This window comes from Candidatus Marivariicella sp. (genome assembly GCF_983056325.1).
Map to the genome: position 1 here is coordinate 1 of NZ_CEZOWA010000014.1, position 57,671 is coordinate 57,671.

Consider the following 57,671-nt stretch of genomic DNA (forward strand, 5'->3'; position numbering starts at 1 on the left):
GTGACCCTCAACAGTTTTCAAGACTGCCGCATTCGACCACTCTGCCATTTCTCCTTTGCGGTGGCAAATATACATTGTTTTTTAAGTAATAAAAAAAGATTGTAAAAAGCTTTTATTTACTAAGTATATTTATAATATGGAAGGTGTTCAAGAAATAATCATATTAGTTGTATCTGGCTTTATAGCAGGTGTAATTAATACTCTTGCGGGAGGTGGTTCTCTTTTAACACTACCAATCTTAATTTTTTTGGGTTTACCTCCTGGTGTTGCAAATGGAACAAACAGAATAGGAATCTTAATGCAATCAATTTCTGGGACTTTAGGTTATAAAAGTAAAGGAATTAGCACATACCCTTTTAATATTTATTTAGGAGTTTCTGCATCAGTTGGCGCATTAATTGGAGCACAAATTGCTATTGATATTCAAGGTGATTTATTTAATAAAATATTGGCTATAATAATTGTAGTTGTTGGTATTTTAATTGTTTTTAAACCAAAAAATAATATTAAAGTATTAGAAGAGAGATTAAAAGGTAAGTATTTAATAAATAGCTGTATAGGATTTTTTTTTATTGGAATATATGGTGGGTTTATTAATGCTGGAATTGGAATAGTTATTATGTTTTTTTTAACTAGATATAATAGACTTTCTCTTATCAAAACAAATGCAGCAAAAGTTGCTTTAGTTGGTATATATACCCTTGGAGCATTAGCTCTATTTGCTTATAATAATAAAGTTAATTGGACTATGGGACTCTGGCTTTCCTTTGGAACAATATTTGGAGCATGGATTACCAGTAGATATTCTGTAAGAAAAGGGGAAAAGGTTATAAAATTTTCTTTACTAATAATGGTTATTGCAATGGCAATAAAACTATGGTTTTTTTAGTATCCAATTTGATCAATAATTTCTAATCCATAACCCGTTAATCCAATACGTGGTATTTGCTTTGAATTACTAATAATTTTGAGTTTTGTAATGTTTAAATCATGTAAAATTTGAGCTCCAATTCCAAAATCCTTGTAATCCATTCTCAAAGGTGGAACTTTGTTTTTATTTCCTTGATCTTGGATATCCTTTAATATGTTAATTCTAGATAAGAGATCTTCACTAGATTCTTGGTGATTAATAAATAATATAGCTCCTTTTTTCTCATTATTGATTAATGAAAATATGCCATCAAGGCTTTTATCTGATGCACCAGTTAAAAGTCCTAAAATGTCATCATGTATTCTCGACGAGTTTATCCTTGTCAAGATTGGCTCTTTTGCCTGCCATTCTCCTATAGAAAGTGCTAAATGAATTTGACTATTAGTTGTTTGCTGATATGCTCTTAATCTAAATTTTCCAAATCTAGTTTCTATTTCCGTATCAACTTTTTTGAGAATTAAACTATCATGCTCCATTCTGTAAGCAACTAAGTTTTCAATAGAGACAATTTTTAAGTCAAACTTTTTTGCAATTTTATCTAATTCTGGAAGTCTTGCCATTGAACCATCATCATTGATTATTTCTACAATAACACCTGCAGATTTTAAACCAGCCAATCTTGCAAAATCAATTGCGGCTTCTGTGTGACCAGTTCTTCTTAAAACACCGCCTTCCTTTGCAATTAGTGGAAACACATGTCCTGGTCTAGATAAGTTATGCGGTTGTGTCTTGGTATTTACTAACGCTTTAATTGTTTTAGACCTGTCATTTGCAGATATTCCAGTAGTTATACCATTTCCTTTTAAATCAACAGATACTGTAAATGCTGTTTCCAAAGGATCTGTATTGTTCGATACCATCTTATCAAGATTCAGCTCAGTACATCTATTTTCATTTAATGGAACACAAACAAGACCTCTTCCATGTGTAATCATGAAATTAACTAATTCTGGAGTTATCATTTCAGCAGCACAAATAAAGTCACCTTCATTTTCCCTATTTTCATCATCAACAACAATTATAATTTTACCACTTTTTATATCTGATATTGCCTCTGGAATTGTATTTAATTCTATTTGTTTTTTCATTGATCTTTTTTTTCTTTTATGTACTTAGAATAAAGTTTTTGAATTGGAACAATAATAGGGTCAAGGTTTATTAATTCTTTATCTGAAGTCGCCCTGTTTACTAATATATAAGCAAATGGGGTTAAAATAATTGTTGATATCCATGATGCAAGCATAGGAGAAATACTGTTATCTTCTGCTGCATTTTTACTAAAAAGCCCTATGTAATGGTAGATTAGAAAAATAACAACGGATAAAACTAGTGGTAAACCTAGCCCCCCTTTTTTAATAATCGCACCTAAAGATGCCCCAATAAAAAAAAGAAGTATTGAAGCAAATATTAGAGCATACTTATCATAAAGTGTAGTCTTGTGGAGATTTATTAATTTTTGAAATAAGAAAAAATTTCTCTTTTTACTTTTCAAATTATTAATAGTCCCATTTAAAGGAGGTATGGATGTTCTAATAACTTCCGCATATTTAAATTTTTTTTCAAAATTCATAAACTCTAAAACATTAGCTTTCAATGATTCAGGGAGACTAACACTATCTTTTTCAATCATAGGTAGTTGTGAAAGTCCATTTGTTTTATTGAAATTTTCACTAAATACAAACTTTTGCTCGTTAAAATCAATTTCTAAAGAATCAATGCTTTCTTTTAATTGGATAACTTTTTGCATCCTGTATGTAGTTGTATAGTCTTGCGCATCCAAATCTACATTATTAAATTGTGAAAGATCGATATTCATAATGTACTCTTCAAAGTGAACCTTCGCAAACGGATATTTATTTTGCTCACTTATATTTTTAGGAACAATATCTTCATATCTGTAACCATTATATAGAACCATTTGAAGCATTGCATCGGTAGTTTCACTCTTTAACTCACCCGACTCAGATTTAATCACAACCCTGTTTCTATTATCATTACTTTTTTCATGAATAATTATATCATCCATAAACTGATCATTATCACCATACTTATTCATGACTTTTATGGTCATTTGTCCTAAATCATTAAAAACTCCCTCTCTTATTGCGAGTGCAGGCTTTAATTTTGAAATATTTTTCCTTAAGTTGTAAGATTTTAATTCACCATATGGAATTATATGATTTGAAAAAAAGTATGTTCCAATACCTAGGAATGTATGGAAAATTATTAATGACATCATAGACCTTTGTAATGAAATTCCAGTAGATTTCATAGCTGCAAACTCATAGTTTTCAGCAAGAGTACCATATGTCATAAGAGAAGCCAACAGAACAGAAAGAGGTAGAACAAGTGGGACCAGTTTAGGAGAGTAGTAGATTAAAAATCTAAATATTGTTATAAAATCTAAACCTTTTCCAGCTAATTCGTCTATATAAAGCCAAAATGCTTGTATTATAAATATTAGCATACAAATAAAAAAGACTGAAACCAGTCTAGAGGTATAGAGCTTTAAAATATATAAATCAATTATTTTAATCATTAGTTTATATAATAGCCTGGATAGTCAACTTTATTAAAAACAAAAATTGTATCAGGAATATTTTTATTAATAACAAAATTTTCGATTGTTAGAGTGGTGGTAGTTCTTTGTTTACCAATCTCTATAATTTTATATATATTTTTAGATTTTGTATTAATCCCAAGTAAAATATAGGAAATGTCTAAACTTTCTTCAGATGGAATTAATTTTACATATTGAATTTTATTTCCCTCTACATTTTGAATTATATCCCATTGGAAGTCGTAACCAGTTTTATAAATATCTATTAACTCCGTAGGATTTAATAAAATATTTTCTTCTTGATCAGAGCTCGTAATTAAGACTTCTTCATTTTCAGGAAAAATTGTATATAAATTTTTCCCATCAAATAACTGAGTTATATCTAAAGTAATTAATTTGTATTTCTCTTGCGAAACAACTACACTTCCATTGGTTTCCTGTTTTATATTTTCACTACTGTTCTCCAAAGAATATTTAAATTTAAATTGATAATTATTATAATTTCTCATTTGAACTGAGGTGTCATCCAAAAGTTTTTTAGCCTTTAAAGAGGTTTGACTTAATAGTAATGTCGGTATACTAAAAAGAAGGAGCAATAATGTTTGTGTTCTATATTGACTCATTATCTAAATGATTTTTTAAATGATTTAAATCTGAAATTAATACTTGTCTAGCCTTACTTCCCTCAAAAGGTCCTACTATTCCAGCAGCTTCCATTTGATCTATTATTCGTCCTGCTCTATTATACCCTAATTTTAATTTTCTTTGTAAAAGTGAAGCAGAACCTTGTTGAGCTATTACTATAACTTCAGCAGCATCTCTAAATAACGCATCCCTATCAGAGGCATCAATATCTAGAACATTACTCTCCTCACTAGTATACTCTGGGAGGATATAAGCATCACTAAACCCACTTTGAGAACCTATGTAATCTGCAATTTGATCTACTTCAGGTGTATCGACAAAAGCACATTGAATTCTTGATAATTCATTTCCCTGAGTATATAACATATCTCCTCTACCTATTAATTGATCTGCTCCACCGCTATCTAAAATTGTTCTAGAATCAATTTTTGAAGTTACTCTAAATGCAATTCTAGCTGGGAAATTTGCCTTGATTATACCAGTAATTACATTTACTGAGGGCCTTTGTGTGGCTATGATTAAGTGAATTCCAACCGCTCTAGCTAATTGAGCTAAACGAGCAATTGGGGTTTCTACTTCTTTCCCTGCTGTCATTATTAAATCAGCAAACTCATCAACTACAAGAACTATGTAGGGTAGATATTTATATCCATCATTAGGATTAAGTTTTCTATTTTTAAATTTAGTGTTGTATTCCACTAAATTTCTACACAACGCATTTTTTAAAAGTTCATACCTATCATCCATCTCTATACACAAAGAGTTTAAGGTATTTATTACTTTACTATTATCAGTTATTATAGGATCTTGACTATCTGGTAATTTAGCTAGATAATGTCTTTCAATTTTATTATAAATTGTTAATTCAACCTTTTTTGGATCAACTAAAACAAACTTAACTTCAGATGGATGTTTTTTATATAAAAGTGAAGTTAAGACAGCATTTAAACCTACTGACTTACCTTGACCTGTTGCTCCGGCCATAAGTAAATGTGGCATCTTTGTAAGATCAACAACAAAAGTTTCGTTACTTATTGTTTTACCAAGAGCAATTGGCAATTCCATTTCTGCTTTTTGGAACTTACTTGATGAAATAACTGATTTCATTGAAACAATACTTGGGTTTTGATTTGGCACTTCAATACCAATTGTTCCTTTACCAGGGATAGGAGCAATTATTCTTATTCCAAGAGCTGATAAGGAAAGTGCTATATCATCTTCAAGGTTTTTAATTTTAGAAATTCTTATTCCTGCCTCAGGGACAATCTCATAAAGTGTTACTGTGGGTCCAATTGTAGCTTTTATCTGAGCAATTCCAATTTTATAATTTTTTAAAGTATCTACAATTTTAATTTTATTTTCTTCAAGTTCCTCCTCATTAATAGTTATGCCTGTGTTAGGGTAGTCTTTTAATAAATCAATCGATGGAATTTTATAATTACTTAATTCTAAAGTTGGATCAAACTCTCCTTGTTCTCTGACTAATTTTTCAGATAATTCATCTTCGGACTTTTGATATGTGTCTTTAATTTCCATCTTTAAATCATCATCACCATCTACTTTTGAAATAGTTGGCAAAATATCATTTATTAATTTTTCATTCGAATCATCATCATCATCATCTAAAGACCCTTTGATTAAAGAGTCATTTGTATGGGGTTGTGTAACTTCTGGTTTAGATATATTATTTTCAAATGAACTTTCATCAATAATATCAGTGGGTTTAACTGTTTTTAATTTTTTAATATGTTGAAATAGCTTTTCTGGAGTGAATTCCCAATGGAAAACAATAATACATAAAAAATAAAAAAATACTATCGTGCTAAAACCAAACAAACCAGTATAATCAATAATAAAATCTGATATTTCATATCCAACAACTCCATTTATAATATCATATTCTTCACGAAAAAAATTAAGAAATAGAGAGCCAAATAAAATATAATTCAAACCCCAAGCCCATTTAATAACTAAACTTTTCCTGGAAGTTTTAAAAAAAAGAACCGAGCCGGTTATGAAAATTAAATAAGAAAAAATATAAGATGGAATTCCAAAAAGGTTAAATATAAATAAGTGTCCAAGCCATGCACCGATTTTACTTAGGGCATTTTGTGTTTGAATATCTCGATTACTGAAAGATTCAAGTGCTGATTGATCAGCTTCCCAAGTTAAAAGATATGACGTAAAGGAAATAAAAAGTATAAAGCTTATCAAAATCAAAAAACTTCCTAGAATAACAGTTCTTTGTCTAATAGCCTCTTTGGAAGTTGAATTCTTTTTTTTACTTATCGCCATCTATTTAATTAAATATCGAAATCTTGATTACAAAAATACAAATTAGTAATGATTTGATTTTACATTAGAACTTTATTTATGAATACTATTTTAAAGAACGAATTTTTATTTTTAATGCCGCATAAAGTAAAGTCATAAATGGACTTATCCAATTAAAAATTGCATATAAAAAATATTCACTAACACCAACATTAAGGACACTTGATTGATACGCACCACAGGTATTCCAGGGAATTAATGCTGATGTAACAGTTCCAGAATCCTCTAATGTCCTACTTAGGTTTTCTGGAGCTAGATTTCGATCTTTATATGCTTTAGAAAACATTTTACCTGGTATTACAATGGCTAAATACTGATCTGAGGCAGTTAGGTTGATTGTCAAACAAGTAGCGACGGTACTCGCAAACAATTGAAACGTAGATTTAGCCCAACTTAAAAGTGTATTTGTGATTGAAGTTAGTGCCCCTATAGCTTCCATTACGCCTCCAAAAACCATCGCGCATATTATTAACCAGATGGTGTCTAACATTCCTTTCATTCCTCCGGATGAAAAAAGGTCGTATAAAAGTTGATTTTCAGTTTCTATCTGAGTACCAATAGTGATTGCATTTAAAATTCCTTTATACGCACTTGAGAAGTTATATATATTTTCTCCACTTAATGCTAATACTATATTGGGTTGGAAAATTAATGCAAATATAGCTCCTAAAATAGTGCCTGCTAATAAAGCAATTAATGGAGGTGTTTTTTTTGAAATTAAAAAAATAACTGAGGCTGGAACTATAAATAGCCAGTAATTAATATTGAATTTTAATTCTATATTTTTGAGCAAAGTTAAAATATCAGCTGCACCCTTTTCTTCTTGAAAAAATCCGAGGATTACAAAAACTATTATAGTAATAAGTATGCTTGGAACAGTAGTTAAAGTCATATACTTAATATGATTAAATAAATCTCCTCCAGACATTGCAGGAGCTAAATTTGTAGTATCACTTAATGGAGATAATTTATCACCAAAATATGCTCCAGATATTACCGCACCAGCAATCATTCCTGGGGGAAGACCCAAGGCTTTGCCAATTCCAATTAATGCGATACCTACTGTTGCAGAGGTAGTCCAACTGCTTCCGGTAGCCAGAGATATTATGGAACATATTATTATGCACGATGGTAAAAAGATAGAAGGATGTAAAATTTTTAAACCATAATAAATCATAGCTGGAATTATACCACTCGCTAACCAAGTTCCCGCTAATGCTCCTACAAAAAGTAAAATTAAAATTGCACCTGCAACTGATTGAAAATTATCAGCTACTTTAGAGAGCATATCCTTATAGGATACTTTGTAGTAAAATCCAACAATTGCAGCAATTGATGCTCCAATTAATAAAATAAATTGATTTGATCCTGACAGTGCATTATCTCCAAAAACAAAAACATTATAAGCAAGAAGTATTATTAATAATATTAACGGAATTAATGATGAAATAATTGGAAGTCCCTTTACTTTGTTCAAAATTTAAAATTTAAGATTATATCTATATGTACAATGTTAAGAATTTTCTAACTAATTTTACATTATTATTAAATTGATACTATGAAATCATACGATGTTACTGTAATTGGATCAGGTCCAGGAGGTTATGTTGCCGCAATAAGATGTTCACAACTGGGACTTAAAACAGCTTTAATCGAAAAATACAAAACCTTAGGAGGTACATGTTTAAATGTGGGGTGTATTCCTTCAAAATCTCTTCTTGATTCATCCCATCATTATGAGGAAGCTATTAAAAACTTTAATACTCATGGAATAGAGATTTCAGGAGAAATTAAAGTTAATCTTGAAAAAATGATTGGCAGAAAACAGTCAGTTGTTGATCAAACTACAAAAGGTATTGATTATCTAATGGATAAAAATAAAATTGATGTTTTTCATGGTATTGGCAGTTTTGAAGATTCAAATCATATTAAAATTAATTCTGACAAATCTGAAGTGATTAAAACAAAAAATACAATAATTGCAACAGGATCAAAACCAACTAATTTACCTTTTGCAAAAGTTGATAAAGAAAGAATTATTACATCTACAGAGGCTCTTTCTTTGAAAGAAATTCCAAAACATATGATCGTAATTGGAGGAGGTGTTATTGGTTTAGAATTGGGTCAAGTATATCGACGATTGGGTTCTGAAGTTACAGTTGTCGAATATGCTGATCGTATAACACCAATAATGGATTCTAGTATTTCTAGAGAATTAACTAAAGTTTTAAAAAAACAAGGTGTTAAATTCTATTTTTCTCATACAGTTATTGAAGTTGATAGAGTAAATGATGGTGTAATAGTAAAAGCATTAGATAAAAAAAAGTCAGAGATAATCTTTGAAGGTGATTATTGTCTTGTTTCTGTTGGAAGAAAACCCTATACCAAAAGCTTAAATACTAAGGCAGCAGGAGTAACTTTAAATGAGAAGGGACAAGTTATTGTAAATGAAAATCTTCAATCGACAAGTTCAAGTATTTATGCAATTGGAGATGTTGTAAGGGGTGCAATGTTAGCTCACAAAGCTGAAGAAGAAGGAGTAATGGTTGCTGAAATTATTGCAGGTCAAAAGCCACATATTAATTATAATCTTATTCCAAATGTAATCTATACCTGGCCTGAAGTTTCTTCGGTAGGCAAAACAGAAGAAATGCTAAAATCTGAAGGTATTAATTATAAAGTAGGTCAGTTTCCAATGAGGGCTTTAGGAAGAGCAAGAGCAAGTATGGATACTGATGGATTTGTTAAAATATTGGCTGATTCAGTTACAGATGAAGTTTTAGGAGTTCATATGGTGGGTGCTAGAGTTGCAGATTTGATAGCTGAAGCAGTTACTGCTATGGAGTTTAGAGCCTCAGCTGAAGATATTTCTAGAATGAGTCATTCTCATCCAACTTATGCTGAAGCAATAAAAGAAGCCGCTCTTGCTGCTACAGACAATCGACCCTTACATATTTAATAAATTGTTTTTATTGATTTATTAATAATACAATTTGTATTTAAAACCCGCTGATTATTTCTTAATTTTAAAATAATGAATCTTCATTCTTTAGATATTGAATCTTTGTACCCTCAGCTTAAAAATAAAATAACTCTTATTGCTGTAAGTGGGGGAGTAGATAGTGTTGTACTATCTCATTTGTTTTCAAACACAAATTTAAAATTTTCAATAGCGCATTGTAATTATTGTTTGCGATCACAGCATAGTGATAAAGATGAAACCTTAGTAAAAGATTTGGCTTCTAGATTAAATGTTAAGCTATTTCATAAAAAATTTAATACCATTGAATACTCAAAAATAAATAAATGTTCAATTCAGATGGCTGCTAGAGAAATTAGATATAATTGGTTTGAAAAATTATTAATTCAAAATCATATTTCTTTTATATCAACTGCTCATCATCTTAATGATCAATTAGAAACATTTTTAATTAATATTGCAAGAGGTTCCGGAATAGAGGGGCTTGTCGGAATATCAGAATCAAGTAAACTTATAAGACCATTATTGAATTTTACTAAGGAAGAAATCTTAGATTACGCTAAGTTGAATAAACTCAAATGGAATGAAGATCAGAGTAATATTAATAATACTTATTTAAGAAACTCCATAAGAAATAAAGTAGTTCCAGAATTTAAAAAAATACTACCTAATATTGAAAAACAATTTCAAAAATCAATTCATCATATTGGTCTTGCCAATATTGCTTTGAAATCACAAATAGACAATTTTAAACTTAATTTTTTTATAAAAACTGATACAGGCATAAAAATTCATATAAAAGATCTTGAAAGTCTTTATCCAAATGACTTCTTCTTGCATGCTATTTTTAAAAAATATGGATTCAATAGTTCAACCGAACTGCTAAAATTAATTAATTCCTCACCAGGAAAATTAATTAGTTCAACATCTCATGATTTATTAAGAGATCGAGAATGTTTGATTTTAAGAAATAAATCTCAAAAAAAAAATGATTTTACTTATCAAATTAAGTTATTTCCACAAAAATTAAAACATCCATTTGAGATTGAAATAAGTTTAAAACCTTTTATTGACTCAACTAATTCAATTGAAGTTGATTTTTCTTTATCAAATTTAATATTAGAAATAAAGAAACCTTATTCAGGTGCTTTTTTTTATCCTAAAGGGATGTCGGGGAAAAAAAAATTAAGTAAATTTTTTAAGGATGAAAAATTATCAAAATTTGAGAAAGAAAATCAATGGATTTTAACCTACGATGACCAAGTAGTTTGGGTAATTGGTAGAAGGGCAGATAGTCGATTTATTTCAAAAAATGATTCAAGTAAAAGGATGTATATTCGCATAAAAGTATAATCGCTAAATGAAAAAAATATTTCTATTAATTTCTTTAATTTCTTTAGTTTCATTAAACTTTTTATTCTCTCAAGATATAATTGAGCCAGTAAAATGGAATTTTTTTCATGAAATAAAAAATGATTCCATTCTTAAATTAAAGTTTGAAGCTAAAATTGATGATAAGTGGCATGTATATTCTCAAAATATAGAAAACGAACCACCCCTTTCGACTCTATTTTTATTTGATCAAGAACCATACAGTCAAATTAAAAAAGTTAAAGAGGGGGAAAGTATTGTTTCCTTTGATCCAATTTTTGAAAAAGATTTAAAATACTTTGAAAAATTTGCGTTATTTGAAATTGAAATAAAGAATAATGAGTCTTTAGATTTAATATCTGGTAGTGTTGAATACCAGGCCTGTGACGACAAACTCTGCGTATTTAGATCCGAGCCCTTTACTTTTGTTTTTAATAAAAAAAGTGTCTCTAAAACAACTTCTATTGATGATAAAAGTAAGTCTATAGCTAGTTCTTTGAAATTAGATTTATCTGTATCAAATTTTGTGACTAGTATTAACCCTAAATCAAGTGAAAGTAACTTTAGTATTTTTATATTAGGTATTTTAGGAGGTATACTTGCTTTGTTAACTCCCTGTGTTTTTCCAATGATTCCCTTAACAGTTTCGTATTTTATTAAAAACGAAAAAACTAGATCTAAAGGAATAAAAGATTCATTAATTTACTCATTTTTTATAATTTTTATTTACGTTTTATTAAGTCTTCCATTTCATTTATTTGATTCGTTGGATCCTGAAATTTTAAATGTTATTTCAACTAATGTTTATGTTAACTTATTATTCTTTTTTGTGTTTGTATTTTTTGCATTCTCATTTTTTGGATTTTATGAGCTTACCTTACCCAGTAAATGGTCAAATTTTTCTGACTCGGCTTCTTCTAAGTGGAAAGGAGTTCTTGGTTTATTTTTCATGGCTGTTACACTATCTATAGTTTCCTTTTCTTGTACAGGTCCAATTCTCGGCTCTTTATTGGCTGGTTCTTTATCTTCTGACGGAGGCGCTATGCAACTTACTTATGGTATGTTGGGATTTGGATTAGCTTTAGCACTTCCATTTGGTTTATTTTCCTTATTTCCAAAAACATTGAAATTTATTCCAAAATCAGGTAATTGGTTAAATACAACAAATATTGTAATTGGATTTATTGAGTTGGCATTAGCTTTAAAATTCCTATCTAATGCAGATTTAGTCTCTCATTGGGGAATTTTAAAACGTGAAGTTTTTATTTCAATATGGGCTATACTTTCTCTACTTACTGCTTTATATTTATTTGGAGTATTTTATTTTCCACATGAAACGAAACATAAAATAAAACTTTCAAGAAAATTCATTGGATCATTTTTTATAATATTTACATTTTATCTAGTGCAGGGTATATCAAGTAAAGAAAATAATCTAAAGTTTCTGAGTGGTTTTCCTCCTCCAATTTTTTATAGTATTGATGATTCAAGTAGTGAATGCCCCTTGAATCTGGATTGTAAAAAAGATTTTTTTGAAGGTAGAGAATTTGCAAAAAAAATAAATAAACCAATTTTAATTGATTTTACAGGCTGGGCTTGTGTGAATTGCAGAAGAATGGAGGAGAACGTGTGGTCTAATACTGATATTTACAAAATTTTAAAAAATGATTTAGTTTTGGTTTCATTATATGTGGATGATAGAAGTGAGCTAGCAAAGGATAAACAGTTTAATATATTGCGTGCTAATGGCACATTGAAAAGCATAAAAACTATAGGTCAAAAGTGGTCAACTTTTCAATATTTGAATTTTAAAACAGCCTCTCAACCCTTTTATATTTTAATTACAAGTGAAGGGGTTTTACTGAATGACCCAATACAATATGCAGATAAAACTACTTTTAAAAAATGGTTAAATAAGGGAATTCAAAATTTTAATTCTAATATTTAAAATATTTTGCTTATAACCTGTTTTTTGCTTCATTTTTTTGTCCCATATACATTAAATATCCCTTGAGAAATAAATCAATTGATCCATTCAATACTCCATCAACATCATTGCTTTCAACTTTAGATCTAACATCTTTTATTAATTTATAGGGGTGCATCACATAGTTTCTAATTTGAGATCCCCATTCAATTTTCATTTTTGATGATTCTATTTCGTCCCTTGCAGATAATTTTTTTTGTAATTCAATCTCATATAATTGAGATTTAAGAAGCTGCATTGCCTTTCCCTTATTTTCCAACTGAGATCTTGTTTCAGAATTTTCTATAACTATACCTGATGTTTTATGTCTTAACCTAACTGCTGTTTCAACTTTATTAACATTTTGACCACCCGCTCCACTTGAACGCATTGTTTCCCAGGAAATATCAGATGGATTTATAATTATTTCAATTGTATCGTCAACTAATGGATATACATAAACAGAAGCAAAAGAAGTGTGTCTTTTAGCATTACTGTCAAAAGGAGAAATTCTAACCAGTCTATGAACGCCGTTTTCACCTTTTAACCAACCAAATGCATACTCACCCTGTAATTCAATCGTCACTGTTTTGATTCCAGCTACATCCCCAGCTTGATGGTTTAATTCTTTTAATTTATATCCATTTTTTTCACCCCACATTAAATACATTCTCATAAGCATTTCAGCCCAATCACAGCTCTCTGTTCCACCTGCGCCAGCTGTTATTTGAAGTACAGCAGATAGATTATCTCCTTCATCAGATAACATATTCTTAAATTCAATTTTTTCAAAGAGACTCAGGATATAAGTATGAAGAGTGTTTAATTCTGTGTGTTCTATTTCTCCTTCATTGAAATATTCTAACAATATTTCTAATTCTTCTAACTTATTTTCAATAAATTTGAAATCTGTAACCCACTTCTTTTGAGATTGGAGATCTCGCATATAAACTTCAGCTTTTTCGGGATTTTTCCAAAAATCAGGAGATAAAGTTTTTTCTTCCTTGTTCGAAATTTCTATTTCTTTTCCAGCAATGTCAAAGATACCTCCTTAACGCACCAAGGCGATCCATAAGCCCTTTAAATAATTCAGAAGTGAGCATTTAAATTTTTATATAAAAGTAAATGACTTTATTTATATAGTAATCATAAAATATTTTTTTTATGATATTTAATTGATTTTTTAGTTTAAAAACTAATCAATCATATCACAAATTTTATTAGTTTTAATTAAAACATACATAATGAAAAATAAAATATTCGCTCTCACATCACTTTTTATTTTTATATCGTCACTTACGATAGCTCAGCGTAAAGAACTTAGAAAAGGCAGTAAAAGCAACAGGATTGAAAGTTCTATATATGATTCTATGAAAAAATATTCAGGTTTTTTTAATTTTTATTATAACGAACCAAACGATCACATATATTTAGAAGTTAGCGATTTAGAAAAGGATTTCTTATACGTTAATAGTTTAAGTGAAGGAATAGGAAGTAATGATATTGGTCTTGATAGAGGTCAGCTTGGTAACCGAAGGGTTGTATATTTTAAGAAGGCAGGAGACAGGTTGTTATTAGTCGAACCTAACCAAAAATATCGAGCGAATACAGATAATTATTTAGAAAAGAAATCGATTAAACAAGCATTTGCCAAATCAGTTATATGGAGTTTTTCGATTAAAGAATTTAATAATAATAAATATATTATAGACTTAAATGATTTTTTATTAAACGATACACATGGTGTTTCACAGAGATTAAAATCAAGAAAACAGGGTTCATATTCCGTTGATAAGTCAAGATCATCAATGGAACTTGATCGGACTAAAGCATTTCCTGAAAATATTGAATTCGATGTTCAATTAACTTTTAAAGGTCAACCTCAAGGAAATTTAATAAGATCTGTGACACCTTCTGCTGATGCAGTAACTGTTCATCAACATCATTCTTTTATTGAACTACCTCCTTTGGATTTTAAAATGCGTCTTTTTGATCCAAGGAGTGGTGTAAATGCATTTAGATTTTATGATTATGCAACACCTGTAAGTGAATCTACTTTACAAGAATATGTTGTGAGACATCGATTAGAAAAGAAAAATCCGGAACTGGAAATAAGTGAAGCAATAGAACCTATAATTTACTATTTAGATAATGGAACTCCAGAACCAGTTCGTTCGGCATTACTTGAGGGAGGAAGGTGGTGGAATCAAGCTTTTGAAAGTATTGGGTTTAAAAATGCTTTTCAAGTCAAAATGTTGCCAGATGATGCTGATCCTCTTGATGTTAGATTTAATGTTATCCAATGGATACACAGATCAACAAGAGGTTGGAGTTATGGAGCAAGTATAGTTGATCCAAGAACTGGTGAAATACTGAAGGGGCAAGTTAGTCTTGGAAGTCTTCGAATAAGACAAGATTTTATGATTGCTCTCGGGTTAACGGAATCTCCATTTAAAATCGGATCTAATAATGAAAGTAAAGCATTAGAGATGGCTCTAGCTAGAATTCGTCAACTATCCGCTCATGAGATTGGGCATACCTTAGGTTTTGCTCATAACTTTGCAGCAAGTGCAAATAATAGGTCTTCTGTTATGGATTATCCTCACCCCACATTAAGTTTAGTTGATGGAAAAATCAATTATGATAATGCATATTCAATTGGAATAGGAGACTGGGATAAGGTTTCAGTATCTTATAATTATTCCGAATTTTCAGATGCTGTAGATGAGAATATTGAATTACAAAAAATTCTTGAAAAAAGTTATTTAGATGGACATCGGTTTATTTCCGACTCTGATTCTAGACCAATAGGTGGGGCTCACCCAACTTCTCATTTATGGGATAACGGTTCAGTTGCAACTAATGAATTAGATAATTTATTAAAAATAAGAAAAATAGCTATGGATCAATTTTCATTAGAAAACATTAGAGTTGGTGAAAACTATTCGGTACTTGAAGACAGATTAGTTCCAATGTATTTTCTTCACAGATATCAAGTTGAGGCAGTTGTTAAGTCGATAGGTGGATTAAACTATGACTATGGAGTTAAAAGTAATATTAATTACAAAACGTATCCCGTAAATAAAAATGACCAATCAAAGGCGTTAAAAAGTCTGTTGAATAGTATTTCTCCCTCCGAATTAACAATCCCAGAATCTCTTCATTCATTATTAAGTCCAAGAACTTTTGGAAACTATAGGAATCGTGAGAGTTTTGGATCCCAAACAGGTGTTACATTTGATTATTTAGGTATTGCAAATTCATTAAGTGATGCTATAATTGGTATGATTTTAAACCCACAAAGAGTTTCAAGATTAATTCAACAGGAAGCTGTTTATAAAAATCAATTAACTTTTAATGAAGTTATTCTTCAATTAATCAATGAAACCTTCAAACCAGATGAATCTAATTCTTATCATCAATCAATTAATGAAATTAATCAATCTAACTTACTTAAACATCTCATGATATTGAGTAATACAAGTAATTTATATCCTCAAGTAAGAGCTGAAATTTTTGATGCTTTGCATTTTTTATCTAAAAGACTAGATAAAAATTCAGGAATAAAATTCTCAAAATTTTATCAAAATCAGATAAGTCAGTTTATGTCACAACCTAAACTTATATCTCCATTAGAAACTGAAAAGATTCCGGATGGCTCTCCAATTGGTTCATTTGCCTGTGATTTTTAATTATTATGGTAAACTTAATTAGTGATACATTTACTATTCCATCAAAAGGTATGTTAAATGCCATGATGAATGCTGAAGTTGGAGATGATGTCTTTAAAGAAGATCCAACATTAAATAGGCTTGAAGAAAGGGTTGCAAAGTTATTTGGTATGGAATCCGGTTTGTTTTTCCCTTCTGGAACAATGTCTAACCAAGTAGCTATTAAAATTCATACCCAACCTGGAGATCAATTAATCTGTGATCATTATTCTCATATTTATCATTATGAGGGGGGAGGAGTGAGTTTCAATTCTGGTGTATCGTGTAGATTAATTCAAGGCAACAGAGGTTTATTAAATGCTAATCAAATTGAAAATGTAATTAATCCAATAGATTTTTATCACAGCCCTCCAACAACTTTAGTTAGTCTTGAAAACACATCTAATAAAGGAGGTGGAGCATGTTATAATATAAAAACATTGGAGTCTATTAGTTCACTATGTAAAGAAAAAAAAATATCAATTCACTTGGACGGTGCAAGAATATGGAATGCAATAATATCGACTAATACAAAAGCTATTGATTATGGTAACCTATTTGATACTATTTCTGTTTGTTTTAGTAAAGGCTTAGGTTGTCCAATTGGCTCAATGCTATTAGGGAGTAATAAATCTATAAAAAAAGCCATCAGATATAGAAAAGTTTTGGGTGGTGGGATGAGACAAGTAGGCTATATAGCCGCTGCAGCAAACTATGCCTTAGATAATAACTTAAATGATTTAATAAATGATCATGAGAAAGCAATTGAGTTAGGATTAGTTTTAACTAGTTTATCATATGTTGATTTTGTTCAACCTATTGATACAAACATTGTAATATTTTCATTAAAACCATCTTACAATGAAGATCTATTTATAAAAACTCTTGCAAAAAAGAATATTAGGTTAATTCAGCTTGGAAGAGGTAAAATAAGAATGGTAACACATAGAGATTACACCAAAGATCAGCATCTGTATACTATTAATATATTGACTAATTTAAAATTTTAATTTTATATGTGATTTTCAGCAAAAAACTTTTTTATTTACTTATTGGGATTAATTTTGCCATATCATCTAATGAAATTATTTAATGAAAGAAAATAATAGTATTCTACCTCCAATAGCAGAAAAAATTCCATACCAAAATAAAATCCATGATGATATTAGAATTGATAATTATTATTGGTTAAAAGAAAGAGATAATCCGGAAGTAATTGATTATTTGGAAAGAGAAAACGATTACTATGACAAATTAACAAGTCAAACAAAGCCTCTTCAAAACAAATTATTTTCAGAAATGAAAAGTAGAATAAAAGAGGATGATAGTTCAGTTCCATACTTTTACAACGATTATTGGTATATTACTCGTTTCGAAATAGGAAAATCATATCCAATTTATTCAAGAAAAAAAGGTTCTTTGTCTGCCAGGGAGGAGATACTTATTGATGTTAATATAGAAGCGAAAAATTTTGAGTATTTCAGTTTAGTTGGTCTAAATATAAGTCCTGACAATACCAAGATGTCATTTGCTATAGACACTCAGTCTAGACGAAAATACACTTTATATGTAAAGGATCTTCTGACTAATAAAAACCTCAAAACGAATATAAAAAATACAACTGGAGGCAGTGTCTGGGCAAATGATAATAAACACTTATTTTATACAAAAAAGGATCCAAAAACCTTAAGATCTAATGAGGTTCGTAGGCATAATATAAAATTGTATAATAATAAAGATGTTTTAATTTATGTTGAAAAAGATGATACTTTTGAAGTAAGTATTGGAAAGTCTAAGTCTGGTGAATATATTTTTATTTCCTCATACAGCACACTAACTTCAGAATACCAATTTTTAAATGCAAACCACCCCAAAGAGAGTTTCCAAAAAATTCAAAAGAGAATAAGAGGATTGGAATACAGTGTTTCTCACTTTAAAGATAATTTCTATATTATTACAAATCATGAAAACTCTAATAATTTCAAATTAGTTAAAACGCCAGTTAACAAAACAGAATTAAAATTCTGGACAACTGTAATTGAAAATAGAAAAGATGTATTACTAGAAGATATTGATCTGTTTCAAGACTTTTGGGTTACTAGCGAAAGATCAAATGGGTTGAATCAATTAATTATACATTCTTGGGATAAGAATATATCTAGCTATTCACTTCCAGTTGAAGGAGAAACCTACAGCTTGTTTAGTCAATATAATCTAGATTTTTCTAGTTCAAAATTAAGGTACACATACAATTCATTATCAACTCCAACTACAATTATGGAGTTTGATTTAAATTCAAAAAAAAATACCATTTTAAAAACTCAAATTGTTTTGGATGATACTTTTAATTCAAATAATTATGAAGAAAAAAGAGTCTGGGCTAAAGCAATTGATGGGGTTAATATACCAATATCATTAGTCTATCATAAAAACACCAAACTATCAAGTGAAACACCTCTTCTTCAATATGCATACGGATCGTATGGAATAACAATTGATCCGTATTTTTCAAGTACTCGTTTAAGTTTATTGGATAGAGGCTTTGTTTTTGCAATCGCTCATGTTAGGGGAGGAGAATATCTAGGTCGATCTTGGTATGAAGACGGAAAGCTATTCAAAAAAAAAAATACGTTTGATGACTTTATTTTGTGCTCAAAATATTTAATTAACATGAATTACACATCATCAAAGCATCTATATGCAATGGGGGGGTCAGCTGGAGGGTTATTAATGGGTGTTATTTTAAATGAATCACCTGAAATATACAACGGTGTAATTGCGGCAGTACCTTTTGTAGATGTAATTACAACAATGTTGGATGAAACAATCCCACTAACAACTGGTGAATATGATGAATGGGGTAATCCAAATAATAAAGATTATTATGAGTACATGCTTTCGTATTCTCCATATGATCAAGTTAAAAAACAAAAATATCCAAATATTTTAGTGACTACGGGTTTACATGATTCACAGGTTCAATATTGGGAACCAGCAAAATGGGTTGCAAAACTTCGTGATTATAAGATAGACTCTAATGTAATACTCCTAAAAACAGATATGAATACCGGCCATGGAGGTGCATCAGGTAGATTCGATGCATTAAAAGAAATCGCAAGAAATTACACCTTTTTAATCCAACTTGATCGTAAAAAAATTAAGTAATTTTATTTAAATTTGCTACCAATTATTCAAAATATAATAAAAACCAAATTTTGATTCAAAATGATCTTACTGATTTAATTGGAAATACACCTTTAATTAAATTAAATAGAATAGTTAAAGATTTACCCGGTAAATATTTTGCGAAATGCGAATTTTTTAATCCGGGTCACTCTAATAAAGATAGAATTGCTCTCCATATAATTAAGGATGCCGAAAAAAGAGGGCTTCTTAAGCCAGGATCTACAATAATTGAAACTACTTCAGGTAATACAGGTTTTAGTATTGCTATGGTTTCATTAATTAGAGGTTATAAATGTATACTAGCTTTAAGTTCGAAATCTTCTTCTGATAAAATAAATATGCTAAAATCAATGGGGGCCAAAGTTTATGTTTGTCCGGCAAATGTTTCTTCTACTGATTCTCGTTCATATTATCAAGTTGCAAAAAGAATCAACAAAGAAATTAAGAACTCGTTTTATGTAAATCAGTATTTCAATGATCTTAATACCAAATCACACTATCTTTCAACTGGTCCTGAAATATGGGATCAAACAAATGAAAAAATAACACATTTGATAGGTTGCTCTGGAACAGGTGGAACATTGTCAGGATCTGGACAGTTTTTAAAGGAAAAAAACGCAAGTATCAAAGTTATTGGTGTTGATGCGTATGGATCTGCTTTAAAAAAATATCATGATACAGGAGAGTTTGATGAAAATGAGATATATCCAAATAGAATTGAAGGTTTAGGTAAAAATTTAATACCTTCAGCTACTAATTTTACTGTAATTGATTTTTTTATAAAAGTTAGTGATGAGGATAGTGCATATATGGCCAAAAATATATGTAAAAACGAAGGAATGTTCGTTGGATATACCTCTGGAGCTGCAATGCAGGCTTTAGCTCAGTTGAGTAATCAAGCATTTTTTGATAAAAACAGTAACGTAGTTGTTATTTTTCCTGATCATGGCTCAAGATACATGAGTAAAATTTATAATAACAAATGGATGACGGATCAAGGGTTTAATAATTATCAAGAAGGTGATGTACATGAAATTGAATATATTTAATTTATGAAAGATTTATTTGCTAGAATTAAACAAAATAAGGGTCCGTTGGGTAAGTGGGCTAAACATGCAGAAGGGTATTTTGTTTTTCCTAAACTTGATGGTCCAATAAGTAACAGAATGTTTTTCAATGGAAAAGAAGTAATTACATGGAGTATTAATGATTATTTGGGCCTTGCAAATCATCCAGAGATAAGAAAGGTTGACGCCGATGCTGCAATGAAATACGGATCTGCTTATCCAATGGGTGCAAGGATGATGTCGGGACATACTGACTTACACGAAAAACTTGAAGAGGAACTTGCAGATTTTGTTCAAAAAGAATCTGCCTATCTCTTGAATTTTGGGTATCAAGGTATTTTATCAACTATCGATAGTTTAGTTAGTAAAGACGATGTGATCGTCTATGATGTTGACGCCCATGCGTGTATTATTGACGGAGTTAGACTCCATCCAGGTAAAAGGTATACATATAAACACAACGATATAGAAAGTCTTGAAACAAACTTACTTAGAGCTAATAAAATAGCTGATCAAACCGGTGGAGGTATCCTAGTTATCTCTGAAGGTGTTTTTGGTATGAGAGGAGAACAGGGTAAGTTAAAAGAAATAGTAGGTTTAAAAAATAAATACAATTTTAGATTTTTGGTTGATGATGCCCATGGTTTTGGAACTTTGGGTAAAAACGGCGCTGGTGCTGGAATTGAACAAGGAGTTCAAAATGAGATAGATGTTTATTTTGCAACTTTCGCTAAATCAATGGCCTCAACTGGAGCCTTTGTTGCTGCAGACAAGGAGATAATTGATTATTTAAAGTATAATATGCGTTCTCAGATGTTTGCAAAGTCATTACAAATGGTTCTTGTTAAAGGAGCTTTAAAAAGACTTGATATGCTCAGAACAAGACCAGAACTCAAAGATAAATTATGGGAGAACGTTAATGCATTACAAAATGGATTAAAGGAACGGGGATTTGATATAGGTTTAACACAAAGTTGTGTGACACCAGTTTATTTAAAAGGGAGTATACCTGAAGCAATGGTTTTAGTTAAGGATTTAAGAGAAAATTATTCAATTTTTTGTTCAATAGTGGTTTATCCAGTCATACCAAAAGGCTTAATTTTACTTAGACTAATTCCTACTGCATCTCATAACTTAGAAGATGTATCAAAAACTCTTAGTGCATTTAAAAATATTCGAGAGAAATTAGAAAAAGGAATATATAAAAGATTGTCTGAATCTATTGCCTCATCTGTTAGTCATTAAGCATTACTGGCATTACCAGCATTGTGATTTCTTCACCACCGTCTTTCGTTTCGACTGGCGTTATTAAACCGGCTCTATTTGGAAGTGACATTGACAATTTAATTGTTGATGAATTTAAATTATTTAACATCTCGATGACAAATCTAGAATTAAATCCTATTTGGATATCTTCTCCTGTATATTCACAATCTAACCTTTCATCAGCTTTATTACTATAATCAAAATCCTCTGCAGATATATTTAGTGATGAACCTATAATTTTTAGCCTAATTTGATGAGTAGTTTTATTTGAGAAAATACTTACTCTTCTCACGGTATTTAAAAACAAAGCACGATCAATTGTGAGAACATTAGGATTTTCCTTTGGAATTACAGCTTCATAATTTGGATATTTACCATCAATCAAGCGACATGTCAGGGTAGATGATCCAAAAATAAATTGAGCATTAGTGTCATTGTATTCTATCTTGACATTTTCATCATTACCAAGCATAATAGTTTTTATAATCTGTAAAGGCTTTTTCGGCATTATAAACTCTGCACTTTTTTCGGTTGTGTAGTCTTTTCTAGAATATTTGACCATTTTGTGGGCATCAGTAGCAACAAAATTTAAACCATCAGAACTAAACTGAAAGAACACTCCACTCATTACTGGACGTAAATCGTCGTTTCCAGAAGCAAATAAGGTAGAATTTATTGATGTTGCAAGCACGTTACCTTTAATCATTGTAGAACTTGGGTCATTTATATATAGTGCCTTTGGAAAATCATCACCCGAAACGTATGCAACAGCGTATTTACCGTTGTTTGCAATAATTTCGATTGTATTTGAATCGGTTTTAATAAAAGTTAAAGGTTGTTCAGCAAATGTTTTTAATGTATCTATTAATAATCTTGCAGGTATTGCAATAGAGTAAGAATCAGTTGATTCAATTCTTATACTTGTGGACATTGTAGTTTCAAGATCTGATGCTGTTAATGTTAAAGTTTCATTATTTATCTCAAATAAAAAATTATCAAGTATGGGAAGAGTATTGGTGGAATTTACAACACCACCAATAATTTGTAATTCTTTCAATAAAGCAGCACTAGATACAATAAATTTCATTTTAATACAGTTTATCCCAAAGATATTTTAAATGAACTTGAATCAAAAAAGAACTTATACACATTTATTAACTAATGAACATTTCGATTTTTATTCACAAAATAATTTAATACCAATAATAATAATATTGGAATAATTAAAAACAGAAAAGAACTATAGTGCGATCGTGAACTTATTTTAACTTGATCAAATAAACTTATTTTAATTTTTCTTAACTCAATATCCATCAAAAAACTTGGTTCTACTATATAATGAACAGTGTTCATTAAAAATTTTTTGTTTGAATAAAAATTATTTGTCCATTTATCATATCCAAGCTCAAGAGGATTATTACTATTATCTAATTGATTTTCACCAAACTGTCCATCACTAACTAATATTAACTTACCAATACCACTTTCCTTTTTAATTATGCTAGACAAAGGTGATACACGATTTTTAAAGAGTGAAGTTCTGTTTCCTTCAGAAAGTACAGCAAATAGTGATTCCTTTAAAATAAACTCTTCAGGGTTTAATTTTTCCCCAGCAATACTTAAATCAATTTCAGAAGGAATTTCTTGTATCTGAGTATAATTTGATGATGTAGCTAAATAAGTATTTTTGAGAGAATTTTTCAGAGTATCAATTGGACTTACAAATCTAAACCAAATACCTCCAGTATCAGATCTATTGATTACAGATTTTTTTGCATTATTTACAGGGTAATATATCCATGGGAATGGAATAAATTGGGTTTGATTACCATTTCCACTAGCAATTACCAATGGAGCACAATATATGTCTTTAACTAATTCGGTATTAATCCTCAATCCATAATTAAAAAAATAATTATCTAGGCCAAGATCATTTTTTATTGCCAATGATTTTCCATTATTTTTAATTAATGAATTAATATCAATCTTTACACCATCGATTAACCATAAAATATTACCTCCGTATAACTTATATTGATCTAATATATATATCTCCTCTAAAGTAAATTTTTCTTTAGGATTTGAAATAATTAATAGTGGATACGTTACTAAATTATCAAACGTTTCCTTTGTGTTATTTTTATATTTATTAAGATCAAAAAATGAAACTTCATAATAGGTTTGAAGTTTTTTTATCCAATCAGTAATCTTAATCGTTGGACTAGTTCCGTGGGAGCTTAAAAAAGCAATTTTAGATTTTGAATTTTTTATTAATCTTTGAATTCCGTCGGAAAATTTATACTCTAGCTTTTGAATTCCTTTAATAATTTTTTGTTCGTTCGAATCTCCTAAATGAGGTTCAATTAATGATATTAAAACAGAATTATTACCGTCATTTATTATAGCCCATGGGTAAATAATTTTTTTTTCAATGGATTGATTATTTTCATCAATTACATATTGTGGTTTCATTCCATAAGAGTTCATTTCATTAACTAAATTTTCAATTGAAATATCATCCTCAAATGGATTGATGAAATTAATTTTGAGACTATTGTTTATTGATTTAAATGAATTTAACAATTGACTTGTTTCATTTGATAACTTTCTATATGACTTGGGTAGTTTACCAGATAAAAACACATCAATTGAAATTTTTTGATCAAACTCTTTAAGTATTGAAAGAGTATTTGGGTTTAATGTAAATCGATTATTCTTTGTAAAATCAATCTTATAATCTGAAAAAGAAAATAGAATTATAATTAGACTTCCTAGGAACAAAAATAAGTTGATATTGGTTTTATTATTCATTAATTATACCTGGATTTATTAAAAAAGTACAATGTAATTCCCATAAACAAAATATTTAATCCAAAAAAGTAACCTATATCATTAGTGGAAATAACTCCATTTACGAAGTTTAGATAATGTTCTTGACTTCCAGAATTTAAAATTAAATTATACAGAAAATCTGAATTAGAAAGATCTGATAATTGAGTAAATAAATAATATTGACAAAAACACAAGAAAGTACTAGCTATTAAAACGTTTATTTGATTTTTAAAAATAATTGAGATTGGTAAACTAATTCCTGTAAAATTTGATCCCAATGCCAATAAACCAAAATAACTTCCAATAATTAACTGAAAATCATTTTCGTCTTCTAAAATTGAGAATTGATAGGCGTATATTATATAAAAAAAAGTAGGTAAAATACATATTATTAATATAAATAGACATCCAAAAAACTTAGACCAGATAATAGTTAGGTCTGAAATTGGTTTTGAAACAATTATATCTATTGTCCCTAATTGAATTTCTTCACTAAAAGACCTCATTACAATTGTTGGTACTAAAAAAATTAACATCAATGGCATTAGAGTGAAAAATTCATTAAAATCTATAAATTTACTTTGAAAAAGATTTAAATCATTATCAATAGATATAAATAGAAGTGTATTAAATGTCCAAAATGTCCCTAAAACAAAATATCCAACTGGTGTAAGGAAAAAGTACTTTATTTCTTTCGATATTAATATCAACATATTTAATCAAACATTATAGTTACTACATCTCTATAGCTTAAACCAAACAAACTACTCGCACTTCCTACTGTTGAGGGGTTACTCTTATATATAGCTAATTCTAAGTGACCAGCAGTATTAAATAAAGCAATTTTTTTTCCATCTTCTTCTCTTTTATCTTTATCTATGTTAAACTCTATTGCTTCCCTTTAGTTTTTATATATTTTTTTGAACTCTATAGTTCTTGCATTAATTATAAAATTTCTAGAATTACTAACATCACTAAATATATCCTCAGTTATATTTGTTATTACATTCCCATAATTATCTATATAAATAACACTACCCAAAATCTTATTTTTTAAATTATTTATTACTGGGTTTACATCTGTTAATTCCAAAATTAAATTGATTTGTTTCCCAATGACATCTAAATCTCCGTTTCTTGAAATATGACCTGCAACTTTGACAAAAATATCTAAAATAGGAAAACTTGAAATAATATTATTATGAATATTAATAGATACAATTTTATCTACCTTTTTGTTATTTTTTATTAGTGAAAAAATACCATTATCTGCTCCAATAAAGTAATGACCGTCAAATAACATTACCAAATGCTTATTTTCTGGAGTCAATTCTGAATCTACTCCAATAAGATGAATTGTTCCTTTTGGAAATGATTTATATACATTTTTTAAGATATATGAAGCTTCAGTTATATTATAAGGACTTATCTCATGTGAAATATCAAAAATTTTCACATTGCTTATTTCAGAAAATAAAGCAGCTTTAGTCGCTGAAACAAAATAATCTTTTGTTCCAAAATCTGTTGTTAAAGTAACGATTCTCATAATACTTATTAATATAAATTTTCAATCAAAATATGTACATTTGAAAAGAATTAACAATGTAACACAAAAATAATTTTTTTTAACTCTTCTTTGTATTGAATGAACTTGAAATTACATTAACGGACATAAATCCACAAGAATTTTTTGGAAATGAAAATAAGAACTTAGAATTATTAAAGTTTTATTTTCCAAAACTAAAAATAATAGGTAGAGGTAATAAAATTATTGCTTTTGGTGAAACAAACCTTCTGAATAAATTTAAGAATAAAGTTGAAATACTCTCTGATAAATTATTAAATGAAAATTTTTTGGACGCTGAAGATATTGAAAGACATTTAATATTAAGTGATGAAGAAAGTGTAAGGATTAACAATGTAGATTCTATTATAATTCATGGAGTTGGTGGTAAAGAAATTAAAGCTAAAACTGAGAATCAATTAAACTTGGTTAAGCTTTTAACTCAAAATGATATGGTTTTTGCAGTTGGTCCTGCAGGAACAGGAAAGACATACACGGGTGTTGCAATGGCAGTTAAAGCTTTGAAAGAAAAGAAAGTTAAAAGAATTATTTTAACAAGACCTGCAGTAGAGGCTGGAGAAAATCTTGGTTTTTTACCAGGAGATCTTAAAGAAAAGTTAGATCCGTACATGCAACCTTTATACGATGCATTGAAAGATATGATACCTATTGAGAAACTTAAATCTTATATTGAAAAGGAAATAATTCAAATCGCACCTTTGGCATTTATGAGAGGTCGAACATTAGACAATGCCTTTGTTATTTTAGACGAAGCCCAAAATACTTCACATTCTCAAATGAAAATGTTTTTAACTAGAATGGGGAAAAATGCAAAATTCATGATAACCGGGGATCCAGGTCAAGTTGATTTACCAAGAAAAATTCAGTCAGGTTTAATTGGAGCACTCAGAATTTTAAAAACAACATCAGAAATTGGTATAGTTTATTTGGATGAAAGTGACGTAATGCGTCATAAAATTGTAAAAAAAATAATTGATGCTTACAAGAAAAATGATGAGTAAATTCTAATTATGAAAAATACTATTACAAGTACAAATTTTAATTTTAAAAATCAAAAATCAAAATACATAGGAAAAGTAAGAGAAGTCTATGCTATTGATAATAAAAAATTAATTATGATAGCAACTGATCGTATTTCTGCATTTGATGTAGTTCTTCCAAAAGGGATACCATATAAGGGGCAAATCCTAAATCAAATTGCAACAAGAATGATGGATGAAACAAATGATATTGTTCCTAACTGGATAACTGAAAGTCCTGATCCAAATGTTTCTATTGGTTTAAATTGTAAACCTTTTAAATTAGAAATGGTTATTAGGGGTTATTTGGCTGGGCATTCAGCCAGAGTGTATAATAATGGTAAAAGGTTACTTTGTGGTGTTAAACTACCAGAAGGGTTAAAGGAAAATGATAAATTTCCCAACCCTATTATAACCCCTGCTACAAAAGCTGATCATGGTCATGATGAAGATATTTCAAGGGAAGAAATAATTAACACTAATTTAGTTTCTTTAGAGGATTATCTTCTACTTGAAAAGTATACTTATAAATTATTTGAAAGAGGTACTGAGTTAGCATCCAATCAAAATTTAATACTAGTTGATACCAAATATGAATTTGGAAAAACAAACGAAGGGGAAATTGTATTAATTGATGAAATTCATACTCCTGATTCATCAAGATATTTTTATAAAGAAGGTTATGAAAAAAGACAATTAAAATCTGAACCGCAAAAACAACTATCAAAAGAATTTGTTAGACAATGGTTAATTTCAAAAAATTTTCAAGGATTAGAGGGGCAAGTTTTACCTGAAATGAGTGATCATTATGTAAATGAAGTCTCAGAGAGATATATTGAGTTGTATGAGAACATAATGGGTGAAAAATTTAAAAAGGCTGATGTACAAAACATCAACGAACGTATCAAAAAAAATGTTTCTAATTATTTATGATAATTTATAATACAATCTATAGAATCTTCAGGATTCATCCATTTCGCAGATTCATATTTTTTAAACCAAGTTAATTGTCTTTTCGCATATCTTCTTGAATTTATTTTGATCATATTAATAACATCAATTTTATCACACTCTCCATTCCAATATGGTATCCACTCTTTATATCCTACTGTTTGAAGAGATTTTAATTGCATCATATTTATAAGAGATTTAGCTTCTTTTTCAAGCCCATTTTTAATCATTTGGTTAACTCTCATGTTTATTTTATCATAAAGTTTTTCTCTATTCTCGTTTATAATGTAAATATGTGTTTTAAAATTTCTAGTTTGTTTTTTTCTTCCTAAGAATTTAGAATATGGAGTTTTAGTTTCATAATAGATGGTTAAAGCTCTGATTATTCTTCTGTGGTTATTTAAATCAACTTTATTGTAATATTCAAAATCTACCTGTTTTAATAAATTTTGAATATTCAATAAACCTTTATTTTTATAGAGATCAATAATCATATTATAAGTACTATCAGATATTTTGGGAAATATATCGAGTCCATAAAGAATTGAATCTGCATAAAGTCCAGAACCACCAACCATAATTAAAATTTTATTTTTTTTAAATTGATTGGTTATAATTTCAATTGCTTCTTTTTCAAATTCTCCAACTGATAAATGGTTATAAGTACTTCTATCATGAATAAAATGATGTTTGATCTTAGATAATTCAATTTTTGAAGGAACAGCAGTACCGATATTCATTTCTTTATAAAATTGACGAGAATCACATGAAATAATTTCAGTTGAAAAATATTCTGCAACTTTTGATGCTATAAATGATTTACCTACTGCAGTTGGACCTCCGATATAAATAAGATTTCTATCAGACATTATTTAATTTTTCACCACATTGATAGCAAAAAATTGAATTATCAATATGATCACTGGTCATACAATGAAGACATGCTTGAGTATTAATGTCAATTTTTTTATTTTGATCAGTTAATTCTGCGGTAACTATTCCAGTTGGAACTGCTATTATTCCATACCCCATGATCATTATTACTGAAGCAATAAATTGTCCAAGAGATGAAGCAGGAGCTATATCTCCATAACCAACAGTTGTAAGAGTTACAATACACCAATAAATACTTTTGGGGATACTTGTAAAACCACTTTCATCGCTTTCAACCATATACATTATTGTTCCAAAAATTATACAAATAACCAAAACACTAAAAATAAAAATACCAATTTTAGCTCTACTTGATATTAATGCTTTCAATAAAGTATTAGATTCACCTATATATCTAGTCATTTTTAAGATTCTAAAGATTCTTAAAAGTCTCAATGCGCGAAGTGCAACTAAAGATTGAGTTCCAACTAGAAAGAGTGATAAATATTTAGGTACAGTGGATAACAAATCTATTATGCCATAAAAACTAAAAATATACTTTATTGGTTTATGAACTGCTATTATTCTAATTATATACTCAAGTGTAAAAAAAAATGTAATTACCCACTCAAAAAAATTTAGATAATAACTGTATTGATTATAAAAACTATCAATACTTTCTAGACCAACCAGTATAACACTTAAAACAATTAGAATTAGTAAAGTTATATCAAAAAGCTTGCCCTCATTGGTGTCTGCTTCGTATATAATTTCATGAAGTCTGTGTCTCCAATTATGTGTTTTTTTTATCATCTTTATAAAAATACAAAATTAATTTTCAAAGAATTAAAGTCATAACTGAATAAGCTCTTTATATTTTTTTAGCTTTATATGGTTATATAAAATAAAAAAGGCATCCTGATTGTGATCAATTTTGACTAATCTATTTTTTATTTTTTCTAATGATTTAATTTGATGATTTAGTTCATAATATCCGTATCCCATGATTAAATGATTCTTTACAAGAACAAAACTTTTTTCATTAATATTTCTTCCTTTATCAATCATCAAAAATGTAGGAAAAGAAAATATTACATCCCGTGAAAGATCTTTAACTCTCTTATTGTAATTTTTAGAATCCTCATTAAGAAAACAAGCTCCATTACAAACTTTAAAATCGTATTGAACACATGTATTCCTTTTATTTGATAATGAAGTTAAATTTTCACATAGATTATACTTTTTAATCCATTGACTCAATTTTTTATTCGCATTTTCTTTATTTTTAAAAACAAAGAGATATTTTTCGTCATTAACAATTTGTTCAATTTTTATGTTATGATACCCATTATCATCTTTTACTAACTTAATACCAATAGAAAATAACCTAGACTTATATTTGATGTTTAATTTAGGTTGATTTTCTTTTATTTCTTGTTGTTCTTTTAATAGAGCTAGCAATTCATTACCGGTTTTATCATAACTAATTTTACGTATCTGATTTTGAATTTTTATAGCTTTTGATCCTGAAGAAGTTAAATGTGTGGTTATTCTTTTCTTTAAATTTTTACTTTTTCCTATGTAAATTATAGATTCCTTATCATGAATATAATAAACACCTGTTTCACTTGGAGTTTGATCTATTAAATCTAAATACTTAGTCTTATTATTTGATTGCTGTATTTCTTTAATAAAACTATTTAAAATAACTTTCTTTTTATCTTTTTGAACCAATAACTCGAATAGCTTTACTGTTGCTAATGCATCTCCTTGAGCTCTATGTCGATTGCTAATTGGTATACCAAGGGTTCTTACTAATTTACCAAGCTTATAGGATTCTAAATCAGGCATAAGTTTTTTTGATAACTGGACGGTACACAAAGTTTTTCTTTTAAAATCATAACCCAACCTTTTGAATTCCGTTCTTAAAATTCGATAATCAAAATCTGCATTATGAGCAACTACTATACAGTCACTAGTTATCTCAATTATTCGTTTTGCAATTTCAAAAAATCTAGGAGAAGTTTTTAACATTTTATCTGTTATACCGGTCAATCTTACAACAAATGGCTGAATTGCTCTGTCAGGCTTTACAAGTGAAATAAATTGATCAATAACTTTATCTTGATCAAATCTGTATATTGCTATTTCAGTAATTGCCTCCTCATTAAATTTTCCTCCGGTAGTTTCTATATCAACAATTGCGTACATTATTTAATCTCTAGATCCAAAAACTTTACTTCCAACTCTAATCATAGTTGATCCACAATCAATTGCGATATCATAATCACCACTCATACCCATTGAAAGAATTTTAAAATTTAGATCATTTAAATTATAAAAATCAAATTTTGATTTCAACAATCTAAACTCTTTTTCAATAATATGATTATCATTACAAAATGAAGCCATGCCCATTAATCCTTTAACTGACACATTATCCAATGAATTAACTTCATTAAATACTGCTTTAAGTTCAGAATAACTAAAACCGTATTTGGTATCTTCTCTGGCAATATGAACTTGAAGTAGACAATCAATTATTCTATTATTTTTTTTAGCTTGTTTATTTATTTCAAGAAGTAACTTAAGACTATCTACCCCATGAATGAGTGAAACAAATGGAGCCATATATTTGACTTTATTTCTTTGCACGTTACCTATCATATGCCATTGAATATCCTTTGGTAATGACTCCCATTTTGCAACCATTTCTTGAACTTTGTTTTCTCCAAAAATTCTTTGTCCATTATCATATGCATCCATAATAAGTTGAATTGATTTTGTTTTGGATACTGCAACAAGAACAACATCATTAGGGATATTTGAATTTATACGATTTAAATTTTTTTTAATATTCATTATAGAAGATATTATAATTCAGATACAAATAAACCAGTAAGCATCTTTGGTTCTAAATACGTTGTTTTTTTTGGAAAAGTTTTATTATTATTAATGGTTTTCAGTATTTGATCGAAAGTAAATGTTGGGAAGTTGTAAGTTACATTATTTGGAGAGTTGGGTGTATCATTATTTTTAAAATGGTAACGATTAATTTTATCACCAAATTGTATTATCCATTTTTCAAAATTATTTATTGTCATTTTTCCGATATCAAATTCATCTATAAGATAATATTCTTGTTTATAATTTATCCAAAATTTTTGAGGATCTGGCTTGTGAAAACTTTTACTCAATTTATTGATTGAATTAATTAAATTTTTTGAGGGATTTGTGGTTTTCCATGAAAATTTATCAGATTCAATATCATTAATATCAGTTAAAAACGTTAGCAATTGGAACTCTTCGTTAAAACTATTTGAAAATAATTTCAATGATGAAGTTCTATGATGTCCATCTACAATATAAAATCTATTAAAATGATTTATTGAATCTTTAATATCCATTTCTCGTATAGAATATGAAATATTATTATATGTAAAATCTTTAATAGGTTTTTTAGCAACTGTTTCCTCAATATTAGCATTAATTTCTTTAGAAAAATTAGTTGCAAAAACGACAGGTTCAGCTTGAATTTTGACATTAGCAAGATATGTTTTAAGTTTCTCAACTCTTTTTTCAAAAACCTCTTCATGAGGAGAAACTATCTGTTTATCTAACATATTGGAGCTGACTCCACATAGTATACCTCTAAAAAAAGACTTATCAGATTTTATATCTAACAAAAATGTTTTATTTGGATATTTTTTATATTCATTATTATCACAAGCAGATTTCCAATTTAAAATAATTTTAAATAAATTTTTATTATGTATTATATTAAAAAAATTGTCTGATTTTAATTTATTTTGATTCGATTTATGATAAGCTATATCCCTAGAATCAAAAACTTGATTTTGAGGATAAGTTGGCAGAAAAATATTTAACCTGTTAATTTTTAACATTTTAATATGAATCTATAATTCTCATTGCAGTCTGCAGTGCTAAATACCCATCATTTAAGTCTACGATTGGTTTTTGTTTATTTGTTATTGACTTTGCAAATGAGTTTAATTCGTTAAGAATAGCATTTGAATTTTCAATATTTGGATTTTCAAAATAGAGTTCTCTTTTAACTCCCTCTGAGTTTTCAAGAATCATTGTATTTTCGTTTGAGTTAGGGTTTATATCTTTCATTTTAACAATTTCTGATTTTTTATCTAAAAAATCTATTGCTATGTATGCATCCCTTTGAAAAAATCTACTTTTCCTCATATTTTTCATAGAAATTCTACTTGCGGTTAGATTAGCAAAACACCCATTTTCAAATTCAATTCTAGCATTTGCTATATCTGGAGTATTACTAATTACTTTAACTCCTGACGCATTAACAGATTTTATTGGTGATTTTACTAAACTTAGAATTATATCAATATCATGAATCATCAAGTCTAACACAACCGGAACATCAGTTCCTCTTGGATTAAATTCTGCAAGCCTGTGAGTTTCAATAAACATTGGATTTGTTATATGTGATTTAGAAGCAGTGAAAGCGGGATTAAATCTTTCAACATGACCAACCTGACCACATAGTCCTTTTAATTTTGAAATTTCAATTAGTTCTTTAGCTTCATTTATCGTATTTGTAATTGGTTTTTCAATAAAGATGTGACAATTATTTAATAAAGCTAATTTTGCCATTTTATGATGAAATATTGTTGGGGTAACAATATCTATAACATCACATTTTAAAGTTAATTCTTCAAAAGATTCAAAAAACTTATAATTAAAACTTTCAGAAACTTTTTTTGCATTTGACAAATCAGAATCGTAAAAACCTATAAGATTATAATATTTCGATTGATTTAAAAGGTTTAAATGTATCTTACCTAAATGACCTGCGCCACAAACACCGACATTCAACATATCTTTTTTTGTAAAAATACAATTCTTCATTAAATATTATGGTTAGTCTTAATTACTTTTGTTTAAATGTTAGACAGTAGTAAGAATAAAGGCCTAAGAAATCAATTAGTTTTAATACTTAAAGAAAAGGGAATTAAAGACTTAAAGGTTCTTAATGCAATTAATTCAGTTCCAAGGCAATGGTTTATGGATCTTGGAATAGATAGCTACGCATATTCAGATAAAGCTTATCCAATAGGTGAGGGTCAAACTATTTCTCAACCCTATACGGTTGCTTATCAAACTGAATTGTTAAAAATAAAAACAAGTGATAAGATTTTAGAAATAGGTACAGGTTCAGGATATCAAACATCTATTTTGATAGAATTAGGTTGTAAAGTTTATAGTATGGAGAGACAAAAATCTTTATTTAAAAAAACTAATTTGTTATTTAGAAAACTGAAATGGAAACCAAAAAGACTTGTTTTTGGAGATGGTTATGAAGGGCTAAAAGAAAATGCACCCTATAATGCAATATTAGTAACAGCAGGCGCCCCTTTTGTGCCAGGCAATCTCCTTGATCAATTATTAATTGGAGGTAAATTAGTTATACCAATAGGGGATAATGAACAAGTCATGACCAGATACACAAGAGTTTCTGAAAAAAAATTTAATAAGGAAACATTTGGAAAATTTAATTTTGTGCCTCTGTTAAAAAATAAAAATTAAATATTTTCAAATAAATACTTCAATGTAGATGCTATTTCCATATTGGTTTTAGAATAATAAATATTTTCATTATTTGTTCCGTCCATTAATTTGGGATCTTTAAATGGTAGAAAAAATTTGTATTCTGCTCCATGAACAATAGGACAATTTTTATCAGCACTTTCACAATTAATTATTGCTATGAAGTTTGTTTTAGGGTTTGAATTACAATTAAATAGTTTTGAGTAAATTTTGATCTTATTATTTGAATCTCCATAATCTATTGACAAAGTTGAATTTATGACTTTACTTTCTTTTGTTATATTAAAACCGACTTGCTCTAATAACAAAATTACACCCTCATAAACTTCAGTTACTTGAGTTCCACCTGAGAAAGAAAAGATATTTTTCTTATCAAAATACACACTTAATGTCTCACTCCAAATCTGAGAAAGCTGACTTCTTCTTGAATTATGAGTACATATATAATTTAATTTAATGGCTTGATCTGTATTTCCAATAAGTTGAATTAATGAATCAATTTTCTTTTTTTTAATATTTTGGAGATTATTAGTGTTTAGTTTTTCAATAAAATTTAATATTTTGCTATTTATCATTTTTTAAATGACTTTTTGATTCTTTCAATATTTCTTTTGTTGTCCCTATCTTTAATGCTTTCTCTCTTATCATAAAGTTTTTTTCCTTTAGCAAGTGCGATACGTAATTTGGCAAAACCTTTTTCATTTACAAACAACTTCAGGGGAATTATTGTTAAACCTGAATTACTAACCTCTTTATTGAGTTTTTTTAATTCTTTTTTATTTAAAAGTAATTTTCTACTTTGTTTTGGCTTGTGATTATAGGTGTTTCCATGATCATATTCTTCAATAGACATATTAACAACAAAAAGTTCACCTTCATCGTTAAACTCACAAAAGCTGTCTGTTATAGTTGCTTTACTATTTCTTATTGATTTTATTTCAGTTCCCGTTAAAACTATTCCAGCATTATATTTGTCAAGAAGTTCATATTCAAACTTTGCCCTCCTATTTTGAATGTTTATATTTTTTATCACAACACAAATGTACAATTTCAATTTATAGATATAAATGTTTATTTAATGTGAACAACTTCATTTTTATTTTATTTAATGAACACAACGAACATTTAATAATCTTTAAATTTGTATTCATAAATAATAAATATGAAAGACCAGGAAATTTTTAATCTTATTAACGACGAAAATAATAGACAGCTTAATGGTATTGAACTTATTGCGTCAGAAAACTTCACTAGCCCCGATGTAATGAAAGTTACAGGTTCAGTTTTAACAAATAAATATGCAGAAGGTTATCCAAATAAAAGATATTATGGTGGTTGTGAAGTTGTTGATAAAGTTGAAACATTAGCCATAGAAAGAGCAAAAAAACTATACGGTGCTGAATATGCAAATGTTCAACCTCACTCAGGTTCCCAGGCCAATACTGCTGTTTTTCATGCATTTTTGAATCCAGGTGATAAGATATTAGGATTTGATTTATCTCATGGTGGTCATTTAACACATGGATCACCTGTGAATTTTTCTGGAAAACTATACAATGCAAATTTTTATGGTGTAAATCGTGATACTGGAATTCTTGATTATGATAATATTGAAAAATTAGCTGAAAAAATAAAACCTAAAATGATTATAGCCGGTGCCTCTGCATATTCACGTGATATTGATTTTAAAAAATTTAGATCAATTGCTGACAAAATTGGATGTTTTTTATTAGCAGATATCTCCCATCCATCAGGAATGATTGCTTCAGGTCTCCTTAATGATCCACTCCCTCATTGCCACGTTATCACAACTACAACCCACAAAACGCTAAGAGGACCAAGAGGTGGTTTAATTTTAATGGGTAAAGACTTTGATAATCCTTTTGGTGAAAAATTAAAAAACGGATCATTAAAAAAAATGTCAAACTTATTAAATATGGCAGTGTTTCCTGGGAATCAAGGAGGTCCATTAATGCACGTAATAGCAGGTAAAGCACTAGCTTTTAAAGAGGCACTCTCCCCATTATTTAAGGATTACCAACAAAGAGTTATGTCTAATTCACGAACTATGGCTAAAGCTTTTATTGATTTGAATTATAATATTATTTCTAACGGTACTGATAATCACTTAATGCTAATTGATTTAAGAAATAAAAATATTAATGGAAAAGATGCTGAGCAAGCTTTAGTTAAAGCAGAAATTACTGTAAACAAAAATATGGTTCCTTTTGATGATAAATCTCCATTTGTTACTTCAGGAATAAGAATTGGAACTCCAGCTATAACTACAAGAGGGTTGAATTCAAATGAAATGCCCTCCATAGTTGAACTAATTGATCATGTTATAAAAAATCATGAAAATGATAGAGAACTTAAAAATGTTGCACTAAAAGTTAACTCTTTAATGAAAGGAAGAGAATTATTTAACTTTTAAGTCCAATGGATTGATTAGTTTAATTATCTTATTTGGGATTGATAAAATCTTTCTATCCTTCAAATTATCTAGATAGCACCATTTAGTACAAATTCTAACAAGCAACTTATCATTATTTTTATTGTGAAATTCAACTATTCTATTAAGAACTGGACCTTTAACATTTGAAATATATGTACTAACCTTAATTATATCTCCTAAAAAACTTCCCATCCTATAAATAATATCGTGATGACGTACCATCCATATTCCAATAGGAAATTTTACATCTTCTGTTAAAAATATCCAGTGAGATTTTGCAATATCTTGAGCCCAATATAAATATTGAACATTATTTACATGATTTAGATCATCAAGGTGATTCTTTAAAACTTTTATGTTGGTTGTAAATCTATTCATTTGATTTGTATATTTTAACTTCAAAAAGCTTACTCCAGTTTTTCCCTGTTAAAAAGAATGATTTTGAATTTTTATTATATGCAATACCATTTAAAACATTTAAAGATTTAATCTGCTCTACTTGATTCTTCAAACCACTGAAATCTATAACTCCTTCTACCATTCCAGATTTAGGATTAATAATTAAAACGACTTCTTTATTAAACTGATAGGTGTTTGCATATATTTTACCATCAACCCATTCAAGTTCATTAATTTTATTAACAGTCTTGTTATTTGTCATTACTTCGATATAACCTATTTCTTTTAGACTTTTAGTATCTAAAATCCAAATCTTATTTGTTCCATCTGATTTATAAAAATTTAAACCGTCATTACATAAACCCCAACCTTCATTACTCTTACCATATGAAAATGATCCTTCTACATTTGATAAAGATTTATCGTAAATAAAACCAATATTTTCCTGCCATGTTAGTTGGTAAACATTATCATTTAATATTGAAAGACCTTCTCCAAAATAATTTTTATTCAATTTTTTTTCATTAATGATAGATCCGTCTTTATAATTAGTTGATCTAATTTTAGATTGACCTCTGAGTCCTGTACTTTCAAACAAAATATCCCCATCAAACTCTAAACCTTGTGTATATGAAGTTTTATCGTGAGGGTATGAGTTAATTATTTTATATGAATACAATTCTGGTGAATTAGTTGCGAATAATGTAAATTCTTTATTTAAAAATATTTTATCACCCTTGAGAATTAATTCAGCTTTAATTTCGTGTTTTCCTAATTTCAGATTAGATAAGGTATATGGAGGTTTAACCTCATTTCCATCAATATAAATAATTTTCTCAGGAATTTTCTCCAACTTAGTTGATGTTATTTGAATTTTAAGAGTGTCGTTTGGATTAAATTCAGATGAATTTGTTGTGATTTTAAAAGATAACTGATTTTGTGAACCACAATTCATTAATAGAAAACTAATAATTATTGGTTTAAATAAATATTTCATTTTAATTTATTTGAAACGAAGTTAAATAAAATTAAATTTTAAAGCCCATTGTTGACATTAATCTATGTGGTATATTTGTAATGGGCAAGTCCTACACAATCAGCTCCTGTCAAATCCCCCAGGGTGGGAACGCAGCAAGGGTAGATGGTTGTAGCGATGTGATGTAGACAGCTTGCCCTTTTATTATATGGCTAAAGTTGTTTTAATTACAGGTGCTTCCTCAGGTATTGGAAAAGCTACAGCAGAATACCTTTCAAATAGAGGTTTCCGCGTATATGGCACTAGTAGATCCCCAAATAAATACAAAACCCCAAAAAATTATTCTTTGTTATCGCTTGATGTTAATAATGATTTATCAATTGATAAATACATTGAAGAAGTACTTGAAAAAGAAAATGTAATTGATATTTTGATAAATAATGCAGGTGTTGGAATTACAGGTCCAGGTGAAGAAACAAATATTAAAGCAATGCGAGAGAATTTTGAAACTAATTTCTTTGGTCCAATAAAATTGATGCAAAAAACACTTCCTGTAATGAGAAATAATAAAAGTGGTTTGATCATTAATATTACTTCAATAGCTGGTTATATGGGATTACCATTTAGAGGTTGTTATTCAGCTTCAAAGGCAGCAATGGAAGTTTTTACAGAATCTATTAGAATGGAAACGAAAAGGTTTGGTGTTAATATATTGACATTAGCACCTGGAGAATTCGCCACTAATATAGCAAATAGAAGGTACCATTCTCCTATCAAAAATGGAGCATATGAGAATGTATATAAACAAAGTTTAAGTAAAATGAATAAGCACGTTAATGATGGAAATGATCCAGAAGAAGTTGCAAGAAACATTTATAAAATAATATTAACAAAATCACCAAATGTTCACTATAAAGTAGGTGCACATTTTCAAAAATTTTCTATCTTTTTAAAAAAAATATTACCCGATTTTTTATACGAAAAAATCTTAATGAATTATTACAATCTATAAATTAATTAATTATGAAATTCTTTATCGATACTGCAAATATTGAACAAATAAAACAAGCTGAGGACCTTGGAGTTCTTGATGGAGTTACAACTAATCCTTCCTTAATGGCTAAAGAGGGAATAACTGGACAAGAAAATATTCTAAAACATTATGTAAATATCTGTAAATCTGTAAGTGGAGATGTTTCGGCTGAAGTAATAGCTGTTGATTTTGAAGGAATTGTAAGTGAAGGAGAAATACTTGCAAAACTTCACCCTCAAATTGTTGTAAAAGTTCCTATGATTCCTGAAGGAATCAAAGCAATTAAGTATTTTTCTAATAAGGGTATCAAAACAAATTGTACTTTAATTTTTTCATCAGGTCAAGCTTTACTTGCTGCAAAAGCAGGAGCTACTTATGTTTCACCATTTATTGGAAGACTTGATGATATTTCACAAGACGGTATGTTCCTAATCGAGGAAATTAGACACATATACGATAATTATGCATTTGAAACAGAAATACTAGCAGCTTCAGTTCGTCATCCTATGCATATTATTAACTGCGCTAAAGCAGGAGCTGATGTTATGACAGGACCACTAAGTGCAATAATAGCTCTATCAAAACACCCACTTACTGATTCTGGTTTAGAAAAATTTTTAGCGGACCATAAAAAAGGAAATTAGAGCTGATCTAAAAAATTAAAATCAAAAATATTTCCAAATCCATTGATTATCTTTCCGTCAGGATCAGTTATAATTGCTTTATTTAAGAGTGTAATTATCCATTTTTTACTTGCATTTTCAAAGTCTATAATTGCAAATTGTTTTCCGTTATCTAGGTCTAACATTTTATTAACTTGAAGTGCAATTTTATTCAACGGCTGAATAGAAATTCCCACATACTGATAATTTGGTTTATTTAATTTTAATTTTTCAATTATATCTAATGTTCTCTTGTAGTGGTTCATTTGGGATTGGGACCAAAAATATATAACAGTTGGTTTATTATTGAATATTGAATTACTACTTACAGTATCAAGTTTTGAATTTTGAATTGATATTTCTGGAAGTGAGGACCCTAAATACATTTTTTTAATATCATTGTGAAGACTTAGAACCTCTGCTAAAAACTTAGTATTAGAATTAACGGCAAAATAGTATTGTAAAAAATTCTCGTGTTCTGAATGATTATCAAAGTTTAAAACTTCATCGAAGGCAATGGCTCTAGCTAAATTATTTTTTAACTCTCTCCCAAATATTTTATTTTCTAATACTTGAAGTCTTTTTATATTAAAATCAGTTTCATTTTTAGACTTAAAATAATAATTTAAACTATCTACTGAATTTTCGTTTAAAAAATTAAGAACATAATCAATATATGGATCGAAAAAGGCTAAGTCAGTTTCTTCAAAATTTAAAAATTGTCTGTAATTAAAGTATGAGCTGTCTTTGGATCTAACTAGGTTTTCGGCTCTCAAAATAGCGTATCTTTCTCTTCTTGTACCATAAGGATATACATAAGAAGCCATGGTAACTTTTTGGGCAAAATCAGATAATTGGTTTATGGAGTCCATCAAAATCCATTGTTTCTTCTTTTGATTTACTAAAGAATCAATAATTTTAGAAAAAAATTTGCTTTCCAGAGAATATTTAGAGGAAAGAAATTCATTCTCCATTTCTATATTGATTTCCATATCCATTAAAAAATTATTTTTACTGGACCCTTTTCCACTAAAAACGATGGATTTTTTAAATTCAGCAGCATTTACTCTTACCCATAGACTATCACCAGGCTCGATTAATAAAGTTTGATATTCAGGAATATGTTCTAATTTATATATTCCAGGTTCTAAATTGACAAAAGTTTTTTTAAAACTATTATTTGAATCTAAGACTAGACAATCAATTGTGATGTTGTTTTTATGAAGAATTAAATAATTTGAGGTTGGGTTTATAATTTGACCTCCAAAAAATATACTATTATTTTTTATCTGATTTGAACATGATATAAAACTGATAATTAAAATACTATGTATATAAATTTTATAATTTTTCAAAAAAATATTTTAAACTAATAATTTTCAATTTATAAAATTAATAGGTTTTCTTTATTAGAATTACCTATTTTCGCAAAAAAAAATATGCTTTCGGTAAACAACCTTTCTGTTCAATATGGAAAAAGAGTTCTTTTTGATGAGGTGAATGTTACTTTTTCTGCAGGGAATTGTTATGGAATTATAGGTGCAAATGGTGCAGGAAAATCAACTTTTCTAAATATCCTTTCTGGAAATCAAGATGCAAACTCAGGTAATGTAAATCTTGAGATAGGAAAACGACTCTCCGTTTTAGAACAAAATCACAATGCCTATGACCAATGCCAGGTTATTGAAACAGTTTTAAGAGGTAATAAAGAATTGTTTTCTGTTAAAAAAGAAATGGATCAGATATATTCAAATGAAGACTTTTCAGAATCTGATGGAGACAGAGTTGGGGAGTTACAACTTCTCTATGAAGAAATGGATGGGTGGAATGCTGATAGTAATGCAGCCGCGTTACTATCCAATTTGGGAATTTCAGAATCAATACACTATAGCAATATGATAGATGTTGATGTAAAACAAAAAGTAAGAATTTTATTAGCACAGGCATTATTTGGAAATCCAGATGTTTTGATAATGGATGAACCCACAAATGATTTAGATTATGACACAATCAACTGGCTAGAAATATTTTTAAGTAATTATGAAAATACAGTTATAGTTGTATCTCATGATCGACATTTTCTAGACGCAGTATGTACTCATATTTCAGATATTGATTTTAGTAAAATCAATCATTTTTCTGGAAATTATAGTTTTTGGTATGAATCTTCTCAATTAGCAGCTCGACAAAAAGCTCAATCAAATAAAAAGGCAGAAGAAAAAAAGAAAGAATTGCAGGAGTTTATTTCACGATTCTCTGCAAATGTCGCTAAATCAAAGCAAGCAACCTCAAGAAAAAAAATGATTGATAAATTAAATATTGAAGAAATAAAGCCATCTAGCAGAAGATATCCAGGTATCTTATTCGAACAAGAAAGGGAGGCAGGAGATCAAATATTAAATATTGAAAAACTTAAATATGAAATTGATGGGGAAATATTATTCAGTGATATAAACTTAAACTTGACCAAAAATGATAAAGTAATTGTTTTCAGTAAAGATTCAAGAGCAGTATCTAGTTTTTTTAAAATTCTAAATAATGAACTACTACCTAGTTTAGGAAGTTTTGATTGGGGAATAACAACTACTCAAGCATATTTACCAATTGATAATAATTATCTTTTTAAAAAAACACTTTCATTAGTTGATTGGTTAAGGCAATGGACTGAAGTTGAAGAAGAAAGAGAAGAGTTGTATTTAAGAGGTTTTTTAGGAAAAATGCTTTTTACTGGAGAGGAAGCACTAAAAGGTTCAAATGTTTTATCAGGAGGAGAAAAGGTAAGATGCATGCTATCTAAAATGATGATGAGTCGATCTAACGTTTTAATTTTAGATGAACCTACAAACCATTTAGATTTGGAGTCCATAACAGCTTTTAACAACGCATTAAAAAAGTTTAAGGGCACACTTCTTTGTTCGACTCAAGACCACTTATTTGCTCAATCACTAGGTAATAGGATAATTGAACTCACTCCAAAAGGAATAATAGATAGACATCTGACTTTTGACGAATACATGACTGATGATAAAGTAAAGGAGTTAAGAGTTAAGATGTATTTATAACATTCTACCAAAAAAAACTGTAAAGTCCAACTAATACTATCATTAATGCAAATGAACCTATATTGAATGTAGGGCTTGTATCAAATATACCTTTGTTAAGTTCAATTCCTTTAGAATCAGAATTAATTTTGTTTTCTCTGTAACTAACAGACATAATGACAAGCATTGTTAAAATTGCTGTAATTGCCATCTGATCAATAAAAGGAAGGGTAGGAGCAAGACTATTTAAAATTGTATCACTGAACCAGCCTTTTGGACCAATTTTTAAGAACATAGCTATTGGAATTGAGAAAAGAGCACCGTAAATAGCACCTTTATTGGAAGTCTTTTTCCAAAATAATCCTAATATGAATACTGCAAGAATTCCTGGGCTAACAACCCCGGTATACTCCTGAATAAATTGAAACGCTTGGTCAATACCTCCTAATAGTGGAGCCATAATTGTTGCAATTACAAGGGCAAAAGCAGCAGACAATCTACCAACATTTACTACGGTTGAATCATTTGCATTTTTATTAAAAAATGGCTTATAAATATCCATGGTAAATATTGTAGCGGTTGAGTTTAGCATAGATGCTAAAGATGATACAATTGCTGCAGCAAGAGCAGCAACCGCTATTCCCTTCAAGCCAGTTGGTAAAAATTGCATTAACCACGGGTAGGCTTTATCTGCAGATCCTTCGTTGGGAATATTTGATAGGCCTGTCTCTCCCAATGTAGATAAAATTGTAGGATCATTTACAATAACATATGCTGCAATACCAGGAATAACAATTATGAGTGGAAGAATCATTTTTAAACTAGCAGCAAATAATATACCTTTTTGTGCTTCTTTCAAAGATTTTGCAGCTAATGTCCTTTGAATAATATATTGATTAAAGCCCCAATAATAAAGATTAGCAACCCACATTCCTCCTATTAAAACGCCAATCCCCGGCAAATTCATATATTCTGGATTACTTTTCTCAAGAATCATATCAAATTTTTCTGGAACAACGTCATATAATTTATATAAACCATTAAACATTCCTTCTCCACCAGAAACTGTATTTAAAGCTAAATAAGAGGTTATTAGTCCACCTATTATGAGAACTATAACTTGGATAATATCTGTCCAAGCAACAGCAGATAGTCCTCCATAGAGAGAATATGCAGCTGCAAAAAGTGCAAGCCCTATAACTCCTTCAATTAATTCAATCCCTAATATTGTTTCTAATGCTAAACCACCTAAGTACAAAACTGAAGTTAAATTCACAAAGACATAGAGTCCAATCCAAAAAATTGCTAAGATTGTTTTTAATTGACTTGAAAATCTTTTTTCAACAAATTCTGGAATGGTATAAATTTGTTTATCAATAAAAATTGGAAGAAAATATTTTCCAACAATAATCAATGTAATTGCTGCCATCCATTCATAAGATGCGATGGCAAGTCCTACAGCAAAACCCGAACCAGACATTCCGATAAATTGCTCAGCTGAAATATTAGCTGCAATTAATGATGCGCCAATAGCCCACCAAGGCAGTGATTTGCTTGCAAGAAAATAATCTTCAGCACTTTTACTTTCTCCTTTTTTATCTCTTGAAACCCATAATCCAACGCCAAGTATTACAAATCCATATAGAGCAAAAACTACATAGTCAAGAATTTCAAAATTTGTATTCATATTAAACGAAAATAAAAGTTATCTATATTTTATTAGTTAGATAAAACAATTTTCAATATATATAATATATAATTAAAAAGGCTTTAATTATGTGTTATTTGATTTAGTAAATTCTTTAATAAGATCAATAGCATTAATTTTTTCGTCTTCATGAACAAACACATCCTGTAAGTAGGGAATAGCTGATCCAAATCCAGCAAGTCTTGCTGACTCTGATTGGTCCTTGATGATTGGTATAATATAATTCTGTTCAAGAATATTTTTGACAGATAAAACTATTATTTCTGGTCCAGTGTATATTTTAAAATAAGAGTTCATAAAAAGTTAGGACTTGTTATATTTACTATTCCAGATTTGAGGATTAAAATTTTTACCCAAGGCAACCCCTAAAAATAGTACAATGGAGACAATAGCTTTAAACATAAAAAGGAATAAAAGCCAAAAAGATGAAGTATCTGGAGTTCTTGTGAAAATTTCTATGGGAGTTAAAATAGTAATTAAATAGCTGGTACATAACAATGTGATTAATAAATTAATTAATGATTGAAATGGCCACATTCTAATTTTTCTTAAAGGGTTTAGGTCATTTCCCCATTTATGAATTAAATAAAAATAGTTATTTCCAATCGGAGCAAACATTAAAGGATCATCAGAATTTTTTAAACGAAACATAATTGACGGAGCCATTATCTTAAAACCATTGATTTGAGAATCATGATCTAGCTCAAGTGCTTTAATATTTTCGATGGCTTGAATAGGGATTTCACCTTTGAAAAAATCAATATCAAGAAAGCGTAGACGGTAGTTAATACACATTTTTTTTATCGAGTTAAGATGAACAATTTTATCTGTATCAAGTAAATCAATATCAAATTTGTTAGTCTGTTTTTTATAATTTAAGTGATTTGTAGAATTAAAATGTTTGACGTCAAAATTCTTTTTATTTTCTTTAATAAGAATATGTTCTAAATTTGTTTTGTTGAAAATATTTAAATTCATAGCTATAATAATTATCTTAATTGGGCGTTAAATTCTTGTTCAAATTGTTTTTTTAATTTACTCATAACTTTATCAATATATTTATCCGTTAAGGTTTTCCTTTTATCAATAAAAGTAAATCTGATTCCATATGATTTTTTATTTTTTGGTATATTACTCCCTTCATAAACATCAAACAAATCAATTGATTCAAGAATGTTTTTTTCGATTTCATTTGACAATTTGACTATAGAGTTGAATGAAATACTTTTATCCAGTAAAAGAGCAAAATCTCTTTGAATAAATGGAAATTTTGGTATTTCAGAGACATGAAATGATTCAGATAAATTTAATTTATTAATAGAATCAATATTTATAATACAACCATAAACTTCTTGATCAATTCCAAAATAATCTCTGATTGATTTACATACAAGACCAATGTGACCTATTTCTTTATGATTTATCTCGATTGACAAACCTTCTGAAAATAAATCATAATTAAGAGTTTTGAATTTTAACTTTTTAAGATTTAAACCATTTAAAATTTCACTTATTACACCTTTTAAATAAAAAAATGGTGGAATTTTATTATCACTACTCCAATGGTAACTTTCATTAGATTTTACAATTCCTGCAAACAATGATTTATTTTCTATGTTTTTAGAATTTTCATTGAAATATATTTTTCCAATTTCATAAATTTTAATATTCTTCTGTTGTCTGTTTAAATTAAATGAAATTACTTCCAATCCGGAATATATTAAAGTCTTTCTTAGCTGAGATAATTCAATCCCTAAAGGGTTAATGATTTTAATACTTTTTAATTTATCTAAACTTATATTTGAAAGCTTATCGTATGCTGGATTTGTAATTGAATTGTTTATGACTTCTGAAAACCCCTTACTAACAAATTGTTTAGAAATATGCTCATTCACTTCAAATTTATTATGAATGTTAAATTCAGGTAAATTAATTTTTAAATATTTAGAACTTGTGATGGAATTATATCCATAAACTCTTAAAATCTCTTCAATAATATCAGCAGGTCTTAATACATCAACTCTAAACCTGGGAATTATCAAAGCCACTCCTTCATTGGATACTGTTTCAATTTTAATTTCTAGTGCATTTAATATATTTGTTAAATCTTCTTTAGGTATGTTTTGTCCAATAGTTTTATTGAGTTTTTCATAAGATAAAAATACTTTAATTGGATCTGGTAAAGGTTCACAAACTTTTTGAATTGAACTAGAAACGCTAGCATTAGCATATTTAATCATTAAGAGTGCAGCACGCTTTAAGGCAACTTCAGTAATTTCAGGATCTATTCCTCTTTCAAAGCGAAAAGAGGCATCAGTTGAAAGTCCATGTCTCTTAGCACTTTTTCTAATAGTGACAGGATCAAAATATGCGCTTTCAAGAAAAACATTTTTAGTTGTTTCATTAACTCCAGAGGAAATTCCACCGTAAATACCAGCTAGGCAAAGGGGTTTGATATCATCACATATCATTAAGTCTTCTGATGATAAATTGACTTCAGTTCCATCGAGAGTTTTAAATTTTGTATTTTCCTTTAGATTTTTAACAATAATTTTACCTTCAATTTTGTCTGCATCAAAACAATGTATGGGTTGACCGATATCATGAAGTACAAAATTTGTTATATCAACAATATTATTTTTTGGAGAAATACCTATTGATCTTAAAAAAGTCTGCATCCATAAAGGGGAAGGAGCAATCTTTACATCAATTAAAGTGATTCCAAAATATCTAGGGCAAAATTTTGGATTCTTGACTTCAATATCAATTTTTTTTGTATTTGATCCTGAAGGAAATAAATCCACGGGAGGGAAACTCCAATTATATTCAATCTTATTTTGGATGAGTGAAGCTTTTAAATCTCGAGCAACGCCCATATGGCTCATCGCATCAGCTCGATTTGGAGTTAAACCAATATCAAAAACATAATCTTCACTTAAATCAAAAACTTGAGTACAAGGAGTCCCGACAGGTATATCATCATTTAAAACCAAAATCCCATCATGAGAATCTCCAAGACCAAGTTCATCTTCAGCACAAATCATACCATTACTTTGTTCACCTCGAATTTTACTCGACTTAATTAGTATTTCATCTCCATTATTGGGGTATAATTTTGTTCCCACAACAGCTATTGCAACTTTTTGACCCTTTTCCACATTAGGTGCTCCACAAATAATTTGTAAAGTTTCAGATTCACTAACTTTAACTTGAGTAAGTTTTAAACGGTCAGCATTTGGATGTTGAATACAACTAATAACCTCTCCAACTAAAACTCCTTCTAAATTTCCTTTTACGGTTTCAAATAAATTTAGTCCTTCGACTTCGAGTCCTAAAGAAGTGAGGTGGGTACTGATTTCGTCAATTGTTAATTTAGACTTTATGTAATTATTTAACCAGTTGTAAGATATTTTCACAAAATATAATTTAATTGAAATCAAAAATTAATACAAATATAATGCATCAAATTCTTTAGCTGATATAATTCCATATGTTTTTAAAAGTTCCGATTTCAGAAAGAGTATGCTTAATACATTGATTTGATTTTTTATCAAGATTCTGATCAGTTTCTAATATTTTTTTTGCTGATTCTCGAGCAAGGATTAGTATATTATTATCATCTATTATATCAGCTATTTTAAGATTTAAAACACCGCTTTGTTGAGTTCCCATAAGATTCCCTGGACCTCTAAGTTTTAAGTCTACATCAGCTATTTCAAATCCATTATTTGTGCTAACCATCGTGTTTATTCTTAATTTGGAATCAGATGATAATTTATTTCCAGTCATTAACACACAATAACTCTGATCACTTCCTCTTCCTACTCTTCCTCTGAGTTGATGTAACTGAGATAATCCAAACCTTTCACTACTTTCAATTACCATTACTGATGCGTTTGGAATATTTACACCAACCTCAATTACTGTTGTTGAAACCATTATTTGAGTTTCACCATCAATAAACCTATTCATTTCGTATTCTTTATCCTCATTTTTCATCCTACCATTAAGAATTGATATTTTATACTTTGGAAGAGGAAATGATCTACTTATACTTTCATATCCATCCATAAGATCTTTATAATCTAATTTTTCAGATTCTTCAATTAAAGGGTATACTATGTAAATTTGTCTTCCTTTTTCAATTTCATTTTTAATAAAACTAAATACTGATAATCTTTTACTATCATCCATATGTACTGTTTTTATTTTTTTTCTACCCGGAGGAAGTTCATTTATTTCAGAAATATCTAAATCACCATATAGAGTCATTGCAAGAGTTCTTGGAATAGGAGTAGCTGTCATTACAAGAATATGGGGGGGAAGTTTATTTTTTCTCCAAAGTTTAGATCTTTGCGCAACACCAAACCTATGTTGCTCATCAATAATTGCTAGACCAAGATTTTTAAAAATAATAGGATCTTCAATAAGTGCGTGGGTTCCTATTAAAATATGAATTTTACCTGATTTTAACCTTTCTAAAATTGGAACGCGTTCACTTTTTTTAACACTACCTGTAATGATAGCAACACGTAACCCAATTTTTTTTGATAATTCGTCAAATAGTTTAAAATGTTGTTGAGCAAGGATTTCAGTTGGTGCCATTAAACAGGCTTGATAATTATTATCAATTGAAATTAGCATACTCATAAAAGCAACTATAGTTTTACCAGAACCAACGTCTCCTTGAAGTAATCTATTCATTTGACGTCCAGTCCCCAAGTCTTTTCTTATCTCCTTTATTGATCTAACTTGAGCTTTAGTTAATTTAAAAGTTAGATGATCATAATAAAAACTATTAAAATACTTTCCAACATTTGAAAAAATATATCCCTTAATCTTATCTTTTCTTTGTTTATTTTTAATAAGCATTTGTATTTGCAAATAAAAAAACTCTTCGAATTTTAATCTTTTTTGAGCTTCAGCTAATGCTTCAGAATTTTCAGGAAAATGAATATTTCTTAAAGCTTTGTCTTTAGAGATTAACTTTTGATTTTTTAATAAATTTTCCGGAAGTGTTTCTCTAAAAATATTATTGTAGGACTCAAAAAATTCATAAAACATTTTTCTAAAAATATTTTGAGTAATTCCAGAGTTAATTGATTTTTCTGTTGAAGGATATATAGTGTTAAATGATACTCTTTTTCTAGATTTAAACAAGCTTAATAGCTCAATCTCTGGATGAGGCATGTTTATTGTGCCATTAAAGTTATTAATCCTTCCAAATACAACATAGGGAGTGAATAATTTTAAATTTGAACTTATCCACTTATGCCCTCTAAACCATACTAAATCAATTGATCCAGTTTCGTCTTCAAAAGTGCCTACAAGTCTTGATTTATTTTTATTCTGAATAGTCTTCAAGTTTATTAAAGAACCAATTATTTGAATTTCTGATGTAGATATAGGTAATTGATTTATCTTATAAAACTTGGTTCTATCTAAATATCTATTTGGAAAAAAATTTAATAAGTCTTGTATAGATTTAATTCCAAACTCACCATTTAACAAAGAAAGTCTATTTGGACCTACACCTTTTAAATAGACAATTGATTTTTGTAGCTCATTCATTTACCAAATAGAATTAATGGATTTAAAAAAAATCATAACAAAAATTAATATATCAAAAATATAATTATAATCCTTTTCAATCTCAAATTGAACATATGTGTTTATGAGTTAACTCTCCACTAGTTAAAGTTATAATTGGTTAATTTTAAGATAATCTAAAGCCAAGCCTGTCATAGTCTTTATACCCAAAAGCATAGATTTGTCAGAAACAAAAAAATCAGGAGTATGATGAGACGGCGCTTCATCTTCAGGAACAGAAAGAGGTGTGCCTCCTAAAAAATAATATAAACCAGGTATCTCATCTTGAAAGTAGGAGAAGTCTTCAGCACCAGTAACAGCATCACTTAATATTACATTTTCCTTAAGTGCTATTGATTCTAATGTAGGTAACATCATTTTTGTTAAATCAGGATCATTATATGTTATGGAGGCTCCATCTGTTATAGTAATTGAAGCTTTTGCTCCATAAGCAGATGCAATTCCCGTAACAATTTCATTCATTCTTCTTCTGATTAATTCTTTCATTTCAATATCTAGAGTTCTAATGGTTCCAATCATTTGTAAACTTTCTGGAATAATATTAAACCTTATCCCTGAATGTATAGAACCAATAGATATAACGGCTGCTTGTTTTGTTAATTCACTATTTCTACTTACAATTGTTTGTATTCCAGAAATTATTTGAGAGGATACTAAAATAGGATCGATCCCAAGCCAAGGTGAAGATCCGTGAGACTGTTTTCCAACTACATCAATTACAAATCTTTGAGATGCAGCCATAATTCCTTTAGGTCTGTAATTAATTTTACCAACATGCAAACCTGAACTTATATGCAATCCAAAAATGGCATCAACATCTGGATTTTTCAAAACACCTTCTTTAATCATTTGAAGTGCACCCCCGGTTTCTCCTTCTGGAGCTCCTTCTTCTGCAGGTTGAAAAATAAATTTTACAGTTCCCGAGAAGTCATTATTATTTGACAGTATTTCAGCAACACCCATCAATATTGCAACGTGTGTGTCGTGACCACAAGCATGCATTACTCCAGTATTTCGATTATTGTACTTTGAAATAACATTCGACTTATAAGGTAAATTATTTCTTTCAGTAACTGGAAGTGCATCCATATCAGCTCGTAACGCAACAACTTTTCCTGTTCTTTTGCCTTTTAGTATTCCAACTACACCTGTGTGGGCAACTTCAGTTTGAACATCTATTCCTAGGCTAATTAGATGGTCTGCTATTTTTTTTGCTGTTTTAAATTCTCTATTGGAAAGTTCAGGGTTTTTGTGGATATCATGTCTCCATTCAATAACCTTTTTTCCAATATTAAGAATTTCATCATTGATTTTATTATTTAAAGTATTATTTTCCTGAGCATTAATTGGTAAAATAAATATAAATAGGAAAATAAATATTTGAATTTTGTTAATAATATATTTACTCATGGGGTTGTAGTTTTTGTGAAACATAAGATCTTTATAAAAGTATATAAATCTATAACATTCCAAGAATTAATCATCATGTGTTTTTTTTATGAATAAAGATAATATTGATTTTATTAATGAATTAAATGATGCTCAGAAAGCACCCGTAATTCATAAAGATGGACCTTTAATTGTAATAGCGGGAGCAGGGTCAGGAAAAACAAGAGTTTTAACATATAGAATAGCGTATCTAATTCAAAAAGGGGTTGATTCTTTTGAAATTTTATCATTGACATTTACTAATAAGGCAGCCAGAGAAATGAAGGACAGAATTTCACATTTAATTGGCTCATCAGAGGCAAAAAATTTGTGGATGGGTACTTTTCACTCTGTGTTTGCTCGTTTACTTAGAGCAGAAGCTGATAAAATTGGTTTTCCCTCAAATTTTACAATATATGATACACAAGATTCTGAAAGATTAATTGGAAGTATCATTAAAGAACTCCATTTGGAAAAAGATATTTACAAGACTAAACAGGTTAAAAATCGAATATCCGCTTTTAAAAATAGTTTAATTACAGTAAAGGCATATTATAATGACTCAGATTTAATTGAAGCTGATAAAATGGCCAGACGACCTAAGATGGGTGAAATTTATAATGAATATGTTGAGAGATGTTTTAAAGCTGGTGCTATGGATTTTGACGATTTATTATTAAGAACAAATGAGCTTTTGAATAGATTTCCGGCTGTCTTATCAAAATATCAAAATCGTTTTAAGTACATATTAGTTGATGAATATCAAGACACTAATCATTCTCAATATTTAATTATTAAAGCATTATCAGATAAATTTCAGAATATTGGTGTAGTAGGGGACGATGCACAAAGCATTTATGCCTTTAGAGGGGCAAACATTAATAATATTTTAAATTTTCAAAAGGATTATGATGATGTTAAACTTTATAGACTAGAACAGAATTATAGATCAACTAAAAATATTGTTAATGCAGCAAATTCAATAATTAATCATAATCAATCAAAGATTGATAAAGTTGTGTGGACTGCAAATGATGAAGGTTCAAAAGTTAAAATTAGGTGTTTAGCTTCTGATTCAGATGAGGGCAGGGCAGTAGCCTCTATTATTTTTGAAAATAAAATAAATAATCAAAAAAGAAATAAAGATTTTGCAGTTCTATATAGGACTAATGCTCAATCTAGGGCAATAGAAGATTCATTAAGAAAAAGAAATATCCAATACCGAGTTTATGGAGGACTTTCCTTTTACCAAAGGAAAGAAATTAAAGATGTTCTAGCATATTTAAGAATTACTGTAAATCCTAAAGACGAAGAAAGTTTTAAGAGAGTTATTAATTATCCAACCAGAGGAATAGGCTCTACCACAATTGATAAATTAATTATAGCTTCAAAAGAAAATGATTTAACATTGTTTGAAGTAATTGAAAATTTATCAAAATTAAATACTACAATAAATAGTGGAACAAAAGAAAAGTTAAACTCATTTTTAAATATTATTAAGTTATTTCAAATTGAAAATAAGAAACTCAATGCACATCAATTAACTGATTTAGTTATAAAAAAAACAGGAATTATAAATGTTTTAAAATCAGAGGGAACCCCCGAAAATATTTCTAAAATTGATAATATTGAAGAGCTTCTAAATGGTATTCGTGATTTCACTGAAGGACAAGTAGAATTAGTCGATGCCTCAGGAAGCATTAGTGAATTTTTAGAAGATGTTGCACTAGCAACAGATTTTGATAATGATAAAGATCCAAGTGCAGATAAAGTATCCTTGATGACAATTCATTTAGCGAAGGGGCTAGAATTTCCCGAAGTATTTATTGTAGGACTTGAGGAAGATTTATTTCCTTCAGCAATGAGTTTAAACACAAGAGGTGAATTAGAAGAAGAAAGAAGACTTTTTTATGTAGCAATAACTAGAGCAAAAGAAGTAGCTCACATAACATATACCCAATCCAGATACCGTTGGGGTAAATTAATTGATGCGGAACCAAGCCGATTCATTGAAGAAATAGATTCTAAATATATTGAAAAAAACGTTGTTAACCACAACAAAACAAGACCATTGTTAGATTCTACAATTTTTGGATCACATAATATCAAAAATGATAAAAAAGAATTTAATTCCATTTCAAAACCCAATCCATCTCAACTTTCAAAACTTAAAAGAATATATAATACTGACATTAATGCAGACTCAAAAAGTGATATAATTAAACTTGTAGTTGGAATGAAAGTAGTACATGGACGTTTTGGTAAAGGGAAGGTAATTTCTATTGAAGGTGCAGGAAGTGATAAAAAAGCAGCCATTAATTTTCAAGGATTTGGTGTTAAGAATTTACTTGTAAAATTTGCCAAATTGAAAATTGAAAAATAACAGTTGGTTAAATATTTTTAAGAAAACTTTAGGAACTTTAAAAAGCAAAACATGTTTTAGAAACATGCTTTGCTAAAATGTTATTTTGCAGTTTCCATCCCTTTTTCAATAAGGTCATAAAATTGATCTAATTTTGGTAAAACTACAATTCTAGTTCTTCTATTTTTGGCTCTATTTGATGGATTATCATTGTCAAAAAGTGGAACATAAGAGCTTCTTCCTGAAGCAGACATCCTTTCTGGTGCAACATCAAAGTCATTTTGTAAAATTCTCACAACTGCAGTTGCCCTCATAACACTTAAATCCCAATTATCTAATATTGTTTCTGTCTTTATAGGAACATTATCTGTATGCCCTTCGACCATAAATTCTAATTCAGGACGATTATTAACTACTTGAGCAACTTTACCAAGTACTTCTTTTGCACGATTAGTAATCATATAACTTCCCGAACTGAACAATAATTTGTCTGAAATTGAAACATAAACTACACCTTTTTCAACATTAACTTCTATATCACCATCATTTAAGTTTCCTAAAACTCCTTTTAAGCTTGTTACTAAGGCTAAAGTGACTGAATCTTTTCTTGTAACGGCATCTTGCATCTTTTGAATCCGAACATCCTTTTCTTTCATACTTTCCAGAGACTTTTCAAGATTTTCTGCTCCTTTTTGTGAAAGTGTAGTTAAATTTCCTAAGTTATTAATTAAACCTTGATTATTTGCCTTTAAAAACTTAACCTGATCCTTAAGAGCAGCCAAACTATTTAATGCAGAATCTTTTTCTTCTTTACATGTATTAAGTTGGACAGATGTGGAGTTAAGATTATTTTTTGTATTTGTTTGTAAAGTTTCTAATTCTTGATATTTTTTTTGTGAAACACAAGAAGTGATCAAGATAGAAATTATTATTATTGATATAGATTTCCTCATTTGTATAGAATTAAATTATTAAAATCAAAAAAGTTAAATAAATATAAAAGTATTATTTTGAAATTTTACTGTAAACCCTTTCCTTTTTTACAAAGTATGACCAAATAATTGAATTTATTGACCAATACTTATTTTTATTTAAAATACTTGTTCTTTTTTTATAATGAGTTCTGAAATATCGATAAAAAGAAAAATGAGCTTTTACAATAGAAAAAACTGGTACAAGCTTTCCATTAATTAAAAACCTTAAAGATGCAACGAAATCTAATAATAATCTTGCGATCAATATTCTAAACAAGTATTTTTTTGGTAAATTTTTGGTTAATAAAATTAGAGAATTTCTAAAATTAAGGAACCATTTATATCCAGACACAGGTAGCGTAGCTGCGCCAACATGGTAGACTTTTGATTTTCCAATTGAAACAGATTTAAAAGATTTATTAAAAGCTCTCCAACATAAATCAATTTCCTCAAAGTGAGCAAAAAAATCTTTATCAAATCCTTCCAAATTATCCCAAACATTTTTCCTTATGAAAAAACAAGCTCCACTTGCCCAAAAAATCGTCTTATTATCGTTGTACTGATCTCTGTTTTCTTCTATTGAATCAAATATCCTTCCTCTACAATATGTATAACCGAAAAAATCAATAAATCCTCCAGCAGCTCCTGCATATTCAAAATTATTTTTATTATTAAAATCTAATATATTAGGCTGTGCTATGGATACGTCTATTTCATTTTTAAAAGTTTTATAAACAGGATCAAGCCAGTTTTCTGTGACTTCAACGTCAGTATTTAAAAAACAAAAGACATCTGTGTTAATTCCAAGTAAACCCTTGTTATAACCTTCTGCAAATCCATAATTTTTATCTAATAAAATACATTTTATATCTGGAAAATTTGATTTTATATATTCGATTGAGTTATCGGTTGATTTATTATCAATAATATAAATATTATAACCTACGGAGTATTTACAAAGAATTGGGATAAAAGTTTTTAGTAATTTTTCTCCATTGTAGTTAAGTAAAACGATTGCTATATTCATTTATGAATTTTTAAAATCCGGGATATCTGATAAAAAGGAATAGTTTTTTACATTATAGTTAACTAAACAAAAATAGTGAGACAATCCATTAGAAACCATTAAATATTTACTTTTAAATGTTAAATTATATTTCGCTATCTGATCAAACACATCCTGATTAATTGTTATCTTTGGTGACTTACATTCAACTAAAATAAGTACCTGTGAGTTTTTGGAAAAAACAATAATATCATACCTTTTTGTATTACCATTTACTAAAAGTTTTTTTTCTACATTAATTAAAGATTTTGGATAATTCTTTGTGAAAACAAGAAAATTTATACAATGTTGACGTACCCATTCTTCAGGAGTTAACAAAAACCATTTTTTTCGAATTATATCAAAAATGAAAAGTTTATTTTCTTTATTTTTGACTCTTAAATTTAAATTTGGGAAATTTAACTTTTCCATTAAACAAAATTGCAAAAAATAATTAGATGCAACTTCATAATAAAATAATTGATGAAATTAAAAATGGAGAAATTGCATCTTTTTACCTTTTATCCGGAACAGAACCCTATTTTATAGATAGTATTTCTAACTACATTGTAAATAAACTAATATCTAATTCAGAAAAAGATTTTGATTTGAGTGTTTTATATGGAAAAGATACTTCTGTAGAAGAAATTATTGAAACTGCCAAAAGATATCCTTTAATTGCAAATCATCATTTGATATTAATACGAGAAGCTCAATATTTAGAGAAGAAATATGATGAACTAGCAAAATACTTGACCAATCCTCCAAAGCAATCTGTTGTTATATTTTGTTATAAAAATAAAACTTTTGATAAAAGAAGTAAGTTATATAAAATTGTTAAAAAATCTGGAGTAGTCTATGAGTCTAAACCTTTATATGACAACCAGATTGCTGGATGGATATCTCTGGAGTTAAAAAGAGAAAAATTAGAAGCAAATCAAAAGTCCATTCAATTATTAATTGAATTTCTTGGTTTAGATCTTGGAAGAATTAAACAAGAAATTAGTAAACTAAAGATTCTTTGTTCTGATAGAATAATAACTCCTGATCTAGTTGAAAAATATATTGGGATAAGTAAAGACTTTAATAATTTTGAATTAATAAATG

The 57,671-nt window shown here is 28.7% G+C and carries 47 protein-coding genes, 1 other RNA gene and 1 pseudogene (1 of these 49 running past the window's edge); 19 read left to right on the forward strand and 30 right to left on the reverse strand.

The features are described from left to right. Positions 1-136 precede the first annotated feature (136 nt). Positions 137-889, forward strand: coding sequence for a sulfite exporter TauE/SafE family protein (locus AC3ATN_RS05800; RefSeq protein ID WP_487532297.1), 753 nt, complete (start codon positions 137-139; stop codon positions 887-889). On the opposite strand, the gene ribB is transcribed toward AC3ATN_RS05800, so the two are convergent. The 5 genes from ribB to nhaC form a co-directional block, all read right to left on the reverse strand. Then, positions 886-2,019, reverse strand: coding sequence for a 3,4-dihydroxy-2-butanone-4-phosphate synthase (gene ribB, locus AC3ATN_RS05805; protein ID WP_487532298.1), 1,134 nt, complete (start codon positions 2,017-2,019; stop codon positions 886-888). The genes AC3ATN_RS05800 and ribB overlap by 4 nt on opposite strands. Further along, complete coding sequence (locus AC3ATN_RS05810) at positions 2,016-3,470, reverse strand: LptF/LptG family permease (RefSeq protein WP_487532300.1); 1,455 nt, start codon at positions 3,468-3,470, stop codon at positions 2,016-2,018. The genes ribB and AC3ATN_RS05810 overlap by 4 nt, the downstream gene beginning before the upstream one ends. Further along, positions 3,470-4,114, reverse strand: coding sequence for an outer membrane lipoprotein periplasmic chaperone LolA1 (gene lolA1 / locus AC3ATN_RS05815; RefSeq protein WP_487532302.1), 645 nt, complete (start codon positions 4,112-4,114; stop codon positions 3,470-3,472). The genes AC3ATN_RS05810 and lolA1 overlap by 1 nt, the downstream gene beginning before the upstream one ends. Further along, the gene (locus tag AC3ATN_RS05820) at positions 4,101-6,431 is read right to left on the reverse strand and encodes an FtsK/SpoIIIE family DNA translocase (RefSeq protein ID WP_487532303.1); all 2,331 of its coding nucleotides are present in this window, start codon (positions 6,429-6,431) and stop codon (positions 4,101-4,103) included. The genes lolA1 and AC3ATN_RS05820 overlap by 14 nt, the downstream gene beginning before the upstream one ends. Before the next feature lie 85 nt (positions 6,432-6,516). Continuing rightward, positions 6,517-7,947, reverse strand: a complete 1,431-nt coding sequence (nhaC, locus tag AC3ATN_RS05825; RefSeq protein WP_487532304.1) for a Na+/H+ antiporter NhaC — start codon at positions 7,945-7,947, stop codon at positions 6,517-6,519. A gap of 81 nt (positions 7,948-8,028) precedes the next feature. Between nhaC and lpdA the strand changes: the two genes are divergently transcribed. The 3 genes from lpdA to AC3ATN_RS05840 all read left to right on the forward strand — a co-directional run bounded on the left by lpdA (position 8,029) and on the right by AC3ATN_RS05840 (position 12,769). Further along, entirely contained in the window at positions 8,029-9,429 is a 1,401-nt protein-coding gene (gene lpdA / locus AC3ATN_RS05830; protein ID WP_487532305.1) for a dihydrolipoyl dehydrogenase, read from the forward strand. Between the two features lie 75 nt (positions 9,430-9,504). Beyond that, complete coding sequence (tilS, locus tag AC3ATN_RS05835; RefSeq protein WP_487532306.1) at positions 9,505-10,803, forward strand: tRNA lysidine(34) synthetase TilS; 1,299 nt, start codon at positions 9,505-9,507, stop codon at positions 10,801-10,803. Positions 10,804-10,810: 7 nt separating this feature from the next. Continuing rightward, on the forward strand, positions 10,811-12,769 hold the full coding sequence (locus AC3ATN_RS05840) for a protein-disulfide reductase DsbD family protein (RefSeq protein ID WP_487532307.1): 1,959 nt from the start codon (positions 10,811-10,813) through the stop codon (positions 12,767-12,769). A gap of 10 nt (positions 12,770-12,779) precedes the next feature. On the opposite strand, the gene prfB is transcribed toward AC3ATN_RS05840, so the two are convergent. Beyond that, positions 12,780-13,890, reverse strand: a protein-coding gene (gene prfB, locus AC3ATN_RS05845; RefSeq protein WP_487532308.1) for a peptide chain release factor 2 whose coding sequence is annotated in 2 segments (ribosomal slippage) — positions 12,780-13,826 and positions 13,828-13,890 — 1,110 coding nt in all. Because the reading frame shifts where the segments join, the coding sequence is not laid out codon by codon here. A gap of 141 nt (positions 13,891-14,031) precedes the next feature. Here prfB and AC3ATN_RS05850 point away from each other — a divergent pair. The 5 genes from AC3ATN_RS05850 to capB all read left to right on the forward strand — a co-directional run bounded on the left by AC3ATN_RS05850 (position 14,032) and on the right by capB (position 21,995). After that, complete coding sequence (locus AC3ATN_RS05850; RefSeq protein ID WP_487532309.1) at positions 14,032-16,479, forward strand: zinc-dependent metalloprotease; 2,448 nt, start codon at positions 14,032-14,034, stop codon at positions 16,477-16,479. A gap of 5 nt (positions 16,480-16,484) precedes the next feature. Then, positions 16,485-17,507: a threonine aldolase family protein gene (locus AC3ATN_RS05855; RefSeq protein ID WP_487532310.1), complete on the forward strand. Its 1,023-nt coding sequence runs from the start codon at positions 16,485-16,487 to the stop codon at positions 17,505-17,507. A gap of 82 nt (positions 17,508-17,589) precedes the next feature. Further along, positions 17,590-19,662 (forward strand): S9 family peptidase, encoded by a 2,073-nt coding sequence (locus tag AC3ATN_RS05860; protein ID WP_487532311.1) that lies wholly within the window; start codon positions 17,590-17,592, stop codon positions 19,660-19,662. A 50-nt stretch (positions 19,663-19,712) separates the two neighbouring features. Beyond that, positions 19,713-20,732, forward strand: a complete 1,020-nt coding sequence (locus AC3ATN_RS05865; protein WP_487532313.1) for a PLP-dependent cysteine synthase family protein — start codon at positions 19,713-19,715, stop codon at positions 20,730-20,732. Positions 20,733-20,735: 3 nt separating this feature from the next. Beyond that, positions 20,736-21,995: a cysteate-C-fatty acyltransferase gene (gene capB / locus AC3ATN_RS05870; protein WP_487532315.1), complete on the forward strand. Its 1,260-nt coding sequence runs from the start codon at positions 20,736-20,738 to the stop codon at positions 21,993-21,995. Here the strand turns inward: capB and dnaN are convergent. The 4 genes and pseudogenes from dnaN to AC3ATN_RS05890 all read right to left on the reverse strand — a co-directional run bounded on the left by dnaN (position 21,985) and on the right by AC3ATN_RS05890 (position 26,394). Beyond that, positions 21,985-23,103 (reverse strand): DNA polymerase III subunit beta, encoded by a 1,119-nt coding sequence (gene dnaN / locus AC3ATN_RS05875; protein ID WP_487532317.1) that lies wholly within the window; start codon positions 23,101-23,103, stop codon positions 21,985-21,987. The genes capB and dnaN overlap by 11 nt on opposite strands. 71 nt (positions 23,104-23,174) lie before the next feature. Then, positions 23,175-24,827: a gliding motility-associated ABC transporter substrate-binding protein GldG gene (gene gldG / locus AC3ATN_RS05880; RefSeq protein ID WP_487532318.1), complete on the reverse strand. Its 1,653-nt coding sequence runs from the start codon at positions 24,825-24,827 to the stop codon at positions 23,175-23,177. Then, positions 24,827-25,561, reverse strand: a complete 735-nt coding sequence (locus tag AC3ATN_RS05885) for an ABC-2 transporter permease (protein ID WP_487532319.1) — start codon at positions 25,559-25,561, stop codon at positions 24,827-24,829. Before AC3ATN_RS05885 ends, gldG begins: the two co-directional genes overlap by 1 nt. 2 nt (positions 25,562-25,563) lie before the next feature. Then, positions 25,564-26,394 (reverse strand): annotated as a pseudogene (locus AC3ATN_RS05890) (SAM hydrolase/SAM-dependent halogenase family protein). A gap of 95 nt (positions 26,395-26,489) precedes the next feature. On the opposite strand from AC3ATN_RS05890, the gene AC3ATN_RS05895 reads away from it, so the two are divergent. Both AC3ATN_RS05895 and AC3ATN_RS05900 read left to right on the forward strand, forming a co-directional pair. Next, complete coding sequence (locus AC3ATN_RS05895; RefSeq protein ID WP_487532321.1) at positions 26,490-27,434, forward strand: PhoH family protein; 945 nt, start codon at positions 26,490-26,492, stop codon at positions 27,432-27,434. A gap of 9 nt (positions 27,435-27,443) precedes the next feature. Further along, positions 27,444-28,385, forward strand: a complete 942-nt coding sequence (locus AC3ATN_RS05900) for a phosphoribosylaminoimidazolesuccinocarboxamide synthase (RefSeq protein WP_487532322.1) — start codon at positions 27,444-27,446, stop codon at positions 28,383-28,385. Here AC3ATN_RS05900 and miaA read toward each other — a convergent pair. From miaA to AC3ATN_RS05930, 6 genes are read right to left on the reverse strand one after another with little or no spacing between them, the layout of a single operon-like run. Further along, positions 28,376-29,272 carry a tRNA (adenosine(37)-N6)-dimethylallyltransferase MiaA gene (gene miaA / locus AC3ATN_RS05905; RefSeq protein WP_487532323.1) on the reverse strand — a complete coding sequence of 299 codons (897 nt, stop codon included), beginning with the start codon at positions 29,270-29,272 and terminating at the stop codon, positions 28,376-28,378. The two genes, AC3ATN_RS05900 and miaA, sit on opposite strands and share 10 nt — an antisense overlap. Beyond that, positions 29,265-30,089: an ion transporter gene (locus tag AC3ATN_RS05910; RefSeq protein WP_487532324.1), complete on the reverse strand. Its 825-nt coding sequence runs from the start codon at positions 30,087-30,089 to the stop codon at positions 29,265-29,267. Before AC3ATN_RS05910 ends, miaA begins: the two co-directional genes overlap by 8 nt. Positions 30,090-30,128: 39 nt before the next feature. Then, entirely contained in the window at positions 30,129-31,487 is a 1,359-nt protein-coding gene (locus tag AC3ATN_RS05915) for an exonuclease domain-containing protein (RefSeq protein WP_487532325.1), read from the reverse strand. 3 nt (positions 31,488-31,490) lie between these two features. Further along, positions 31,491-32,138: a YggS family pyridoxal phosphate-dependent enzyme gene (locus AC3ATN_RS05920; RefSeq protein WP_487532327.1), complete on the reverse strand. Its 648-nt coding sequence runs from the start codon at positions 32,136-32,138 to the stop codon at positions 31,491-31,493. A gap of 11 nt (positions 32,139-32,149) precedes the next feature. After that, positions 32,150-33,181 (reverse strand): DUF1015 family protein, encoded by a 1,032-nt coding sequence (locus AC3ATN_RS05925; RefSeq protein WP_487532328.1) that lies wholly within the window; start codon positions 33,179-33,181, stop codon positions 32,150-32,152. A 1-nt stretch (position 33,182) separates the two neighbouring features. Further along, positions 33,183-34,142 carry a Gfo/Idh/MocA family protein gene (locus AC3ATN_RS05930; protein ID WP_487532356.1) on the reverse strand — a complete coding sequence of 320 codons (960 nt, stop codon included), beginning with the start codon at positions 34,140-34,142 and terminating at the stop codon, positions 33,183-33,185. Positions 34,143-34,208: 66 nt separating this feature from the next. On the opposite strand from AC3ATN_RS05930, the gene AC3ATN_RS05935 reads away from it, so the two are divergent. After that, complete coding sequence (locus tag AC3ATN_RS05935) at positions 34,209-34,850, forward strand: protein-L-isoaspartate(D-aspartate) O-methyltransferase (protein ID WP_487532329.1); 642 nt, start codon at positions 34,209-34,211, stop codon at positions 34,848-34,850. Here AC3ATN_RS05935 and AC3ATN_RS05940 read toward each other — a convergent pair. Together AC3ATN_RS05940 and smpB are read right to left on the reverse strand one after the other, a co-directional pair. Beyond that, positions 34,847-35,446, reverse strand: a complete 600-nt coding sequence (locus AC3ATN_RS05940; RefSeq protein ID WP_487532330.1) for a low molecular weight phosphatase family protein — start codon at positions 35,444-35,446, stop codon at positions 34,847-34,849. The two genes, AC3ATN_RS05935 and AC3ATN_RS05940, sit on opposite strands and share 4 nt — an antisense overlap. Beyond that, entirely contained in the window at positions 35,443-35,904 is a 462-nt protein-coding gene (gene smpB / locus AC3ATN_RS05945; protein ID WP_487532331.1) for an SsrA-binding protein SmpB, read from the reverse strand. Before smpB ends, AC3ATN_RS05940 begins: the two co-directional genes overlap by 4 nt. A 129-nt stretch (positions 35,905-36,033) precedes the next feature. Between smpB and glyA the strand changes: the two genes are divergently transcribed. Further along, positions 36,034-37,305 carry a serine hydroxymethyltransferase gene (gene glyA, locus AC3ATN_RS05950; RefSeq protein WP_487532333.1) on the forward strand — a complete coding sequence of 424 codons (1,272 nt, stop codon included), beginning with the start codon at positions 36,034-36,036 and terminating at the stop codon, positions 37,303-37,305. On the opposite strand, the gene AC3ATN_RS05955 is transcribed toward glyA, so the two are convergent. Together AC3ATN_RS05955 and AC3ATN_RS05960 are read right to left on the reverse strand one after the other, a co-directional pair. Further along, positions 37,291-37,704, reverse strand: a complete 414-nt coding sequence (locus tag AC3ATN_RS05955) for an acyl-CoA thioesterase (protein ID WP_487532335.1) — start codon at positions 37,702-37,704, stop codon at positions 37,291-37,293. The genes glyA and AC3ATN_RS05955 overlap by 15 nt on opposite strands. After that, positions 37,697-38,722, reverse strand: coding sequence for a glutaminyl-peptide cyclotransferase (locus AC3ATN_RS05960; protein WP_487532337.1), 1,026 nt, complete (start codon positions 38,720-38,722; stop codon positions 37,697-37,699). Before AC3ATN_RS05960 ends, AC3ATN_RS05955 begins: the two co-directional genes overlap by 8 nt. A gap of 82 nt (positions 38,723-38,804) precedes the next feature. Between AC3ATN_RS05960 and ffs the strand changes: the two genes are divergently transcribed. From ffs to fsa, 3 genes are all read left to right on the forward strand, one after another. Further along, an RNA gene (ffs, locus tag AC3ATN_RS05965) (signal recognition particle sRNA small type) lies at positions 38,805-38,903 on the forward strand. A 6-nt stretch (positions 38,904-38,909) separates the two neighbouring features. Then, positions 38,910-39,713, forward strand: coding sequence for an SDR family oxidoreductase (locus tag AC3ATN_RS05970; RefSeq protein WP_487532339.1), 804 nt, complete (start codon positions 38,910-38,912; stop codon positions 39,711-39,713). Positions 39,714-39,724: 11 nt separating this feature from the next. Beyond that, positions 39,725-40,378 carry a fructose-6-phosphate aldolase gene (gene fsa / locus AC3ATN_RS05975; protein WP_487532340.1) on the forward strand — a complete coding sequence of 218 codons (654 nt, stop codon included), beginning with the start codon at positions 39,725-39,727 and terminating at the stop codon, positions 40,376-40,378. Here fsa and AC3ATN_RS05980 read toward each other — a convergent pair. After that, positions 40,375-41,751 carry a hypothetical protein gene (locus AC3ATN_RS05980; protein WP_487532341.1) on the reverse strand — a complete coding sequence of 459 codons (1,377 nt, stop codon included), beginning with the start codon at positions 41,749-41,751 and terminating at the stop codon, positions 40,375-40,377. The genes fsa and AC3ATN_RS05980 overlap by 4 nt on opposite strands. An 84-nt stretch (positions 41,752-41,835) precedes the next feature. Here AC3ATN_RS05980 and AC3ATN_RS05985 point away from each other — a divergent pair, with 84 nt between their 5' ends. After that, on the forward strand, positions 41,836-43,458 hold the full coding sequence (locus AC3ATN_RS05985) for an ABC-F family ATP-binding cassette domain-containing protein (protein ID WP_487532342.1): 1,623 nt from the start codon (positions 41,836-41,838) through the stop codon (positions 43,456-43,458). A gap of 4 nt (positions 43,459-43,462) precedes the next feature. Here the strand turns inward: AC3ATN_RS05985 and AC3ATN_RS05990 are convergent, their stop codons facing one another. The 6 genes from AC3ATN_RS05990 to AC3ATN_RS06015 all read right to left on the reverse strand — a co-directional run bounded on the left by AC3ATN_RS05990 (position 43,463) and on the right by AC3ATN_RS06015 (position 52,165). Continuing rightward, positions 43,463-45,124: a sodium/sugar symporter gene (locus AC3ATN_RS05990; protein WP_487532343.1), complete on the reverse strand. Its 1,662-nt coding sequence runs from the start codon at positions 45,122-45,124 to the stop codon at positions 43,463-43,465. An 87-nt stretch (positions 45,125-45,211) separates the two neighbouring features. Then, positions 45,212-45,442 (reverse strand): putative signal transducing protein, encoded by a 231-nt coding sequence (locus AC3ATN_RS05995; protein ID WP_487532344.1) that lies wholly within the window; start codon positions 45,440-45,442, stop codon positions 45,212-45,214. Positions 45,443-45,448: 6 nt separating this feature from the next. Next, positions 45,449-46,123, reverse strand: coding sequence for a hypothetical protein (locus AC3ATN_RS06000; protein ID WP_487532345.1), 675 nt, complete (start codon positions 46,121-46,123; stop codon positions 45,449-45,451). 11 nt (positions 46,124-46,134) lie between these two features. Continuing rightward, on the reverse strand, positions 46,135-48,561 hold the full coding sequence (pheT, locus tag AC3ATN_RS06005) for a phenylalanine--tRNA ligase subunit beta (RefSeq protein ID WP_487532346.1): 2,427 nt from the start codon (positions 48,559-48,561) through the stop codon (positions 46,135-46,137). 55 nt (positions 48,562-48,616) lie between these two features. Further along, on the reverse strand, positions 48,617-50,716 hold the full coding sequence (recG, locus tag AC3ATN_RS06010; protein ID WP_487532347.1) for an ATP-dependent DNA helicase RecG: 2,100 nt from the start codon (positions 50,714-50,716) through the stop codon (positions 48,617-48,619). 129 nt (positions 50,717-50,845) lie between these two features. Further along, complete coding sequence (locus AC3ATN_RS06015; RefSeq protein WP_487532348.1) at positions 50,846-52,165, reverse strand: amidohydrolase; 1,320 nt, start codon at positions 52,163-52,165, stop codon at positions 50,846-50,848. A gap of 88 nt (positions 52,166-52,253) precedes the next feature. On the opposite strand from AC3ATN_RS06015, the gene AC3ATN_RS06020 reads away from it, so the two are divergent. Beyond that, the gene (locus AC3ATN_RS06020) at positions 52,254-54,566 is read left to right on the forward strand and encodes an ATP-dependent helicase (protein ID WP_487532349.1); all 2,313 of its coding nucleotides are present in this window, start codon (positions 52,254-52,256) and stop codon (positions 54,564-54,566) included. Positions 54,567-54,646: 80 nt separating this feature from the next. Here AC3ATN_RS06020 and AC3ATN_RS06025 read toward each other — a convergent pair whose 3' ends face one another. Genes AC3ATN_RS06025 through AC3ATN_RS06035 form a run of 3 tightly spaced genes read right to left on the reverse strand, consistent with a single transcriptional unit; the run spans position 54,647 to position 56,996 of the window. Then, a complete protein-coding gene (locus AC3ATN_RS06025) occupies positions 54,647-55,498 on the reverse strand; it encodes an OmpA/MotB family protein (protein WP_487532350.1) in 852 nt (283 codons plus the stop codon). A 52-nt stretch (positions 55,499-55,550) separates the two neighbouring features. Beyond that, positions 55,551-56,546: a glycosyltransferase family 2 protein gene (locus AC3ATN_RS06030; protein ID WP_487532351.1), complete on the reverse strand. Its 996-nt coding sequence runs from the start codon at positions 56,544-56,546 to the stop codon at positions 55,551-55,553. Continuing rightward, positions 56,547-56,996 carry a type I restriction enzyme HsdR N-terminal domain-containing protein gene (locus AC3ATN_RS06035; RefSeq protein WP_487532352.1) on the reverse strand — a complete coding sequence of 150 codons (450 nt, stop codon included), beginning with the start codon at positions 56,994-56,996 and terminating at the stop codon, positions 56,547-56,549. A 26-nt stretch (positions 56,997-57,022) separates the two neighbouring features. Between AC3ATN_RS06035 and holA the strand changes: the two genes are divergently transcribed. Next, positions 57,023-57,671, forward strand: the 5' portion of a protein-coding gene (holA, locus tag AC3ATN_RS06040; RefSeq protein WP_487532354.1) for a DNA polymerase III subunit delta. 353 nt of this gene lie beyond the right edge of the window; the window shows 649 of its 1,002 coding nt (coding positions 1-649); the start codon lies at positions 57,023-57,025; the stop codon falls past the right edge of the window.

Excerpts from the sequence above, each read along its gene's own strand:
- AC3ATN_RS05800 (WP_487532297.1), top strand. The coding sequence starts at position 137 with ATGGAAGGTGTTCAAGAAATAATCATATTAGTTGTATCTGGCTTTATA.
- ribB (WP_487532298.1), bottom strand. The coding sequence starts at position 2,019 with ATGAAAAAACAAATAGAATTAAATACAATTCCAGAGGCAATATCAGAT.
- AC3ATN_RS05810 (WP_487532300.1), bottom strand. The coding sequence starts at position 3,470 with ATGATTAAAATAATTGATTTATATATTTTAAAGCTCTATACCTCTAGA.
- lolA1 (WP_487532302.1), bottom strand. The coding sequence starts at position 4,114 with ATGAGTCAATATAGAACACAAACATTATTGCTCCTTCTTTTTAGTATA.
- AC3ATN_RS05820 (WP_487532303.1), bottom strand. The coding sequence starts at position 6,431 with ATGGCGATAAGTAAAAAAAAGAATTCAACTTCCAAAGAGGCTATTAGA.
- lpdA (WP_487532305.1), top strand. The coding sequence starts at position 8,029 with ATGAAATCATACGATGTTACTGTAATTGGATCAGGTCCAGGAGGTTAT.
- tilS (WP_487532306.1), top strand. The coding sequence starts at position 9,505 with ATGAATCTTCATTCTTTAGATATTGAATCTTTGTACCCTCAGCTTAAA.
- AC3ATN_RS05840 (WP_487532307.1), top strand. The coding sequence starts at position 10,811 with ATGAAAAAAATATTTCTATTAATTTCTTTAATTTCTTTAGTTTCATTA.
- AC3ATN_RS05850 (WP_487532309.1), top strand. The coding sequence starts at position 14,032 with ATGAAAAATAAAATATTCGCTCTCACATCACTTTTTATTTTTATATCG.
- AC3ATN_RS05855 (WP_487532310.1), top strand. The coding sequence starts at position 16,485 with ATGGTAAACTTAATTAGTGATACATTTACTATTCCATCAAAAGGTATG.
- AC3ATN_RS05860 (WP_487532311.1), top strand. The coding sequence starts at position 17,590 with ATGAAAGAAAATAATAGTATTCTACCTCCAATAGCAGAAAAAATTCCA.
- capB (WP_487532315.1), top strand. The coding sequence starts at position 20,736 with ATGAAAGATTTATTTGCTAGAATTAAACAAAATAAGGGTCCGTTGGGT.
- dnaN (WP_487532317.1), bottom strand. The coding sequence starts at position 23,103 with ATGAAATTTATTGTATCTAGTGCTGCTTTATTGAAAGAATTACAAATT.
- gldG (WP_487532318.1), bottom strand. The coding sequence starts at position 24,827 with ATGAATAATAAAACCAATATCAACTTATTTTTGTTCCTAGGAAGTCTA.
- AC3ATN_RS05885 (WP_487532319.1), bottom strand. The coding sequence starts at position 25,561 with ATGTTGATATTAATATCGAAAGAAATAAAGTACTTTTTCCTTACACCA.
- AC3ATN_RS05900 (WP_487532322.1), top strand. The coding sequence starts at position 27,444 with ATGAAAAATACTATTACAAGTACAAATTTTAATTTTAAAAATCAAAAA.
- miaA (WP_487532323.1), bottom strand. The coding sequence starts at position 29,272 with ATGTCTGATAGAAATCTTATTTATATCGGAGGTCCAACTGCAGTAGGT.
- AC3ATN_RS05910 (WP_487532324.1), bottom strand. The coding sequence starts at position 30,089 with ATGATAAAAAAAACACATAATTGGAGACACAGACTTCATGAAATTATA.
- AC3ATN_RS05915 (WP_487532325.1), bottom strand. The coding sequence starts at position 31,487 with ATGTACGCAATTGTTGATATAGAAACTACCGGAGGAAAATTTAATGAG.
- AC3ATN_RS05920 (WP_487532327.1), bottom strand. The coding sequence starts at position 32,138 with ATGAATATTAAAAAAAATTTAAATCGTATAAATTCAAATATCCCTAAT.
- AC3ATN_RS05925 (WP_487532328.1), bottom strand. The coding sequence starts at position 33,181 with ATGTTAAAAATTAACAGGTTAAATATTTTTCTGCCAACTTATCCTCAA.
- AC3ATN_RS05930 (WP_487532356.1), bottom strand. The coding sequence starts at position 34,142 with ATGTTGAATGTCGGTGTTTGTGGCGCAGGTCATTTAGGTAAGATACAT.
- AC3ATN_RS05935 (WP_487532329.1), top strand. The coding sequence starts at position 34,209 with ATGTTAGACAGTAGTAAGAATAAAGGCCTAAGAAATCAATTAGTTTTA.
- AC3ATN_RS05940 (WP_487532330.1), bottom strand. The coding sequence starts at position 35,446 with ATGATAAATAGCAAAATATTAAATTTTATTGAAAAACTAAACACTAAT.
- glyA (WP_487532333.1), top strand. The coding sequence starts at position 36,034 with ATGAAAGACCAGGAAATTTTTAATCTTATTAACGACGAAAATAATAGA.
- AC3ATN_RS05955 (WP_487532335.1), bottom strand. The coding sequence starts at position 37,704 with ATGAATAGATTTACAACCAACATAAAAGTTTTAAAGAATCACCTTGAT.
- AC3ATN_RS05960 (WP_487532337.1), bottom strand. The coding sequence starts at position 38,722 with ATGAAATATTTATTTAAACCAATAATTATTAGTTTTCTATTAATGAAT.
- AC3ATN_RS05970 (WP_487532339.1), top strand. The coding sequence starts at position 38,910 with ATGGCTAAAGTTGTTTTAATTACAGGTGCTTCCTCAGGTATTGGAAAA.
- fsa (WP_487532340.1), top strand. The coding sequence starts at position 39,725 with ATGAAATTCTTTATCGATACTGCAAATATTGAACAAATAAAACAAGCT.
- AC3ATN_RS05985 (WP_487532342.1), top strand. The coding sequence starts at position 41,836 with ATGCTTTCGGTAAACAACCTTTCTGTTCAATATGGAAAAAGAGTTCTT.
- AC3ATN_RS05990 (WP_487532343.1), bottom strand. The coding sequence starts at position 45,124 with ATGAATACAAATTTTGAAATTCTTGACTATGTAGTTTTTGCTCTATAT.
- AC3ATN_RS05995 (WP_487532344.1), bottom strand. The coding sequence starts at position 45,442 with ATGAACTCTTATTTTAAAATATACACTGGACCAGAAATAATAGTTTTA.
- AC3ATN_RS06000 (WP_487532345.1), bottom strand. The coding sequence starts at position 46,123 with ATGAATTTAAATATTTTCAACAAAACAAATTTAGAACATATTCTTATT.
- recG (WP_487532347.1), bottom strand. The coding sequence starts at position 50,716 with ATGAATGAGCTACAAAAATCAATTGTCTATTTAAAAGGTGTAGGTCCA.
- AC3ATN_RS06015 (WP_487532348.1), bottom strand. The coding sequence starts at position 52,165 with ATGAGTAAATATATTATTAACAAAATTCAAATATTTATTTTCCTATTT.
- AC3ATN_RS06020 (WP_487532349.1), top strand. The coding sequence starts at position 52,254 with ATGAATAAAGATAATATTGATTTTATTAATGAATTAAATGATGCTCAG.
- AC3ATN_RS06025 (WP_487532350.1), bottom strand. The coding sequence starts at position 55,498 with ATGAGGAAATCTATATCAATAATAATAATTTCTATCTTGATCACTTCT.
- AC3ATN_RS06030 (WP_487532351.1), bottom strand. The coding sequence starts at position 56,546 with ATGAATATAGCAATCGTTTTACTTAACTACAATGGAGAAAAATTACTA.
- AC3ATN_RS06035 (WP_487532352.1), bottom strand. The coding sequence starts at position 56,996 with ATGGAAAAGTTAAATTTCCCAAATTTAAATTTAAGAGTCAAAAATAAA.